The organism is Actinorugispora endophytica (genome assembly GCF_004363075.1).
In the GTDB taxonomy this organism is placed as follows: Bacteria; Actinomycetota; Actinomycetes; order Streptosporangiales; family Streptosporangiaceae; genus Actinorugispora; species Actinorugispora endophytica.
Map to the genome: position 1 here is coordinate 1 of NZ_SNYN01000012.1, position 57,671 is coordinate 57,671.

Here is a 57,671-nt window from a genome sequence, read left to right on the forward strand (position 1 = left end):
GGCCGGACGAACTCCCACTCGGCATCCGACAGTTCATGACGACGTATCACGACACCATGATCCACCAGCGGCGATCATTTGAAAACACTACCTAGGGAACCTCCGACGCGGGGGTGGTTCGGGCACCGGCGCCTCGAACGGGTCTTTCGGCCACGCGGAACGCGAGGTGACGGCGGACAGGGGTCGGGGCCGCGCCCACGACGTCCGTTTCACGCGATTTCCGTTGGTGACCTTGCTGTCCCCCCTGAAATCAAGGATCCAGGAAGGGAAACAGCAAGATCACCGGACACGGGCCCCGGGCGACCGCGAGAAGGCCCCCACGGCGCCTGCACGAGGCGCACGCCGACGCCCTCAGGCGGGGGAGCCCGGGCCGTCCTCCGACGCCGCGGCCCGGCCCGCCACCGCGTCGGCCGCGTCAGCCACGATGTTCGTGAACAGCTCCGGCTGGTCCAGACTCACCATGTGCCCCGCCCGGGGCACCACCAGCAGCCGGCCGTCCGCGCACGCGTCCAGGAACAGCCGCTCGTGGATCCGGAAGTGGTCCCGCGCCCCGTTGATCAACCACACCGTCCCCGGATACGCCGCCAGCAGACCCAGCACGTCCAGGTCGGTGACCTCCTCGATCACCGACCGCGCCGCCTCCATCGCCAACCCGCCGTCCAGGACCGCCGCGGCCCCGTCCGCCGGAAGCGTCAAACGGTGGAACCGCGTGTTGACCGCCAACCCCTTGTCCGGCAACCGCCCCAACAGCGCCGTGGGAATCCGGTACATGTGCGCCAACCCGTTGACCGGCCGCGCCGAACAGCTCGTCGCCACCAGCCCCGCCACCCGCTCCGGATACGCCGCGGCCGCCGCGATCGACACGAACCCGCCCAGACTCAACCCCGCCACCAGCGCGGACCCGCCCACCGAGTCGATCGCGTCGCGCACCGCCTCCACCGCGCCGCCCAACGTGAACACCTCACCGCGCCGCGCCCCGTGCCCGGGCAGATCCGGAGCCACCACGGTGCGCCCCTGAGAGGCCAGCACCGCCAACTGGGGCCGCCACATGCTCCGGGAGAGCCGCAGCCCGTGCACCAGAACGATCGGTACGCGCATCAAACGCCTCCACAACCCGCGAACACCCCGCCGACCACCCGCACCCCGATCCTCCCCGCCCCGCGGCGGACCCGACTAATCAGAGTAGAGAACCGTCACCGGCGCGTGGTCGGACCAGCGCTGCTCGTGCGAGTCCGCCCGCTCCACCCGCGTCTGCTTGGCCCGCGCCGCCAACCCGGGCGTCGCCACCTGGTAGTCGATCCGCCACCCCGCGTCGTTGTCGAACGCGCGCCCCCGGTACGACCACCACGTGTACGGGCCCACCGCCTCGGGCAGCAGCGACCGCGCCACGTCCACGTACCCCGCCTCGTCGAACACCCTCGACATCCACGCCCGCTCCTCGGGCAGGAACCCCGAGGCCTTGCGGTTGGCCTTCCAGTTCTTCAGGTCGACCTCCCGGTGCGCGATGTTCCAGTCACCGCACACCACCAGCTCCCGGCCCTCCGCCTCCACCTGAGCGCGCCGCCGCACCAGGAACCCGTAGAACGCCTCCATGAAGCGCTCCTTCTCGTCCTGACGCTCGGTGCCCACCTCACCCGAGGGCAGGTACAGGCTCGCCACGCTCACCGCCCCGAAGTCGGCCTCCACGTACCGACCCGACCCCTCGAACTCCTCGGCGCCGAACCCCACCCGCACCGCGTCGGGCTCCACCCTCGAATACACCGCGACCCCCGCGCGCCCCTTGGCCCGCGCCGGAGCCAGGACCACGTGCCACCCCGGCGGCGCCACCACCTCCGCGGGCAGCTGCGCGACCTCCGCGCGCGTCTCCTGCAGGCACACCACGTCGGCCTCGGTCGCCGCCAACCACTCGACGAACCCCTTCTTCGCGGCCGCGCGCAAACCGTTGACGTTGACCGTTGCTATCGAAATCACGAAGACAAGCGTAGCCAACCCCGCCACCACCCCCTTCGAACAGATTCCGCGACACCGTTCGAAAACCCCCGCGCCCGGTGATCGTCCGCGCCCCGGACCGGGGATAGTCAAAGGCATGAGCGTCGCCCTCGACAACGAACCCGGACACCAGGCCCCCTCGCCCGTGCGCGCCCTGGACGCGGTGGAGGACTACCTCGTCGCCAGACGCCCCGCGAAACCCTCACCCCACACCCTGGCCGCCTACCGCCGCGACCTGACCGCCGTCCTGCGCCACGCCGCGCGCGTGCGGGGCCTCGACACCGCCGACCTGACCCTCGCGGACCTCACCGGCACCCTCCTGCGCCGGGCCTTCGCCGAGTTCGCCACCGACCGCGCCGCCTCCAGCGTCCTGCGCGCCTGGTCCACCTGGAACGGCTTCTTCTCGTTCCTGGTCACCGAGAACCTCGTCCCGGGCAACCCCATGCCCGCCGTCCAGCGGCCCCGCCCACCCGCCCGCGAACCCAAGCCCCTCATGGGCGAGGACACCCCCGAACGCCTGCTCACCGCCCTGGCCCAGGGCTGCCGCAAAGCCCGCGACCCCTGGCCCGAACGCGACCTCGCCGTCCTGGCCCTGGCCCTGCTCACCGGCCTGCGCTCAGCCGAGATGCTGTCCTTGACCCTGGAGTCCATCAGCGGACGCCCGGGGGAGCGGCGCGTCCGAGTCGTCGGCAAGGGCGGCAAGACCCGCTCCCTGCCCGTGGAACCCCCGCTCGAAGCCCTCATCGACGCCTACCTGGCCACCCGCCGCACCCGCTTCGACACCCGCCCCAAAGGAGGCGACCCGCTCCTGGTCGACAACCGCGGCGCCGCCCTGCGCCGCGGCGGACTGCAGTACCTGGTCCGCCAGTGCTACCGGCACGCGGGCGTCTACGACCGCGTCGCCCGCGGCACCCTCGTGCACGCCCTGCGCCACACCTTCGCCACCCGCCTGGCCGAGGACGGAGCCTCGGTCACCGAGATCATGCACCTGCTCGGACACGCCTCCATCACCTCCTCCCAGACCTACATCGACGTCACCGCCCGGGCCCAGCGCGAGGCCGCCCGCTCCAACCGCACCTACGGCGTCCTGCGCCGCCTCGCCGAGCAGGACCGCGACACCCCCCGAGCCCCCTGACACGGCGGAGGGCGGGCGGGCCACGCGGCCCTCCCGCCCTCCGGACACCCGCCTCAGGGGATGCGCTCGGCCACCCACGACGACACCACGTGCAGCGGCCACTCCAACGGGCCGCGCCGCCGGACCAGCAGCCGCCACGCCGTGGCGAACACCAGCGCCCCCAGCGGAACCGAGAGGTCCAGCCACGTGGAGACGAAGGACAGCGGGGTCCCGTCCAGCAGACTCCTCTCGTCCAGCCAGATCACCAGGATGTGCCCCACGTACACGGTCAGCGCCAGCGCCCCGACCGACGCCACCGGGTACACCAGCCACCCCAGCCGGTCCGACACCAGCAGGCACAGCCCCAGCACCGCGATCGCCACGCCGCCGGACCCGAACACCTCCAGCGGCGTGCCGCTGTGCGGAGCCGCCGTGAACAGCCACACCCAGTCCGTGGGCGGCACGACCCCCGGCAGCCCCTCGTACAGGGCCAGCGCGACCCCGTCCGCGCCGTAGGCGGCCCCCGTCTCGGGGTTCACCGACGCCGCCAGGCGCCCGACGCCGCCCAAGACGTCCAGCACCACCCACGACACCCCGTACGCGGCCGCCGCGAGCCCCGAGCCCAGCGCGACCAGCCGCCAGCGCACCCGCGTCGAGCGCAGGTCCAACCGGCCGATGGCCAGCCCCGCGAACACGAACGGCATCCACGTGATCGCCGGATAGTAGCCGGTGAGCAGGAAGTTCACGATCCCGTCGTCGGCCAGCAGCACGAACGGGTCGTAGGCGTTGACCGCGCCCACGACCCGCCCCGGCGTCCCGCCCTCGGCGATCACGCCGCGCAGCCAGTACGAGGCGACCGGACCCGCCACGCCCAGCACCGCGGCCGCGAACGCGACGACCCCCCACCGTTCGGTGAGCACCATCCCGGCCAGTACGAAGAACACCGCGTAGTAGGCCAGGATCACCGACACGGACGTGCCCAGCATGGTCAGCGCCGTGCCCGCGAAGAGCATGACCACCCCGCGGGTGATCACCCGCCACAGCGCCACCCCCAGGTCCTTGTTGACCTTGCGTTCGCGGCCGCCCGACAGCAGCGCGATGGACACGCCCGCCAGCAGCGCGAACAGGACCGCGGAGCGTCCGGCGGCGATCGGGTAGAGGGCGTTGGAGCCGTCCGCGAGCGTCCACCCGATGCCCACGTGGACGATGAACATGCCCAGTACCGCCAGGCCCCGGGCCACGTCGACGCCGCCCAGGCGCCGCGCGGGCGGCGCCTGGGCCTCCTGGGGCGCGGGGCCTGGCGCGGGGCCTGGCGCGAGGCCCTGCCCGTCGGCGCGGGCGGCGCGCGCGGGGCCGCCGTCGTCCGTGGCAGGGGGCGCGGGGGCGACTCCGTGTGGGGGAGCGGCCTCGGTGATGTGGTCAGCGGATTGGCTGGAACTGTTCGACACGACTACGAGGATCCCCCCGCCCACCTCCTGAACACAGGCTTTTAATCCAGTTGTGACCACTTGTGGCCGTTTGGGGTTCTTTGCTTTTCCCATGGCAACTGAACAGGGGGTTTGCGCGTCCGGCGGGGGAGGAGGGGGCGCCGGGAGGCCCCGGGCGGGGGGAGGCGCGAAGGCGCGGTCCCCGGGGAGGCCGGGGATGCGGCCCGCGTCGGCCGGGCGGCGGGCACCGGACGAACCGCCCGGCCGACGGATCGGGGCCACACACCGGACATCCGCATATGCACGGTTTGCTGCATAATGCACTTTATGCAGCAAACATCCGGAGATTCGGCTCCGGATGCCCGCTCCGGGCCGCGCGGGAGCGGCCCGGGACGCGACACGCCGGGGCGCGGCCCCGCCGGGACCGCGCCGCCCGCCCGGGGGATCGATCCCGCCACCCGACACGTCCCGTCCGGCCGCCGGCCCGAGCGTTCACGAACCCGCCGCCGCGCGGCCCGTCCCGTCCGGCGCCCGCGCGTGGGGCGGCCCCACGCGCGGGCGCCCGGGATTGCTCGCGGCGCCCGAAGCCGACCACCGGAGGGAACCCGCCCCCTTCCAGGGGACCGGAAAACCCCCGACTTTACATAATGCCCATTATCGGCGATTCGCGGGGAGGCGCGTGGAAGGGGCTCCGGCGTCTTCGGGCCCTTCCCGTCCGGCACGGCGCGCGCCTCGGCCGCCGGACGGGCTCCCGGCCTGCGGCGGGGGCCGCGGACCGCCGCCCGCGCCGGGGCGCCGCCACGCGCGGTCCGCCCCGGGCCCGGTCGAGCCCGACGGCGCCGCTCCCCCGCCCCCACCGCGCGGCGACCGCCGGATTCACCACATCTGTCCGGTTTCCGGGTGGGGGTGAGGGGCCGCGCGGGGGCCGGGGTGGCGGAACCGCGACGTGGCCGTCGCCGGCCGTGGCACGATCGTCTCGCGTCGCCGCCGACCGGCCGCGACGGCGGCGCGGTTTTCCCGGCTCTCCCGGTGCGCGGCCGGGCTCTCCCCTCTAAGGTGGTCGCCATGGTGTGGCAGCGTGACGTTGACCTGGTGGTACCCCTGTGGCAGGGCGGTGACGACGTGCGTGTCGCCGCCGGCGCGGCGGAGCTCGCCCAGCTGGTCCCCGCCTCGGGCAGCAGACTGCACGTGGCGGTCCCCGACGGCCGGCGCGGTGTCGTGGACGGCGTGTGCAACCTGGAGCTGGTCTCCCAGGCGCTGCGGCAGATGCGGTCGCGCCTGGCCAGGCGCGACCCGTCGCGGATCCTGACGCTGGGCGGCGACTGCGCGTCGGACCTGGCGGCGGTCGAGCACCTGGGGCGCCGCCACCGGGACATGGTCGTGTACTGGGTGGACGCGCACCCGGACCTGAACACGCCGGAGTCCTCCCCCAGCGGCCGGGTGCACGGGATGGCGCTTCGGCTGCTGCTGGGCCAGGGCCACCCGGCGCTGCTGGGACAGGGCCGGATCGCCCCCCGCCGGGTGGTGCTGGCGGGCGCGCGGGAGTTCGACCCGCAGGAGGCGGCCTTCGCCGAGGCGTCGGGGATCGCGCTGGTGGACCCGGTGCGCGTGATCGCCGACCCGGGGGGCGTGGTGGCGCGGTGCGCGCCGGGCACTCCGGCGTACGTCCACCTGGACATGGACGTGTGCGATCCGATGGAGCTGGCCGCGGTGGCGTGCCCCGCGCCGCTGGGGCCGCCGGTGTCGTCGGTCGCCGCCGCGCTGGCCGCGATCGCGGCCCACCACGACGTGGTGGGGGTCGGCGTGTGCGAGTACACGCCGGTCGTCGAGCACGACGCGGACGCGGTGCGCGCCCTTTTGGGGGCGCTCGGCCTGACCTCCCCGGCCCGTTCCGCGCCGGCCTAGGGTTCGTCCGGCGGATCACGGGGCCGTGGGGTCTGGCCGTGGTCGGCCTCCAGGTCCGAGGCGGGAACGGCGCGATCGAGGCCGCGCCCGATGTCCGTCGGGTGAGGCTTCTGCTGCCGGCCTCGAGCCTTCTGCCCGTTTCGGGGCCGGAAAGGGCGGAAAGCCCATGGCCGTTCCGAGCAGAAGCGGGCCGGCCCTCGAACCGCCGCGCCGCGGACACCCGGCGGGGACGCGGGGCGGCCGGGCGCGCCGGTCAGGGGTTTCGGCGGCGGGTGAGGGCGGCGGCCATGGCGGCCAGGGCCGCGCCGAAGGCCGCGAAGACGGCGGTGACGCCGACGCCCCCGGCGACGGCGGAGGCCACCAGGGGCAGGGTGGTCTGGCCGAGCTGGTTGCCGGACATGCGCAGGGCCATGGCGGTGGCGCGGGCGCTGGGCCGGGCCGCGTCGGCGACCCAGGCCATGGTCAGGGGCTGGCCGATCCCCAGGCCCAGGCCCGCGACGGCCAGGGCGGCGGCCAGCCCCCACAGGGGCAGGGGCGCGGCCAGCGCGGCGACGGCGGCCGCGGAGACCACGAGGCTGGCGATCAGGACGCTGTGGCGCCCCCTGCGGGCCACCGCCACGCCCAGGAGGGCGCGGGAGACGACCGAGGCCGCGGCGCGCACGGCCAGCAGGAGGCTGACGGCGGCGGCGGAGATGCCGCGCTCCTCCCCCAGCGCGGGCAGGTAGACGATGGTCATGTCGATGGCGGCCAGGACGGTGAGGCTGGCGGCGATGGCCGGGGCGACCCCGGGTTCGCGCAGGACCTCCGCGGCGCGGGTGCGGCGCGGTGCGCGGGCGGGCGGGGTCCGGTCCCGGGGCGCGGGCGCGCTCATGCCGACGAGGGTCAGGAGCGAGAGCGCGGCGGCGACGCCGGTGCCGAGGAAGGCGGGGGTGGTCAGGTCGGCGGGGTCGGTGACGGCCCAGCCGGACAGCAGGAGGGGGCCCAGGAGCTGTCCGGCGCTGCCGGCGAGGGCGAACAGGCCGAACCGGTTGTCGAAGGTGGCGCGGGGCGAGCGGTTGGCGACCATGGCCTGGGCGGCGACCATGGCCAGGATGAGGCCGACGCCCGCGACGACCGAGCAGGCGATGATGGCGGCGGGGGTGTGCGCCCAGGCCAGGCCGAAGGCGGCGACGGTGAGCAGGGCGCTGCCGGCGAGGTAGGCGGGGCGCTCGTCGTGCAGGTCGACCCAGCGTCCGACGGGCAGGGCGATCAGGAGCGGGACCAGGGACAGCGCGGCGGAGAAGACGCCGAGCCAGGCGTGGTCCAGACCGTTGTCGAGGGCCCGGTAGGAGATGAGGGGGCGCATGGTCGACAGCGCGCCGTGGAAGAGGATTCCGTGGATGAGAATGCGGATGAACCAGCCCACTGGTGGTCTGCGTCCTTGGTCGTGGTCCGGGCGGGGGGGGCGCCCCGCGTTTTGTTTCGTTAGCGAAACTAACGTCTTGGTCGGGGACCACCCTAACCAGGAGCGCCCCGGCGGGGACGCACCGCCCCCGGGATTCCGGGCAGATCATCCGATCACCCGCTCTCCCCCGGCGGGGGCCGCCCCCACGACCCCCACCGGAGGCAACCCCGCAGGGCCGCGCGACACCGCACGGCCCCACCCCGCCCTCAGGGCAGGCGCAGCCAGCCCGTGCGGGCCCGCCAGTGGCCGCCCCGCCCCAGCAGGTCCAGCACCCCGCGCTCCAGGCGGGTGGTCGCCCTCACCTCATCGGGAACCACCCGGGTACGACGGAACACGAACCGGAATACGTCCTCGTCACCGGGCGCGCCCTCGTCCAGGAGCGTGAACCGGTCCTGGAACGCGATGATGTTGGACCCCGGATCCAGATACCTCTTGAGCTGGGGATCCAACAACCACGACGTGCACGTCGCCACCGGCACGTCGCCACCGGTGGCCGCGGCCAGCACGGCGCGGCCCCGCTTGAGGGACTCCTCCACCGCCACCGGGTCCAGCGGACCGGTCTCGGGGATGTGCAGGCGCGCGCTCGGCCGCCCCTCCCGCAACTCCTCGGGCAGCCCCTGCCCGGCGTCGGCGCCGTACCAGGTGACGGCGCCGCCCGGCCCCAGCCGGGACGGCTCGTACTGCAACCGCCCCGCCTCGAACAGCGACCCCCGGTAGTGCAACGCGATCCACACCGGCAGCTCCAGGCCCACGTGCCCGAACATGTCGCGGTTCTTGGCGACGTGGCGGCCCACATCGGCCAGGGTCGCCTCGGTGACGTCGCGCCCCACCCCCAGACGCGCGTGCCGCTCCACGAGGGCGGGCGTGGCGGCGACGAACGCGTACACCGGCGCGCACCGCACCCGCGCGTCCGCAGCCGAGACCAGATCGGGCCAGTCCACCCAGCCGGGGCGGCCGACGTCCGCGACGACGCGCGCGTAGCAGGCGTCCAACAGCCACCGGGCCGCCCGCGGCCACCCCTCGTCGGGCCACAGGGCGAGCAGGTCGGCGCGGTCGGCGCCGTCCAGCCCCAGCAGGTCCAGCACCGGCCCGGCCTCCGAGGCCGGGCCCAGCGGCGCGGGAGGAGGCTCGGCGAACCCGACGACCGTGGACAAGGAGGAAGCCGCCGCCGGGTCCAGACCCAGGGCGCTTGCGGTGAGGGATCGGTCCATGCGCCCCATCGTGCCAGGACCACGCCAGGCGGTGCCAGTACGCGGCGGCGCCGACCGGACCCCGCCAACCCGGCCCCACGATTTTCCCCACAGGTGAGGGCCACGTCACATTCGCCGCATAGGCTTAACACCAGGAACAACGCTTTAGCGACCGTTACCGGCCGCACCCGTCCGAAAGGGGACATACCACGATGGCCGATCCTCAGCAGCAGGTCCGCGACTGGCTCACCGCCTACGGCTCGCCCACCGCGTGCGCGGCCCACCTGCTGTGCGACCGGCACGACGCCGACGCCACGGCCGTCACCGAGGTCCACGCGGACCTGAGCGCCCGCACCCTCACCTACGGCGAACTCGCCCGGCGCTCCACCACCCTGGCCGTGGCCCTGCGCGACCACGGCGTCACCGCGGGCGACCACGTCGCGACCCTCATCGGCCCCGGCGTCGACCTGACCGTCACCGCCGTGGCCCTGTGGCGCCTGGGCGCGGTCCTGGTGCCGCTGTCCACCACACTGGCCGCCTCCGCCATCGACCAGCGCCTGCGCGCGGCCGCCGCGCGCGCCGTCGTGTGCCCCACCGAACACCACCCCAAGATCACCCGCGACGGCGCCCCCTGGACCGTGATCACCCCCGACCAGACCCCCCACGACGACACCCCCGTCGACACCGCCGCCACCGGCGGCGACGCCCCCTTCGTCCTGCTGTACACCGCCGGCGTGTCCGGACCCCCGCGCGGCGTCCCGGTGCCGCTGCGCGCCCTGACCGCCCTGCACGCCCACCACCGCTACGGCCTGGGCGTGCGCGCCGACGACGTGTACTGGTGCGCCGGAGAACCCGACGACCCCAACGGCCTCTACTACGGCCTCATCTCGCCCCTGCTGGCCGGACACTCCGCCCTGCACCTACGCGCGGGCTTCGACCCCGAACTCACCCTGGACGTCCTGGAGACCTTCGGCGTCACCTACCTGGCCACCAGCCCCACCGCCTACCGGGCACTGAGATCGACCACCAAGACACTGCCCCCCGGCATCGTGGTGCGCCGCCTGGCCAGCGCCGGCCAGGCCCTGCGCTCCGACACCGTCGAATGGGCGCTGGGCACCTTCGGCGTGGGCATCGGCGACCACTACGGCCAACCCGAGACCGGCATCATCGCGACCAACGACAGCCTCGGCGGCCCCCTCGAGGCCCTGCCCGGCATCGACCTGCACGTCCTGGAACCCGTGGCCGACACCCCCGTGGCCGCAGGGGAGTTCGGGCGCGTCGCCGTGGACACCGCCTCGAGCCCCGCCCTGTGGTTCACCGGCTACCACGCCGACCCCACCGCGTCGGCGCGCCGCTTCAGCCCCGACGGCCGCTGGTACCTGACCGGCGACACCGGCATCCACGACCCGACCGGCCGCATCCGCCTGTCCCGCCGCGACGACGAGGTCATCATCACCTCGGGATACCGGGTCGGCCCCTACGACGTGGAATCGGTGCTCCTGGAACACCCCCTGGTCGAGGAGGCCGCCGTGTACGGCGTCCCCGACCCCGCGCGGGGCGCGCGCGTGGCCGCCAACGTGGTCCTGGCCCAGGGCGCCCAGCCCACCCCCGAACTCGCCGATGCCCTCACCACCCTGGTCGCCCAACGCTTCGCCGAGCACGCCGCCCCCCACACCCTGAACTTCGTCCCCCAGCTCCCCCGCACCGCCAGCGGGAAACTGCGCCGCAACCGCCTGCGCGCCGGCGCCGCCCAGTAACCCCCGCGCCGGCGCCCCGCCGCCTCCGGCCCGGGGCGCCGGCACCGGTCACCCCGATTCGGCCAACACGTCGATGCGCGTGGCCAGACGCAGGTCACGCTCGGTCAGACGCCCCACGTCATGGCTGGTCAACGTGAACGTCACCCGGTTGTAGCGGATGTCCACGTCCGGATGGTGGTCCGCCTCCTCCGCGGCCCGGGCGACCCGCGCCACCAGATCGATCCCGGCCATGAAGGACGGAGCGACGACCGTGCGGGTGATCACGTCACCGCGCCGCTCCCACTCCGGCAGCCGCGTCAACGCCGCGTTCAACGACGGGTCCCTGTTCAGATCGGTCACAACGCTCCCCCGCTCTCCGGCCCCCGCCGGGGCCGCCCTCCGAAACACCCCCTCTACCCCCGCGCCACACCCCCACACCCCCCACGGGAAATAACACGCCCGCGCCCGCCGTTGGAGCCGGTAGCCCGCCCCACCCCCGGAAACGAGGACCCCCGTGCAGGTCGAGATCTACTCCGACGTCGCGTGCCCCTGGTGCTACATCGGCAAACGCCAACTCGACGACGCCCTCACCCGCTTCGACCGCCCCGTGCAGGTGCTCTACCGGCCCTTCCAGCTCGACCCCGACGCCCCCCACACCCCGGTCCCCCTCAACGAGCACCTGGCCGCCCGCTTCGGCGCCGACGTCACCGCCATCCAGGAACGCGTCACCGCCACCGCCGCCCGCGCGGGCCTGACCCTGGACCTGGACGCCGCCCAAGCCGTCAACACCCTCACCGCGCACCGGCTCCTGCACCTGGCCCTGACCGGGCACGGACCCGCCGCGCAGGCCCGCGCCAAGGAAGAACTCATGGCCGCGTACTTCACACACGGCGCCGACGTCACCGACCCCCGCGTACTCGGCGACGCCGCCGACGCCGCCGGAATGGACCGCGCCCGCACCCTGGCCCTCCTGGACGCCGGCCAGGGCGCCGACGAGGTCGCCCACCAGATCGACGCCGCGCGCCGCATGGGCGTGCGGTCGGTGCCCACGTTCGTGTTCGAAGGCCGCCACGCCGTCCAGGGCGCCCAGGGAACCGACGCGCTCCTGTCGGTCATGCGCCAGGTCGCCGCCGCGAACCCGCACACCGACGGCACGGACGCCGAACCCGCGCGCGCCGACACCTGACCGCCGCCCCCACCAGGCGCCCCGCCTACACCAGGTCCTCGGGGTTGCCCGGATCCACGGGGAACTCCCCGTAGTCGTCCTCGTCCAGCGACACCGACGGCACCGGCGCGCTCGGCGACCGCGACCCCTCCGGAGAGGGCTCCCCCGACCCGTCCCGCCCGCTCGGCGACGCGGGCGGCGACGACCCCCCCGACCCCCCCGACGGCGACGGAGACGGCGACACCCCCGCAGACGGAGACGCCCCCGGCCCCGACGGAGACTCCGACGGCGTCGAATACGCCTGCCGGCTCAACCCCGACAAGAAGAAGTACAACACCAGCAGCAGCGCCACCACCAACGCCAGCAACGCCACCACACCCGCCACCAGCCCCCGGTTCGACCCCCCCGAACCCGCGCCCGCCAACGCCGCCCCCGAACCCCGCGGCCACGACCACCGCGACGTGCCCGTCGACGTCGACGACGCCCAATACGGCACATACCCCGGCCCGCCCGCCCCCGGCCGGCTCGCCACCGCCACCGGCTCCAGGAACACCTCCGCCCCCCGCCCCCCCGACGCCACCGCCACCCACGCCGCCGACGACGCCGACACCCCCGACGCCAGCACCTGCGGCGCCCGCGAAACCCCCGCACCCTCCAACACCGCGGCACTGAACCGGTCCCGCGCCGCCGCGTCCCCCGCCGCGCCCGAACTCAGCATCGCCACACTCACCGCCCGCCCCGACGCGTCCCGCGCGGCGTACACCACCCCCTCAGGGCGCACCGCCACCCGCCACTCCAACCGGAACGCCCCCAACTGGCGCGGATCCGCATCCCGCAAAGGCTCTTGCGCCACCCCGCGCCCGTCCTTCCCCGGCCCGCCACCGACCCAGCGGGTAGTCTCGCCGTTGCACACCTGCAACCCACAAAGTACCGCGCCCCACACCACCGGGGCCGCCCCGCAGAAAGGCCGCCGACCATGCCCGCGACCGCCGACGACCCCACCGACGCCACCGCGCTCCTGCGCCGCGCCCTGCACGAGGTGTCCACCGTCATCGTCGGCCAGCAGGCCATGGTCGAACGCACCCTCGTCACCCTCATCGCCGGCGGCCACTGCCTCATCGAAGGCGTCCCCGGCGTCGCCAAGACCCTGGCCGTGTCCACCCTCGCCTCCGTCGTGGGCGGCACCTTCAACCGCATCCAGTTCACCCCCGACCTCGTCCCCTCCGACATCGTCGGAACCCGCATCTACCACCCCTCCACCGAGAAGTTCGACACCGAACTGGGCCCCGTCTTCGCGAACTTCGTCCTCGCCGACGAGATCAACCGCGCCCCCGCCAAGGTCCAGTCCGCGCTCCTTGAGGTCATGGCCGAGAAACAGGTGTCCCTCGGCGGAACCACCCACCCCCTGCCCGCCCCGTTCATCGTCATCGCCACCCAGAACCCCGTCGAGTCCGAGGGCGTCTACCCCCTCCCCGAAGCCCAACGCGACCGCTTCCTCATGAAGATCCTGGTCACCCACCCGCGCGCGCACGAAGAGTTCGAGATCCTGCGCCGCATGAGCACCGAAACCCCCCGCCCCGGCCGCGTCCTGGACCTGGACACCCTCACCCGGCTCCAGAAACAGGCCCAGGCCGTACGCGTGGACCAGCTCGTCGCCGACTACATCGTGCGCCTGGTCATGGCCACCCGCGACCCCGCCTCCTACGGCCTGGCCCCCCTGGCCCGCGTCATCGACGTCGGCGCCAGCCCCCGCGCCACCCTGGGCCTGGTCGCCGCCGCCCGCGCCCTCGCCCTGATCCGCGGCCGCGCCTACGTCCTGCCCGACGACATCCGCGCCCTCGCCCACGACGTCATCGCACACCGCCTCATCCTCACCTTCGACGCCCTCGCCGACGGCATCACCACCACCCACATCCTCGACCAGGTCCTCGCCGCCGTCCCCCCGCCCCGCGTCATCTGGGACGACACCACCGACTCCGCGGCCCCCGCAGGCCGATGACCACCGACCCGGGCGCCCACGCCGCGCTGCGCCACCTCACCCTCACCGTCACCCGCCGCCTCCAGGGCCTCCTGCACGGCGAACACCTGGGCCTGTACGCCGGCCCCGGCAGCGAACCCGGAGACGCCCGCCCCTACCAGCCCGGCGAAGACGACGTACGCCGCATGGACTGGGCCGTCACCGCCCGCACCACCCACCCCCACGTGCGCGACCTCGTCTCCGACCGCGAACTCCAGACCTGGACCCTGCTGGACCTGTCCGCGAGCATGGACTTCGGCACCGCCCACACCGAGAAACGCGACGTCGCCATCGGCGCGCTGGCCGCCGTCACCCTCCTCACCCAGCGCATCGGCGACCGCAACGGCGCCCACTTCCTGCACCAGGGCCGCATCCTGCGCTGGCCCGCCCACTCGGGCACCGGCGCCCACCTCGCGATGATGGCGACCCTGGCCCGCGCCCCCCGCGGCGCCCCCGCCCCCGACACCGCCCTGCGCCTCGCCGACGCCGTCACCGACCTGTCGCGCACCCGGCGCCGCCGCGGCCTGCGCGTCGTCATCTCCGACTTCCTCGACACCTCCACCGACGCCACCCCCACCTGGGAGGCGCCCCTGCGCCGCCTGGCGTCGGTCCACCAGACCCTCGCCATCGAGATCGTCGATCCCCGGGAACTGGACCTGCCCGCCATAGGATTGGTCACGATGACCGACCCCGAGACCGGACGCACCCGCCAGGTCCACCTCAACGAGACCGTGCGCGAACGCTACGCCGCCGCCGCCGCCCAACAGCGCGACGCCATCGCCGCGGCCCTGCGCCGCGCAGGCGTCCCCCGCCTGCGCCTGCGCACCGACCGCGACTGGATCCGCGACACCGCGCGCTTCGTCATCACCCAACGCCGCACCGCCCACCGCCTGGCCCGCCACACCCCCACCGGCCCCGCCGCGCACACGCAGACATAGACAAGGACCCGCCAGTGACCTTCCTGGACTCCTACCAGCTGTGGTGGTTTCTGGCCGTCGCCGCCATCGCCGCCGTCTACGTCCTCCTGCAACGCCGACGCGCCACCTACGCGCTGCGCTTCACCAACCTCGCCCTGCTGGACCGCATCGCCCCCAAAGCACCCAACTGGCGCCGCCACGTCACCGCCGCCCTGTTCCTGCTCACCATCGCCGTCCTCGTCCTGGCCTACGCCCGCCCCGCGATGAGCGTGCAGGTGCCCCGCGAACGCGCCACCATCATCGTGGCCATCGACGTGTCACCCTCCATGGCCGCCACCGACGTCACCCCCGACCGGCTCACCTCCGCCAAGGAGTCCGCGCAAGGCTTCATCGACACCCTGCCCGCCCGCTTCAACGTCGGCCTCGTCACCTTCTCCTCCGTCGCCACCGTCGTGTCCTCACCCACCCAGGACCACCAGGCCGTCACCGACTCCATCGCCGGCCTCACCATCTCCCCGGGCACCGCCATCGGCGAAGGCGTCTTCGCGTCCCTGCAGTCCATCGACTCCTTCGACGCCGACGCCCCCACCGACCCCCCGCCCTCGGCCATCGTCCTGTTGTCCGACGGGGAGAACACCAGCGGACGCCCCGTCTCCGCCGCCGCCACCCAGGCTGGCGACACCGGCGTCCCCGTCTCCACCATCGCGTTCGGCACCGGCGCCTCCATCATCGAGATCGACGGCCAGTACGTGCCCGCCAACATCGACAAGGCCACCCTCGAACGCCTCGCCGAAACCACCGGAGGCCACTTCTACGAGGCCGAGTCCACCGGCGAACTCAAGGACGTCTACGCCGACATCGGCTCCTCCCTGGGCACCGAGACCGTCCACGAGGAAGTCGTCACCCAATTCGTGGGCATCGCCCTGCTCCTGGCCGCCGCCACCGCCGCGACCTCCCTCGCCTGGTTCCAGCGCCTCCCCTGAACCCCCCGACACCGCGCGACACCCGACACCACACGACCCGGCCCAGACCCCGCCGACCAACCACACCCGCCCCCGCAGGGAGCCGATTCCCCCAACGTCACCAGCGCCCGCTAACGTGGTCCCGTTTGCCTCACCAGCGCACACGACAGAAAAACCAAGGACCAATGCCTCAAAAACCCACCGTCCCCACCGCCGTCTTCTTCGACCTCGACGACACCCTCCTCAACGACCACGCCGCGTCCTCACACGGCCTGCGCACCCTCATGGAACGCCTCGGCCACCCCGACTTCGACGCCGCCCGCACCCTCTGGGACATCCAGACCGACCTGTCCTTCAACGCCTACCTCACCGGACGCCTCACCCTGGCCGAACAACGCCGCGAACGCGTCCGCGCCCTCGCCACCCAGGCCGGCCACTCCCACATCGCCGACCAGCACTGCGACGAGCTCTACCAGCGCTACCTCGACGCCCACCGCGCCGCCTGGCAGGCCTTCGACGACGTCGCCCCCGCCCTCGCCCACCTCACCGCCCACAACATCCGCCTCGGCGTCATCACCAACGGCATCCAAGCCCTCCAACACGACAAACTCGCCACGATGAACATCACCCACCACTTCGCGACCGTCGTGTGCTCCGACACCGCCGGAACCGGGAAACCCGACCCCCGCATCTTCCACCTCGCCTGCCACCAACTCGGCGTCGCCCCCGACAAGGCCTGGCACGTCGGAGACCAGATCCGCGCCGACGCCCTCGGCGCCGCCAACGCCGGCCTCTACCCCGTCCTGTGCGACCGCCGCGACAACCCCGCCGCCGACATCACCACCATCCGCGCCCTCAACGAACTCGCCCCCCTCCTCTCCGAGGCCCAAGGCGCGGAGGCGGGCCTGCTGTGACCCACCCGACCGGCGCCCGACCCATGCGCCGGGTCACCGCGCACCTCCTGCCCACCACCCCCGACGGGCACGTCCACACACCCCTCACCAACGTGCGCATCGCCTTCGGCGACGACCCGGCCGCCCGCCTCCGCACAGCCGCCCGCCTCGCCCCCCACACTCCCCTCACCCCCGTGGACGTGCGCACCGACCTCGCCACCGTCCACCACCACGGCCACCCCGCCCACATCCACGTCGACCGCCTCTACTACACCGCCCCCGCACCCGACGAAACCACCGGCGACACCCCGCCACTCACCCTCGAGCAGGCCCTGGCCCTCCCCGGCCACCCCACCCCCCGGCAACTCGCCGACACCGAGACCGCCCCGCCCCGATCCACACGCCGCTTCGCCGCCTACGGACTCGTCACCGACCCCGCAGGCCGCCTCCTGCTGTCGAAGATCGCCTCCGGCTACCCCGGCGAAGGCACCTGGCACCTCCCCGGCGGCGGCGTCGACCACGGCGAAACCGCCCGCGCCGCCCTCATCCGCGAAATCAGCGAGGAAAGCGACCAGAACGCCCACACCGGCGCCGTCATCTCCATCGCCCACCACCACCGCACCCACCAGAACGGCCCCCACACCGACCTGTACGCGGTCTGGGTGTTCCTCCACGCGCACGTCCCCCACCCCGGCACCCCACGCGTCACCGAAACCGACGGCTCCACCATCGACGCCGCCTGGTTCACCCCCCAGGACCTGCCCCACCTACGCCTGTCCATCACCGCCAGACGCGGCCTCACCAGCCTCCTGAACACCTGACCCCCGCCGATCCCGGCCTTCCCGGGGTCTCGGAGAGAGAAGGAGGCCCCGGAAAGGCCAAGACCGACGGAACAGCCGAAGGGTCACCCGACCAACTCACCACTCCACCAACGACGCACCACGAACACCCCCGCACCCGCACCGATCACCAGGACACCACCCAGCACCGACCCCAACGGCAGACAGAACGCCAGAACCACACACCCCACCAACCCCACCACCGGCACCGCCAGAAACGGCCGGTTCTCCGCCGGCCCCAACCGCAGCGCCGACGCGTTCGCCACCGCGTAGTACAACAACACCCCGAACGCCGAGAACCCGATCGCGCCCCGCACGTCAGCGACCACCACGATCACCGCCACCACCGCCCCCACCGCCACCACCGCGCGGTGCGGCGCGCCCGACCGCGAATGCACAACCCCCAGCCACCCCGGCAGATGCCCGTCCGCGGCCATCACCGCCACCGTGCGCGACGTCCCCAGCATCAACGACAGCAACACCCCCGCACACGCCACCGCCGCCCCCGCGGCCACCACCGGCACCAGCGAACCGAACCCGCCGGCCTCGACCACGTCCGCCAACGGCGCCGACGACCGCGACAACACCCCCGGCCCCAACACCGCCAACGCCGACGCCACCACCAACCCGTACACCACCAGCACGATCCCCAGCGCCCACCCCACCGCCCTCGGAATCACCCGCTCGGGATCACGAACCTCCGCCCCCAACGTCCCGATCCGCGCATACCCCGCGAACGCGAAGAACAGCATCCCCGCCGACGACAACACCGCCGCCAACCCGTGCCAGCGCTCCACCCGCACCAGACGAGCCACCTCGGCGGCCCCCGACCCCCACGCGACCACCACCACCAGAGCCAACACCGCCAGAACCACCACCAGCAGCACCCGCACCACCCGCACCGACAGGCGCACACCCCGGTAGTCCACCGCCGCCATCACCGCGACCAGGGCCAACGCCCCCACCCTCGGCTCCCCCGGCCACACGTACACCCCGAACGTCAACGCCATCGCGGCGCACGACGCCACCTTCCCCACCACGAAGGCCCACCCCGCCACATACCCCCACCCCGCGCCCAGGCGCTCCCGCCCGTACACGTACGTGCCGCCCCACTGGGGATGACACGCCGCCAACCGCGCCGACGACGTCGCGTTGCAGTACGCCACCACCCCCGCGATCACCAACGCCAGCGGCAGCCACCCGCCCGCGGTACGCGCCGCCGGGGCCAGCACCGCGAACACGCCGGCACCCACCATGGCGCCCATACCGATCACGACCGCGTCCACGGTGCCCAGCACCCGGGCCGGCGCGGCGGGCCCGGAAGCAGCGGACTCAGAAAAAGATGAGGAGCTCACGGCGTGAGTGTGCCCGATCCGCGTCACATCCACGTGAAGAGCCGGCCATATCGCACTGAACACCCCACGCGAAACACCCCGAAAACCCCAAGCCACCTGCCCGCGCCCCCGACCGAGACCGATTTCGGCCACCCGCGCGGCGACGGGGCCCGCCGCGCACCCCGCGACAGGCCCCGCACCGCCCCCGCGCCTACTCCACCCCCGCCGACAACGTCCTGCCCCCGTCCAACGTGAGCACCTGACCCGTCACCCACGACGCGTCCCCCGACGCCAGATACGCGATCGCCGCCGCCACGTCCTCGGGCTCCCCCAACCTCCCCAACGGATACCCGGCCGCCACCGCCGCCTCGTCCCCCGCGAACAACGCCTCCGCGAACCGCGTCCTGACCACCGCCGGCGCCACCGCGTTCACCCGGACCCCGTTCCCCGCCAACTCGTACGCCAACTGCTGCGTCAGGTTGACCAGCGCCGCCTTGCTCGCCCCGTACACCCCGATCCCCGGCGAAGGATGCAACCCCGCCAACGACGCCACGTTCACCACCGCGCCCCCGTGCCCCGCCATCCACGCGTGGTACACCGCCCGCACCCACGACGCCGCCGCGATCACGTTCACCTCGAAGATCTTGGCCATCGCCGCCTCGTCCACGTTCACCACCGCGTCGAACACCGGGTTCACACCCGTGTTGTTCACCAGCACGTCGATCCGCCCGAACGCCTCCAGCGCCCGCTCCACCACCTCCGCGCGATGCCCCGCGTCATGGGCCTTGCCCGCCACCCCCAGCGCCCGCCCGGCGCCACCCAGCCGCTCCACCGCCTCCGCCAGGGCCCCGGCCCCCCGAGCCGTCACCACCACCCGGCCGCCCTCGTCCACCACCCGGCGCGCCGTGGCGAAACCGATCCCCCGGCTCGCGCCCGTCACCACCGCGACCATGCCCTCGAAACGACCCACGACACAACTCCGATCACACCGCGGACAACCGACCGAACACACAATACCGACCAGTAGGTCTGCCGCCGAGTCCGGACCACCCCCACAAAAACCAACCCACTGATACCCTCACCCACCGTGACCTCGCACTACTTCAACCCCGACCCCACCACCCCCAGCCACACCACCACCATCAACCTCGTCCTCCCCGACCTCCACCTACGCCTGAAAACCGACCGAGGCGTCTTCTCCCCCGACAAAATCGACCTCGGCACCCGCATCCTCCTCGAAACCGTCCCCCCACCCCCCCAACACGGCACCCTCCTGGACATCGGCTGCGGCTACGGCCCCATCGCCCTCACCATGGCCAAACGCGCACCCCACGCCACCGTCCACGGCGTCGACGTCAACAACCGCGCCCTCGACCTCGCCCGCCACAACGCCCGAACCAACGACATCACCAACACCCACTTCCACCACACACCCCCCGACACCCCCACCGGCCCCTTCCACGCCATCTGGTCCAACCCACCCATCCGCATCGGCAAAACCGCCCTCCACACCCTCCTCACCACCTGGCTCACCCAACTCGCCCCCGGCGCACACGCCCACCTCGTCGTCCAGAAACACCTCGGCGCCGACACCCTCCACCGCTGGCTCGACACGACGATCCACCCCACCGAACGCGTCTCCTCCCGCGCCGGCTATAGAATCCTGCGCACCACACGGCACCCCTGACCTGCCGGATAGACTCGAAAACCAACACCAGCCCCACCGACCGCAAGGACCACACACCAGGTGAGCACGCAACTGCGCCCCACCGACGTCAAACGACTCAACCGCCAATGGCGCAGGCGCACCCACAACCGCGTCAGCCTCATCGTCGAATCAGTCACCCAACCGTTCAACCTCGGCTCCATCCTGCGCACCAGCGCCACCCTCGGCGTCGACACCATCTGGCTCACCGGCAACGCCATCACCCCCGACCACCCCCAGGTCGGCAAGACCGCGCTCGGCACCGACGCCAAGATCCACTGGGAGAAACTCGCCACCACCGGCGAAGCCGTCACCGCCGCCCGTGCCGACGGCTACCGCGTCGTCGCCATCGAACTCGCCCGCGACGCCCTCCCCCTGCACGACACCCCCCTCCCCGGCGACATCTGCCTCGCCGTCGGCGCCGAGGACCACGGCTGCTCCCCAGCCCTCCTCGCCGCAGCCGACGCCATCGCCTACATCCCCCAGATCGGCAGGGTCGGCTCCCTCAACGTCGCCGTCGCCACCGCCATCGCCATCGCCGAGACCCGGCGCCGCGAATGGCGGGAACCGGCCGACACCGACCAGTAGCCCCTCACCCCCGGCAACCGAACCCCTCTTCAAGAACAGGGTTCAACCACACCAAACGGGGGAACTTCTCAGCCTCAACGAACGTATTCACCTACACACCCACCCATCACCAAAAGAGAGAGGCAATGGACCCGTCCCGAAGTAGCGACAGCGTCCCCACCAGACGCTGCGCCCCCGACCTCGACGAACCCCCCTCACCTAGCCGCGCGCACACCGAGCCAGACCACTCCGAGGCGGTGTACGCGAAATGAGCATCATCCTCAACATCCTCCTCGGAGTGGTGGTGGTCCTCCTGATCACCGCGGCGACCGGCTACTTCGTCGCCCAGGAATTCGGCTACATGGCGGTCGACCGCTCCCGCCTCAAAGCCCGCGCCGCCACCGGCGACACCGGGGCCAAACGCGCACTCGACATCACCAACCGGACCTCCTTCATGCTGTCCGGCGCCCAACTCGGCATCACCGTCACCGGACTGCTCGTCGGCTACATCGCCGAACCCATGATCGGCTCGGGAATCGGCGAACTCCTCGGCGGCGCCGGCGTCCCCACCGGCATCGGAGTGGCCACCGGAACCATCCTGGCCCTCCTCTTCTCCACCGTCGTGCAGATGGTCTTCGGCGAGCTCTTCCCCAAGAACCTCGCCATCGCCCGCCCCGAACCCGTCGCCCGCTGGCTGGCCCTGTCCACCCGCATCTACCTGCGCGCGTTCGGCTGGCTCATCTGGCTCTTCGACCAGGCGGCCATCCTCCTGCTCAAGGCCATGCGCATCGAACCCGTCGAAGACGTCCAACACGCCGCGACCCCCCGCGACCTCGAACGCATCGTCGAGGAGTCCCGCGAGAGCGGCGACCTCCCCGCCGAACTCTCCACCCTCCTGGACCGCACCCTGGACTTCTACGAGCGCACGGCCGAACACGCCATGATCCCCCGACCCCAAGTCGCGTCCGTCGAAGCCGACGAACCCGTCAGCCGCGTCGTGGAACTCATGGCCACCGGCCACTCCCGGTTCCCCGTCCTGACCGACGGAGTCGACGCCATCGCCGGCGTCATCTGCCTGCGCGACGTACTCAACCTCGGCGAACACGACCTCGACACCATCCAGGTCGCCGACGTCGCCCGCGAAGCCGTCATGGTGCCCACCTCACTCCCGCTGTCGGGAGTCCTGGCCCAACTCCGCGACGCCCACGACGAGTTCGCCTGCGTCGTCGACGAGTACGGCGGACTCGCCGGAGTCATCACCACCGAGGACATCGCCGAGGAACTCGTCGGCGAGATCGCCGACGAGCACGACCCCGAAGACGAGGGCGAGGCCCGCATCGGCGACGACGGCAACTGGCTCCTGCCCGGAGCCCTCCACGTCGACGAGGTCGAACGCCTCCTCGGACACGACCTCCCCGACGGCGACTACGAGACCATCGGCGGACTCGTCATCAGCCGGCTGCGACGCCTCCCCGAACCCGAGGACCGCGTCACCGTCGCCCTGCCACGCCACCCCGGAGCCCACGACGACGACCCCGACCGGGCCGTCACCCTCACCGTCGAGAACGTGGACCGCCACGTCCCCGAAACCGTGCGCCTCGAACTCCACGAAGCCGCCGACCACAACGGGACCCACACCGAGGTGACCGCATGAGCGACCTGAACCCGTGGCTCGCCATGGGCATCTCCGCCCTCATCATCGCCCTCAGCGCCTTCTTCGTCGCCATCGAGTTCGCCCTCGTGGCCGCACGCCGCTACCGGCTCGAAGAGGCCGCCGAGACCAGCGCTTCGGCCCGCGCCGCGCTCAAGAGCGCCCGCGACCTGTCACTGCTGCTCGCCGGCTCCCAGCTCGGCATCACGCTGTGCACCCTGGCACTGGGCGCGATCACCAAACCAGCCGTCCACCACCTGATCGACCCGCTGTTCCACGGCTGGCTGCCCGAAGCGGTGGCCTACGCCGCCTCCTTCGTGGTCGCCCTGGTGCTGGTCACCTTCCTGCACCTGGTCGTCGGCGAGATGGCCCCCAAGTCCTGGGCGATCTCCCACCCCGAGAAGTCCGCCACCATGCTGGCCATCCCCATGCGCGCGTTCATGTGGCTCACCCGCCCCGCGCTCGTGCTCCTCAACGGGATGGCCAACTGGTGCCTGCACCGCGTGGGTGTGGAGGCGGTCGACGAGGTCGCCTCCGGCCACGGACCCGACGACCTGCGCGAACTCGTCGAGCACTCCGCCAAGGCGGGGTCCCTCGACCCGGAGCGCCGTGCCCAGCTCGCCACCGCCCTGGAGGTCAACTCCAGGCCGCTGCGCGAGATCGTCACCCCGAAGAACGAACTCGCCGGAGTCGGCCCCGACGCCTCCCTGGACGCCATCAAGCAGGCCGCGCGCGACAGCGGGCACCTGCGCCTGGTCGTGGGCGACGACGAGCCCTTCGGAGTGCTGCACGTGCGCGACGCGCTCACCAGCGGCCCCAAGACCACAGCCGCCGAACTGATGCGCCCGGTCCTGACCCTGGACGCCACCACCCCCATCTACGCGGCGCTGAGCATCATGCGTGAGAGCCGCACCCACCTGGCACTGGTGGAGGACGAGGAGAACCTGGTGGGTCTGGTCACCATGCAGGACATGCTCGACCAGCTGCTCCTGGCGGGAACGAACACCGGGTAACCGACCAGCCCGAACAACGGACCCGTGGGGCCCGGCGACCTGTCGCCGGGCCCCACGACGTCGGGAGACGAGTGGTATCCGTTCCCCCCGGTGATCTTGACCTTTTCGGGGTCTCAATCGTCTCTGAGACCCCGAAAAGGTCAAGATCACCGGGGAGAGCGCCAAGAAACGGACACCTTCCCCCGGCGAACCCCGGAAAACGGGACACTAGGGTGGGGCGATGACCGCTATGCCCGACCCGCGTCCGCGGGGATTCGCCTCCGACAACTACGCCGGCATCCACCCCGAGGTGCTCGCGGCGATCGCCGACGCCGACCAGGGCCACGCGGTCGCGTACGGCGGCGACGCGCACACCGCGCGCCTGCGGGAGGTCCTCGCCCGGCATCTCGGCGGCCCCGTGGACGTCTTCCCCGTCTTCAACGGCACCGGCGCGAACGTGACGGCGCTGCAATCGATGCTGCCGCGCTGGGGAGCGGTCGTCACCGCGGCCACCGCGCACATCAACGTCGACGAGCAGGGCGCCCCCGAGCGGATCGGAGGCATGAAACTGCTGACCGTACCGACCGACGACGGCAAGCTCACGCCCGGGCTCATCGACCGCGAGGCGTGGGGATGGGGCGACGAGCACCGCGCTCAGCCGCTCGTCGTCTCGATCACGCAGTCGACCGAACTCGGCACCGTGTACACGCCGGACGAGATCCGCGCGATCACCGACCACGCGCACGGGCTGGGCATGCGCGTGCACGTCGACGGAGCGCGTCTGGCGAACGCCGCGGCAGCGCTCGACCTGCCCCTGCGCGCCTTCACGCGCGATGCGGGCGTCGACGTGCTGAGCCTCGGCGGCACCAAGAACGGTGCGATGCTCGCGGAGGCCGTCGTCGTGCTGAACCCCGAGGCGTCCGCCGGACTCACCTACCTGCGCAAGCTCAACATGCAGCTCTCCTCGAAGATGCGCTTCCTCTCGGCGCAACTGGTGGCCCTGTTCGACGGCGACCTCTACCTGCGCAACGCCCGCCACGCGAACGCGATGGCGCGGCGCCTGCGCGCGGGCGTCGAGGCGGGCCTCGCGGACGGCTCGGTCAGCGGCGTGCGCTTCACCCGCGAGACGCAGGCCAACGGCGTGTTCGCCGTCCTGCCCCCCGGAGTCGCCGACCGGCTGCGCACGGACTTCCGCTTCTACGACTGGGACGAGTCGACAGGCGAGGTTCGCTGGATGTGCAGCTTCGACACGACCGAGGAGGACGTCGACTCGTTCGTCGAGGCCATCGCGCGAGAGACGTCGTCACGGGGCCTCGCCGCCGCTTCGGGTCGGTGAACCGGCACTCCGTCATGGTGCGGCCGCAGTGCTCGACGGAGCGGTACCGGCTGTTCCCGGCCGGGAAGGCAACGGGACAGCCGTCATCGGTAGGCGGTGATCCTGGCGTGGGGGCGGCTGCCACCCGCCGCCCCCACGCCTCGGAGCAGGGGGTCCTCCCCCGAGGCAAGCCCGATTCGCGTGTTTTGGGGGATTGGTGGCTTGCCACTCCGACTTTTTTTGTTTTCTGGGTCGTTTTTTATTGAAAAGAATCGACTTCTTTACGTTGTAGATTTTTAGTATCCGAAGCAGGAGGGGGACTCGCGCGAAGACGCCCGGACGCGGGCCGGCGGCCTCCTTCCGCAGGAGTCTCGGGCGCGAAGGCGAACGGGTGGGGCGGCCGGGGTCCGGCCGGTCGCCGCGTGGTGTTCGCGGAGCGACGGCGGCGCGGACGCGCGCCGCTCCCCTGCCCCGGTCCGGGCCCGGCGCGGACGCCCGCCCACGCACCCGCGCGGGACGCCTTTCTCGCGAACCCCCCGTGGCCTCCGAAGGCCCGCTCGGGTCTCCGATGGTCCGGACGCCCGCCCTCCATCGCCCTTCTTGCCATAACGGCAAAGATATTTGTCATCTCGGCGAGCCGGGCGGATCATCTCCGGTGAGACGTAGGACGCGAGACGGAGGTACTTCACATGACGGTCCGGAAGGAACAGAACGCGGCCGCCGCCCCCTCGGAGGGGGAGCGCCGCTACGACGTCGTGGTCGTCGGCGGCGGAGCCGCCGGACTGGGCGGGGCGCTGACCCTGTCCCGGGCGCGGCGCTCGGTGCTGGTGGTCGACGGCGGCGAGCCGCGTAACGCCCCGGCGTCCGGCATCCACAACTACCTGGGACGGGAGGGGACGCCCCCCGGGCAGCTGCTCGCCGCGGGCCGGGAGGAGGTGGCCGGCTACGGCGGCGAGATCGTCAAGGGCGACGTCGTGTCGGCCGAGCGCCTGGAGGGCGGCGGTTTCCGCGTCGTGCTCGCCGACGGGACCGCGGTCGCGGCCGCCCGGCTGCTGGTGACCACCGGCCTGGTCGACGAGCTGCCCCCGGTGCCCGGGCTGGCCGAGCGGTGGGGCAAGGAGGTCCTGCACTGCCCGTACTGCCACGGCTGGGAGGTGGGCGACCAGGCGATCGGCGTCCTGGCCACCGGCCCGATAGCCACCCATCAGGCTCTGCTGTGGCGCCAGTGGAGCGAGGACGTGACGCTCTTCCTGCACACCGCGCCCGACCTCGGCGACGAGGAGTACGAGAAGCTCGCCGCTCGCGGCATCGCCGTGGTCGACGGCGAGGTGACCGGGGTGGAGGTGACCGACGACCGGCTCACCGGCGTGGTCCTGGCCGGGGGCCGGGTCATCCCCCGCCAGGCGCTCGTGGTGGCCCCGCGCTTCACCGCCCGCGCGGGCCTCCTCGCCGGCCTGGGCCTCGGGACGGTCGAGCAGGAGATGAACGGGCACGTGATGGGTGAGCACGTCCCCGCCGACCCGACCGGCAGGACCGAGGTCCCCGGGGTGTGGGTGGCCGGGAACGTCACCACCCTGACCGAGCAGGTCATCGGCTCCGCCGCCGCGGGCCTGCGCGCCGCGGGCGCGATCAACGCCGACCTGGTCGATGAGGAGACCCGCCTGGCCGTCGCCGCCCGCCGCGCGCCCGTCGCCGGATGACCGCGCACGACACCCGCCCGACACCGAGACGAAAGAGGAAGAACCGATGACCGAGACTCCAGACGACACCTCGGCCGAGGCGCACTGGGACGCCCGCTACTCCCAGAACCACCGGATCTGGAGCGGCGCCCCCAACGCCGCGCTGGTCCGCGAGGCCGCCGACCTGAGACCGGGCAGGGCCCTGGACCTGGGAGCCGGCGAAGGCGCCGACGCGATCTGGCTGGCCCGGCGGGGGTGGCGGGTCACCGCGGTCGACGTCTCCCAGGTCGCCCTGGACCGGGCGGCCGAGCACGCGGCGGAGGCGGAGGTCGCCGGGCTCGTCGACTGGCAGCGGCACGACCTCGCCACGTCCTTCCCCTCGGGCGTCTTCGACCTCGTCTCCGCCCACTTCCTGCACTCCTTCATCGACATGCCGCGCGAGCGGATCCTGCGGACCGCCGCCCTGGCCGTGGCCCCCGGCGGGGTGCTCCTGGTCGTCGGGCACGCGGGGTCTCCCTCGTGGGCGCCCGACTCCCACGCCGACATTCACTTCCCCACCCCTCAGGAGGTGCTCGAATCCCTCGAACTCCCGCAGGGGCAGTGGGAGGTGCAGCGCTGCGAGGAGTACCGGCATCCCATGACCGATCCCGACGGGCGGCCCGGCTTCCGCCCGGACAACATCCTCAGGCTCCGCCGCCGGGACGGTTGAGCCCTCCCGGGGCCGCCGCCCGGACCACCACCACGGTCCGGGCGGCGGCCCCGGCCTCTTTGTCCCCCGGGAGGCCCGCTCCCGCTGTGCTGCCCCCTCACGGCTCCCCCGGGGCGCGGCCGCTCCCGTCGAGGGCGTCCAGCGCCTCGCTGATCGCGCGGTGGAAGGTCGGATAGGCGTAGATCATCGACCGGAGCCGGCCGGTGGGCACCCCGGCGTGCACGGCGACCGCCAGCGCGCCCAGGACCTCCCCGCCGCAGGGCCCCGCCGACGTCGCGCCCACGAGGACGCCGGTGTCGGCGTCCTCGACGAGCTTGACGAAGCCGTCGTTGCCCGTCCCGTGGATCCAGCCGCGCGTGGATGAGGGGACCCGCGTGGTGCCCACCCGCGCGTTCACGCCCTTCCGGCGCGCCTGCGCCTCGGTCAGCCCGACCGCGCCGATCTCGGGGTCGGTGAAGGTGACCCGGGGCAGCGCGTGGTACCGGGCGCCCTCCACCTCCCGGCCGAGGATGTCGGCCGCGGCGATACCGGCCTGGTAGATCGCCACGTGCGTGAACGGCCCCTTGCCGGTCACGTCCCCGACCGCCCACACGCCCGGCGCGACGCGCATCCGGTCGTCCACCTCGACCGCGCGGGCGTCGGGGTCCAGACCGATCTCCCCCACCCCCAGGTCACGCAGGCGCGCGCGCCGCCCCGTCGCGACCAGCACCCGCCGGGCCCGGACCGGGCCCCGGTCCGCGTTGACGGCGAACCCGCCGTCGTAGCGGTGGACGCGGTCGATTCGGGCGTTCGTGCGCACCGTGACCCCCTCCTCCTCCAGCACTCCGGCCAGCAGCAGCCCGGCCTCGGGCTCCTCCGTTCCCAGCAGCCGGTCGGCGGCCTCCAGCACGGTGACCCGCGCGCCGAAGCGCGCGTAGACCTGGGCCAGCTCCAGTCCCACGGCGCCGCCGCCGATGACGCACAGCGACTCGGGGACCTCGGCGGCCTCGATCGCCTCGTGGTTGGTCCAGTACGGGATGTCGGCGAGTCCGGGGATCGGCGGCACGCTGGGCGTCGTTCCCGTCGCGACGACGATCGCGCGGCGGGCCTTGAACCCGTACTCCCGGTCGCCGGTGACCCCGACGGTGTCCGCTCCGGTGATCCGGCCGCGGCCGCGCACCAGGCGGCCGCCCTTCGCGACGAACCGGTCGGCGGCGGCCTTGTCGTCCCATCCGCTGGTGGCCTCGTCGCGGATCCGGCGGGTCACCGGCGCCCAGTCCGGGCGCACGTCGGCGCCGCCCGCCAGCGCGGGCACCCGCCGCGCCTCGGCGAGCGCGTCGGCGGCGCGGACCATCATCTTGCTGGGGACGCACCCCCAGTAGGGGCACTCGCCGCCGACCAGGCCGGCCTCCACCCCCACGACCGAGAGCCCGGCCTCGGCCAGCTCGCCCGCCAGCGCCTCCCCGCCCGGCCCCATCCCGATCACCACGACGTCCACCGATTCGACCATCGCTGCCGCTCTCCTTACTCTCCGGTGCTCTCCACGAGAAGACCTCGGACCGCGGGCGGGTGCCCGCGTCGCCCGTCCCCACTGCCCCGGACCGGGGCGGGGCCACATCGAGGCGTGTCCGGATCACGACCGGGACGGAACAGGGGGTCGAGGAGGATTACTGCAGGATTTAGGGAGTTGCCGGCGCGGGGGGTGGTTCGGCGTGCCGGTGCTTCGGGCGGGTTTTTCGGCCTCATGCCATGCGGACCACGAGGTGACGGCGGACGGCGACGGCGGGTGCGGGCCGGGGCGCGCCCATGATGTCCGTCGCGTGAGGGTTCCGTTGACGGTCTTGGGCTTTCTGCCCTTCCCGGCCCCGAAACGGGCAGAAAGCCCAAGGCCGTCAACAAAACCACCGGTGCTTCGGGTGCTTTTCGGCCTCATGCCGTGCGGACCGCGAGGTGACGGCGGACGGCGACGGCGGGCGGGGGGCTTGTGGTTCACTCGGCGGGCTTCGCCCTGCGCTCGCCCGGACGCAGAGGGTGCACGGCATCCATCGCCGTGTCGAGCAGTGCGCTGAGCGGGCGATCCTCGCCGGGTCTCAGCCACTGGTCCTGCGCCGAGTGCAGACAGCAGATCGCGGCCCCGGCCAGGGCCCGGGAGACGAACGCGGGTTCGGTGGTTCCCTGGGGAAGCCGGTGCGCGAGGGCCTGCGCGATGCCCTCCTGCCAGCTCGCTTCCTTGCCTCGCTGCAGGTCCGGGCGCTCCAGCATCAGCCGTGCCAGCGCCGCGGCGCGCGGGTCGGCCTCCGCCCTGGCGAGCAGGGGTGCGAACGCGTGCCTCAGGCATGCCCAGGGGGCCTCGCCGGCGGGGCGCTGGGCGAGCTCCTCGGCGATGGCGCGGCCGATGGCCTCGAGCGCACCGGCCAGGGCCTCGTCCTTGCCGGTGAAGTAGCGGAAGTAGCTCCGGCGGGAGATCCCCGCAGCCTGCGCGATCTCCTCCACCGTGGTGGAGTCGAAGCCCTTCTCCAGAAACAGTCCCATGGCGGCCTCGGCGATCTCACCGCGCACGGCGCGCCTGGTTCTCTCCCGAAGACTCACTTGTGCCTCATCCATCCCGCCATGCTACCCTCACGAGTCGGAACTGGCACTCAAGTGCCATTTAAGACATCCAAGGGCCACCTGGTGGCCGGATCGAGGAGAGGCGCTCACATGGCCGGACGAACGATCGTCATCACCGGCGGCTCGGACGGGATCGGCGCGGAGGCCGCCCGCCAGATCGCCCGCGCACGGCCCGACCACAGACTGATCCTCGTGGGCCGCTCCGCTCACAAGACCGCAGCCGTCGCACGCCAGGTGGGAGCAGAGCACTTCCTCGCCGACTTCACCCGGTTGGAGGACGTGCGCCGGCTCGCGGCGGACCTGCGCGGGGCGGTGGACCGCGTCGACGTCCTGGCCAACAACGCGGGCGGTATATTCGGACGGCGCACCGTGACCGAGGACGGCAACGAGAAGACCTTCCAGGTCAACCTGCTGGCCCCGTTCCTCTTGACCCACCTGCTTCTCGACCTGCTGCAGGCCGGGGACGGGGCCGTGGTGAACACCTCCAGCGCCTCGGCCAGGTTCGTCGGCAGGGTCGACGTCGACGACCTCAACCATGAGAGGTCCTACGCGCCGATGCGGGCCTACGGAGATGCCAAGCTGGCGAACATCCTGTTCGCCCGCGGGCTCCACGCCCGCCACGGCGGCAACGGGATCAACGCCGTCGCCTTCGATCCCGGAAACGTGCGCACCGGGTTCGGTGCCGAGAACAACGACGTGCTGACCCGGCTGCTGTACCGCACCCCCCTTTCCCGCGTCGCGCTCATCCCGCCGGGGAAGGGCGGGTCGAACCTCGCCTTTTTCCTGACCGGGCGGCCGGGGACGTCCTGGGAGCCGGGCCGCTTCTACGCACAGACCAAGCCCGCGAAGCGCCGACAGACCAATCCCCAGGTCGGGGACGACGTGCTCGTCGACGCCTTCTGGCGTCGAACGTGCGAGCTTCTGGGGATCACCGACAGCCCCGACGGCTCCCACGGACGATCCAACGCTTGACAGTGGGCCCGAAGCAGATTTCCCGGGTCGTTCCACGGTGGGCTCGGCGGGAGCGCCCGGGCAGCGCAGGAGAGACCGGTGCCCTGATTCTGGAAACACACGGACCGGGCGGCCCCGCACCCTCGACCTGCCGGCCGGTCTGGCGGGCCTGCCGCCTTCACCAACCGGCTCTGCCGCACGGCGTTGGCCGCGCTGGACCCGCTGCTGGGCGCGGAGTTGATCAACGCCCACGGTGAGGGCACCCGCAAAAGGGACCTCGACGTACTGATCCCCGTCGCACAGACGGAACTGGCGTTGGCCTCACCCGAAGGTGTGGACGGCGTCGCCGACTCCATGATCACCCTGGCCGCCGCGTTGGAGGAGCTGTTCACCCGCCTGGGCGAGACCACCGACACCGACCAGGGCCGGGCCGTAGGTGTGTGCCGGGCCACGGCCTCCGAGCCGTGGTCGGCCTACGGCGACGGCGGCGACGGCGACGGCGGCTGGTAGCCCCTCACAGGTGGGTGTGGCGTTCCTCGGCGCGGGTGATGACCACGGCGGTGGACATGCCGGGAAAGTGCACCGCGCAGCACGCGCACACCGACACGGTCAGCTCGTCGGCGGTCGCGGCCCTGGGCTGGGTCCGCCACCGCGCCGGCACACGAGCACGAAGAGCCGTCAGTGTTACTGGACGACGGTGAGCGCGTCCTCGGCGGCGGCCTTGTCGGCCTCGGTGGACAGGGCCCGCGCGCTGAACGCGCTCACCACCGACCGGTGGACAGGCCCGGGAGGGCCTACCGCTAAATCCTGTGGTAATCCCTTGGCCCCCGACAGGCCGTGGTGGCGGGGGCTTTCCGGGCGGCTTGGGTTCGGTGGGGCGGGACGACGGATTGTGGTGATGACACGACTCCGGGCTTTACATCGTAGATTCATTGAATCGGGCGAGGCTCCGGACGGCGTTCCGCGCGGGCCCCGCCCCCGTTACGGCCGTCCCCCGCGCCGTTGGGAGGCCAGCAGCCAGACGAAGTAGAGGCCGCCCAGCAGCCCGGTCGCGGTGCCGACCGGGAGCTGGTCGGCGACCAGGACCCGCTGCTGCACCGCGAAGTCCCCGGCCACCAGCAGCAGGGCGCCCATGAGCGCGGTCGGCACCAGCCCCGGACCGCTGGAGCGGGTGAGCCTGCGGGCGAGCTGGGGCGCGGCCAGCGCCACGAACAGGATCGGCCCGGTCGCCGCGGTGGCGATCGCGGACAGCAGCACGCTCACCACGACGAGCGCCAGGCGGGCGCGCTCCACACCGACCCCCAGCGACCTGGCCGTGTCGTCGCCCATCTCCAGCATGGTCAGCGCGCGCCCGTGGTGCAGGGCGATCGGCAGCAGGACGGCCAGCGCGGCGCCGACCGCCAGAGCCTGGGGCCAGCCCCGCCCGTTGACGCTGCCGACCAGCCACGCCTGGGCGGCCAGCGCGTCCTGCGGCTCGGCCCGGGTGATGAGGTAGGAGTTGACCGCCAGCGTCATGGCGCTGATCCCGATGCCGACCAGGACGAACCGGGAGCCGCGCACCCCCCGGGTGAAGGCCAGCAGGTAGATCGCGGCCGCGGTGGCCACGCCGCCGACCAGCGCCCCGGCCGCGATCGCGAGCATGCTCCCGCCCGTGACGACGATGACGGTCAGCGCCCCGGTCGCCGCCCCGTTGGTGAAGCCGATGATGTCGGGGCTGCCCAGCGGGTTGCCCGAGAGGCGTTGCAGCAGGCCCCCGCTGACCGCGAGCGCCGCGCCGACGAGCAGCGCGGTCAGCAGCCGCGGCAGCCGCAGGGTGACGACGATGAACGCGTGGCCGGGGTCGCCCCGTCCGGCCAGGGCGGCGAGTACCTCGGCGGCCGAGAGCCGGAACTCCCCCGTGGCCAGGGCCAGCGTGCCCAGCGCGGCGAGGGCGGCCAGCAGCACCGCGCACACCGCGGCCGACCGCGCGTCCACGCGCAGCGACAGCCGGTCCCCGGCGCGCAGGGGGTACCCGGTGGCGCCGCCCCGGGCTCCCGGCGGCGCGCTCACGGGGCGGCCACCCGGCGACGGCGGCACAGCGCGATGAACACCGGGGCGCCCAGGAACGCGGTGACGATCCCGACCTGCAGTTCGCCGGGCGCGGCCAGCGCGCGCCCCGCGACGTCCGAGCCCAGCAGCAGGACCGGCGCGAGCAGCATGGAGTACGGCAGCACCCACCGCTGGTCGGGGCCCGCGACGAAGCGCGCGACGTGCGGGACCGCCAGGCCCACGAACCCGATCGGACCGGCCGCGGCGGTGGCCGCCCCGCACAGCAGCACCACCGCCCCCACCCCGAGTCCCCGGACGAGGCCGACGCGGGCGCCCAGCGCCCGGCCGAGCTGGTCGCCCATCGCCAGCGCGTTCAGCGGCCGCATCAGCGCCAGCGCCAGCAGGGTGCCCGCCGCGGCGAAGGGCAGCACCGGAAGCAGCACGTCCGTGTACCGTCCGGCCAGCGACCCGATGTTCCAGAAGCGGAACCGGTCGAAGGCCCGCGGGTTCAGCAGCAGGACCGCGGTGTTGAACGAGAACAGCACCGCGGTCATCGCCGCTCCCGCCAGCACCAGCCGCTCGGGGGTGGCCGCGCCGGGGCCGGCCGAACCCAGGAGGTAGACCAGGACGGACGCCGCCGCCGCGCCCAGCAGGGCGCACCAGACGTACCCGGTGACGGTGGACAGGCCCAGGAACGCGATCGCGGCGACCACCCCGGTGGAGGCGCCCATGTTCACGCCGAGCAGGCCGGGGTCGGCCAGCGGGTTGCGGGTCAGCGCCTGCATCAGCGCGCCCGCCAGGCCCAGGGAGACGCCCACCAGCACGCCGAGCAGGGTGCGGGGGATCCGGTAGTCGTGCACGATGACGGCGGCGTCGGAGCCGTCGTGGCGCCACAGCAGGCTCCACGCCGTCGTGAAGGGGATCTCCCTGGCCCCCACCGCGACGCTGAGCACGACGACGACCCCCAGCGCGGCGGCCGCGGCCAGCAGTCCGAACAGACGCAGCGTCCGCCTCCTCGCCCTGGCCGCCCGCTGGCGCGCGGTTCCCTCCTCGGCCGTCTCCGGCGGCGCAAGGGCGGTGATCGACACCGGCGACCTCCTGGCTGGAGGGCACGAGGGCCCACGCGGGTCTAAGGTTAGGCTTACCGAAAAGCAGGCTAGTCCACCACCCGGCTCCGGGCAATCGGGGCTTCCCGGTCCGCCCCGGCGCGAAGGCGGCCCGCCGGGCCGGACGTCCCTCCCCCGCCGGGGACCGCGGTCCGGGGCCGCGCGGCTTCGGGTCCGGCCGCCGCGGCGCTCGGGACTCACGCACCGGTGTCGACCCGTTGGTCACCGGACCGCCCGGCCCCCGACCGGGCGTGCGGCGGGGGAAGCGTCCGCCAGGGGTGGGGACGGCGGCTCCCCCGCGGACCTCCCTACTCCCCCATCGCCTCGACGAGGCTTCCGGGACGCAGGTCGGTCCAGTGCTCCTCCACGTAGGCCAGGCAGGCGTCCTTGGCGTCCTCGCCGAAGGCGGTGCGCCATCCGTCGGGCACGGGGGCGAAGGACGGCCACAGCGAATGCTGCCCCTCGTCGTTGACCAGGACCAGGTAGCGGCCTTCGGCGTCGTCGAACGGGTTGGTCATCGGGGGTTCCTCCCAAGGAGCGTCGAGATGGGCAGTTCGGGGTCGGCGACCGCTTCCCCCAGGAGCGCGCGCAGCTGCTCCGCCAGCCGTGAGACGGTCGCGGCGTCGAACAGGTCGGTCGCGTAGACCAGGGCGCAGTGCACCGGTCCGGCGCCGCGCGGCTCGTGGAAGCCGAACGTCAGGTCGGCGTTCGCGGCGCCGGTCGGGATCGCGTCGAAGGCGCCGTTGCCGCCTTCGAGGTCGGCCAGGCGGGCCTGCTCGTGGTGGACCATCGCCACGCGCGGCCCCGCCCAGTCCAGGGCGCGCGCCACCTCCTCGAACGGCACGTCCTGGTGGTCCAGGGCGCTCAGGTTCCCCTCGCGCACCCGGGCCAGCAGGTCGGTGAAGCGCGGGTCGCCGGAGGTGTCGGTGCGCAGGACGACGGTGTTGCAGAAGCACCCCACCAGGTCGGCGAGCGCCTCCTCGGTCCGTCCCGCCACCATGGCGCCGATCGGGAGGTCGGTGCCCGCGCCGCGCCCGGTCAGCAGGGCGGCCAGCGCCGCCTGGAGCACCATGAACATGCTCGTCCCGGTGCGCCGGGCCAGGGCGTCGACCGACGCGTGCAGGTCCTCGTCCAGGACGAGCCCGACCGTGTCGCCGCGGCCGCCGGGCGTGGCGGGCCCGGCGGGGCGCGGCCGGTCCGCCGGCAGGACGGGATCGGGGACCCCGCGCAGGACGCTCCGCCAGTACGCCAGCTGCCGCGCGCCGAGGCTGCCGGGGTCGTCGGGGTCGCCGAGGAGTTCGCGCTGCCAGCGCGTGTAGTCGGCGTAGTCCACCGGCAGCGGCGCCCAGTCGGGGGCCTCCCCCCGCGACCGGGCCGTGTAGGCGGTGTTGAGGTCGCGGAACAGCGGGACCACCGACCACTCGTCCACGGCCAGGTAGTGCGCGGTCACCAGCAGCGCCTGCGCCCCGTCGGGGGCGGTCAGCAGCCGGGCGCGCATCGGCGGTTCGCGCTCCGGGTCGGGCCGCTCGCGGGCGAGTCCGGCGAGGCGCGCGTCCAGGTCCGCGCACGCCTCGGCCGCCAGGGCCGGCGGTTCGGTCCCGCGCTGGTGCACGGCGCCGCCGTTCCCGGTGAAGGTGAACACGGTGCGCAGCGGCTCGTGCCGGGTGGTCACGTCGTCCAGCGCCGCCGCGAGCGCGCCCGCGTCCAGTCCGCCGGGCGAGCGCAGCACCAGGGCGTGGCTCCAGGCCCGGTGGGCGCGGTACAGCGTCCACCAGCGGTGCTGGACCGGCGCCATCGGCAGCGGTTCGGGGCGGGCGGCGGGCGCCAGGGCCGGGCGGGCCGGGGCGGTCTCGCCGATTCTGGCCGCCAGGCCCGCCACGGTGGGCGTGTCGAAGACGTCCCGCAGGGCCAGTTCCGCGCCGAACTCCGAGCGGATCCGGCCCAGCAGCCGCATCGAGGACATGGAGTGGCCGCCGAGCGCGAAGAAGTCGTCGTGGACGCCGACCTCGGTGACGCCCAGCCCGTCCAGGTCCAGGACCTCGCCGAACAGCGCGGCCAGGGCGCGCTCTCGCGGTGTGGCGGGCCGCGCGCCGCCGGTCAGGCGGGTCCAGTCGGGTTCGGGCAGCGCCCGCCGGTCCAGTTTGCCGTTGGGGGTGAGCGGCAGCGGCCCGTCCAGCGGCACCACGATCGCCGGGACCATGTGCTCGGGCAGTGTTCGGGCGGCGTGGGCGCGCGCCTGTTCGGGGTCCAGCGCGCCGTTCGAGGGGACCGCGTAGGCGACGAGCCGGACGAGGTCGCCCCTGCGGTCGGCGACGACGGCGGACTGGGCGACGTCCGGGTGGGTGGCGAGCGCCGCGGCGACCTCGCCGGGTTCGACGCGGTGGCCGCGGATCTTGACCTGGTCGTCGGTGCGGCCCAGGAAGTCCAGGTTGCCGTCGCCGCGCCAGCGCACCCGGTCGCCGGTGCGGTACATGCGCGAGCCCGGCCCGCCGAACGGGTCGGCGACGAAGCGCCCGGCGGTCAGGCCCGCCCGGCCCAGGTAGCCGCGCGCCAGGCCGTCCCCCGCGACGTACAGCTCGCCGGCCACTCCGGGCGGGACGGGACGCAGCCGCTCGTCCAGCACGTAGCAGCGGGTGTTGGGGTCGGGGACGCCGATCGGGACGCGGGAGACGCCGGGCCGGTCCCGTCCGGGGACCCACAGGGTGGAGTTGACGGTGGCCTCGGTCAGCCCGTAGGCGGCGATCAGGTTCACGCCGGGCCACCGGTCGAACAGGTCCGGGGGCACGGTCTCGGTGCCCACCAGGATCGTGGACCCGTCGGGGGGCGCGCACCCGGCGGGCAGCGCCGCCATCAGCGACGGCGGCAGGACCATGTGGGTCACCCGCTGCTCGCGCAGGAAGTCGGTGAGCGCGGCGCCGGCCACGCGCGCCTCCTCCGGCACCAGCACCAGGCTCCCGCCGTGGCACAGCGCCATCGCCAGTTCGAACACGGCCACGTCGAAGCCGATCGAGGCGAACTGCAGCACCCGGCTGTCGGGGCGCAGGCCCATGCGGTCGACCGCGGTGGCCACCAGGCTGGCGACGCCCTCGTGGGAGACGACCACGCCCTTGGGGCGGCCCGTGGAGCCGGACGTGTAGATCACGTAGGCGGCCTGGCGCGGGTGGACGGCGGGGAGGGGCGCGGCGGGGCCGTCGTCCGCCTGCCCGGCGTCGGCGTCGGGGCCGTCCAGGAGCAGGACGTCGGCGCCGTCGACGGGGGGGACCTTGCCCGCCGCGCTCTCGGTGGTCACCACGACGCGGGCCCGGGAGTCGCCGATCATGTAGGCCAGCCGGTCCCCCGGGTGCGACAGGTCCAGGGGGAGGAAGGCCGCGCCGAGGCCGAGCACGCCCAGCACGGTGGCGACCATGTCGACCGAGCGCGGGACGGCGACGCCCACCACGCTCTCGGCGCCCACGCCGCGTCGGCGCAGCAGCCGGGCGATCCGGTCGGCGCGGGCGTCGAGCTGGGCGTAGGTCACCGGGCGGCCGCGTTCGACGACGGCCACCGCGTCGGGCCGCTCGGCGACGCGCCGGGCGAACAGCTCGGTCAGCGACGCCTCGGGGACCTCGCGGCGGGTGTCGTTGAAGCCTTCGAGCACCAGGTGCCGCTCGGGGCCGGTGAGCACGTCGATCTCCGCCACGGGGCGGTCGGGGTGCTCGGCGGCGGCGCGCGTGAGCGCGGCGAGCCGTTCGCCCAGGCGTTCGGCGGTCGAGGCGTCGAACCGCTCGCGGGCGTACTCGATCCGGCAGGTGAGGCGGCCGTCGTCGTCGGCGCCGGTGTACTCGGTGAAGCTGAGAACGAGGTCGAACTTGGCGGTGCGGGTGGGGACCGCCACGGCCTCCACGTCGAGGCCGGGGAGCCCGAGGAGGTCCCCCGAGCGCTGGTGGTAGCCCACCATCACCTGGAACAGCGGGTTGCGGGCGGGCGAGCGCGCCGGGTTCAGCCGCTCCACGACCGCCTCGAACGGCACGTCCGCGTGCGAGAACGCGGTGAGGTCGGCGTCCCTGACGCGGGTGAGGAGCTCGGTGAAGGTGGGCGCGCCCGACAGGTCGGCGCGCAGGACGAGCGTGTTGACGAAGAAGCCGACCAGTTCGTCCAGCGCCTCGTCGGAGCGGCCCGCGATGGGCGCGCCGACGACGATGTCGGTGCCCGCGCCCATCCGGTGCAGCAGCGCCGCGACCGCCGCGTGCAGGACCATGAACATGCTGGCGCCGGTTTCCCGGGCCAGGGCCCGCAGCCGCGCGCGGGTGGGCGCGTCCAGTTCGACCTGGAGGTCCGCGCCGGTGAAGGCGGGGCGGGCGGGGCGGGGCCGGTCGGCGGGCAGTTCGATCTCCTCGGGGGCGCCTGCCAGGGCGCGCCGCCAGTGGTCGAGCTGGCGGGCCGCCAGGCTTCCGGGGTCGCCGGGGTCGCCCAGCAGTCGGCGCTGCCACAGCGTGTAGTCGGCGTACTGCACGTCCAGGGGCGCCCGGTCGGGCGCGCGGCCCGCGGCGCGCGCGGTGTAGGCCTCGGCCAGGTCGCGCAGGAAGGGGCGGTCGGACCACTCGTCGGTGGTGATGTGGTGCAGCAGCAGCACGGCCACGTGCTCGTCGGGGCCCGACTCGACGAGGGTGGCGCGCAGCGGCAGCTCCCGGGCCAGGTCGAAGGGGCGGGCGACGGCCTCCTCCACGATCCGGGACACGTCCTCGGGTGCGGCGGTGACGGTGTGGACCTCGGGGCGGGCCTGGTCGGCGGGGACGACGCGCTGGAAGGGCACGCCCGCGCGCTCGCCGAAGAGGGTGCGCAGCGGCTCGTGCCGGGCGGTCACGTCGGCCAGGGCGGCGCTCCAGGCGTCCGTGTCCAGGGGGCCGCGCAGCCGCAGCACGAGCGGGAAGTTGTACGCCGCGGAGGCGCCCTCCATCTGCTGGACGACCCACAGCCGCTGCTGGGCGTGGGACAGCGGGAGTTCGCGGGGCCGTTCGGCCGCGGCCGGCGCGGGCCGCGCGGGCTCGGCGCGCCGGACGCGCGGCGCGAGTCCGGCGGGGGTGGGCGCCTCGAACAGGTCGCGGATGGCCAGTTCCGCCGACAGGGCGGTGCGCGCCCGGCTGACCAGGCGGGTGGCCAGCAGCGAGTGGCCGCCCAGGCCGAAGAAGTCGTCGTCGGCCCCGACCCGGTCCACCCCCAGCACCTCGGCGAACAGGCCGCACAGGACCTCCTCCTCGGGGGTGCGCGGCGCGCGTCCGCCGCGCGCCGCGGCGGGCTCGGGGGTCGGCAGCGCCCGCGTGTCGAGCTTGCCGTTGACGGTCAGCGGCAGGTCGTCCACCAGCGCGATGGCGGCGGGGACCATGTAGTCGGGGAGCCTGCTCCTGAGGTGCTCGCGCAGTCGCGGGACGAGTTCGCCGTCCCCGCTGCCGGGGGCGTCGCACACCGCGTAGCCGACGAGCCGCCGGGCGCCGCCGGGGCCCGCGGTGTCGGCGACGACGGCGGCCCGGCGGACCCGGGGGTGCTCGGCCAGCGCCGCGGCGACCTCGCCGGGTTCGACGCGGTGGCCGCGGATCTTGACCTGGTCGTCGGTGCGGCCCAGGAAGTCCAGGTTGCCGTCGGGTCGGCGGCGCACCAGGTCGCCGGTGCGGTACATGCGCGACCCCGGAGCGCCGAACGGGTCGGCGACGAACCGCCCGGCGGTCAGGCCCGCCCGGCCCAGGTAGCCGCGCGCCAGGCCGGTCCCCGCGACGTACAGCTCGCCGGGGGCGCCGGGCGGGACGGGCCGCAGCCGGTTGTTGAGGACGTAGGCGCGGGTGTTGCGGATGGCCCGGCCGACGGTGGGCGCGGCGCTGTCGCCGGTGGCCGCGCCCAGCGTGTTGATGGTGTACTCGGTGGGCCCGTACAGGTTGTAGCCGTAGGTGCCGTCGGTCTCGCGCAGCCGGGTCCACACCTGCTCGGACACCGCCTCGCCGCCCAGCAGCACGAGGGCGGGCCGGTGCCGCCCGGCGGCGTCGTCGCGCTCCAGGAGCCCCTGCTCGATGAGCAGTTCGGCGTAGGTGGGGGTCACGTTGACCACGTCGACGCGGTGCTCGTCGCAGTAGGCGACCAGCGCCTCGGCGTCGCGGCGCAGCTCCTCGCCGCACACGTGCACCTCGTGGCCCTCGACGAGCCACAGCAGCTCCTCCCAGGACATGTCGAAGGCGAAGGACACCGTGTGCGCGACGCGCAGGCGGCGTCCGCCCGCCGCGGCGATCGCGGGCCCGAAGACGGACTCGCGGTGGTTGAGCTGCATGTTGGTGAGCCCCCGGTAGGGCGTCACCACGCCCTTGGGCCGCCCGGTGGAGCCGGACGTGTAGATCACGTAGGCGGGGTGCTCCATCCGGTGGGCGAGGTCGCGCGCGAAGGCGGGCCGTTCGGCGTCGGTGACCGGGCCGGCGGGGGCGGCGCCGAGTTCGGCCCCGGTGGCGGGGTCGTCGAGCAGCAGGGCGGGGACGCCGGTCGCGGCCAGGGCGGGGGCCAGGGCCGTCGTGGACACCAGGCACAGCGGTCCGGTGTCGGCGAGCATGTGCGCCAGCCGCTCGGCGGGGTGGTCCAGGTCCAGCGGCAGGTAGGCGGCTCCGGTGCGCAGCACCGCGAACAGCGCCACGACCGTCTCCACCGAGCGCGGCAGCGCCAGGGCGACGATCCGCTCGGGACCCGCGCCCCGGGCCAGCAGCAGGCGGGCCAGTCGGTTGACGCGTCCCTCCAGTTCGGCGTAGTCGAGCCTGCGGTCGCCCGCGACGAGCGCGGTCGCGTGCGGGGTGCGCGCGGCCTGGGCGGCGAGCAGGTCGGCGACGGTGTCGGCGACCACGGGCCGCCGGGTGGCGTCCCACTCGGCGGCGATCTCGCGGCGCACCGCGCCGGGCAGCGCGTCGAGGGTGCCCACCGGCGCGGAGAGGTCGGCGGTCAGGTGTTCCAGCGCCGCGGTGAAGGCGTCGAGCAGGGCGGTCGCGGCGTCGGCGTCGAACAGGTCGGGGCGGGCGGCCACGGTCACGCGCAGCCGGGTCTGCGGGGTCACGACGAGGGTCAGCGGGAAGTGCGTGCCGTCCACGTTGGCGACGGCCGTGACTCCGTGGCGGTCCCGCAGGTCGGCGAGCCGCTGCTCGCCGTCGGCGGTGCGCAGCACGAACAGCGTGTCGAACAGCCTGCGGTGCCCGGCCTCCCGCTGGATCCGGCCCAGCCCCACGTACTCGTAGGGCATCAGCGCCGCGCGTTCGGCCTGGAGGCGCCGCAGCCACCGCAGCACCGTCTCGCGCGGGTCGAGGGCGACCCTGGTGGGGACGGTGTTCAGGAACATCCCGATGACGCTGTGCACGCCGGGCACCTCGGTGGGGCGTCCGGCGACGGTGGTGCCGAAGACGACGTCGTCGCGGCCCGTGGCCTCGGCCAGCACCAGGCCCCACGCGGCGGTGAGCAGCGTGTTGAGGGTCAGGCCGTGCCTCCGGGCCGTCTCGCGCAGCCGGTCGCCGAGTTCGCGGGGCAGGACGGCCTCGGTGTCCCGGGGGATGACGGGTTCGCCCCCGGTGTCGGCCGGGGCGACGAGGGTGGGCTCGGCCAGGCCCTCCAGCGCGGCGCGCCACGCCCCTGCGGCCGCCTCGGTGTCCTGCTCGGCGAGCCAGGCCAGGTGGTCGCGGTAGGAGCCGGGTTCGGGCAGGCCGGCGTCGTCGCCCCCGCGCTCGTACAGGTCGAGCAGCTGCTCCAGGAACAGCCACGCCGACCAGCCGTCCCACAGGATGAGGTGGTGGGTGACGACGAGCCGGTCGCGGCCGTCGGCGAGGCGGACCAGGGTGAGCCGGCACAGCGGCGGCCGGGCCAGGTCGAACCGGCGCCTGCGGTCGGCGGCCATGAGGGCGGCCAGGCGCTCGTCCCGCTCGCGGGCCGACACGCCGGACAGGTCGACCTCGGCCAGGGGCACCGGCGGGTCCTGGGCGATGAACTGGACCGGGTCGGCCAGTCCGTCGCCGGTGAACCCGGCGCGCAGGCCGGGGTTGCGGGCTAGCAGCGCCGCGCAGGCCGCGCGCAGCCGGGGCGCGTCCAGGCGCCGGTCGAAGTCCAGCGACTCCTGGGACAGGTAGACGTCGAGCGCGTCGGGGTCGTAGCCGGAGTGGAAGAACAGCCCCTCCTGCAGCGGGGAGAGCGGCCAGACGTCGTCCACCGGGCGGGGGCTCAGCGCCGCGATCCGGTCGGTCTCCTCGGGGGTGAGCTCGACGCGGGCGAGGCGGCCCGCCGCGGGGGCGTCCGTCGTGGCGGCGACGGCGGCGGCGAGCGCGGCGGGGGTGGGGTGCTCGAACACGTCGCGGGGGCTGACCGCGAGGCCGTTCTCGCGGGCCCGGGCCGAGACGCCGATCGAGGAGATGCTGTCGCCGCCCAGCATGAAGAAGTCGTCGTCGGCGCCGACTCCGGGCAGGTCCAGGACGGCGGCGAAGACCGCGCACAGGAGCCGTTCGCGCTCGGTGCGCGGTTCGCGTCCTGTGGCGGGGGCCGGTGCCGCGGGGGCGGGCAGCGCGGCCTGGTCGAGCTTGCCGCTGGGGGTCAGGGGCAGGGCGTCGAGGGTGACGAAGGCGGTGGGCACCATGGGCGCGGCCAGCGCCCGGGCCAGGCCCTCGCGCAGCGCCTCGGCCCCGGGCGCGGGACCGGCGGGGACGACGTATCCCACGAGCGCGCCGTCGCGTACCGCGACCGCGGCCTGTCCGACGCCGGGCTGGGCGCCCAGCGCCGCCTCGACCTCGCCGAGCTCGATCCGGTTGCCGCGGATCTTGACCTGGCGGTCGGTGCGGCCCAGGTATTCGAGGGCCCCGTCGGCGCGCCGCCGCACCAGGTCGCCGGTGCGGTACACGCGCGACCCCGGAGCGCCGAACGGGTCGGCGACGAACCGCCCGGCGGTCAGGCCCGCGCGCCCGTGGTAGCCGCGCGCCAGCTGCGTCCCGGCCAGGTACAGCTCGCCGGGCGCCCCGGGGGGCACCGGGCGCAGGTAGGCGTCGAGCACGTGCAGCCGGGTGTTCCACACCGGCCGGCCGATCGGCACCACCGCGTCGGCGCCGTCCTCGGAGGCGTCGAACGGGAACCAGGTGACGTCCACGGCCGCCTCGGTGGGGCCGTAGAGGTTGTGCAGCGGCACCCCGGTCAGCTCGTGCCAGCGCCGGGCCGCGGCGACGGTCAGCGCCTCGCCGCTGCTGAAGGCGCGGCGCAGGCCGCGCGCCCAGCCGTCCCCGGCGCTCCGGGGGGCCGCGCGGGTGAACGCCTCCAGCATCGAGGGGACGAAGTGCAGCGTGGTGACGCGCTGCTCGGCGATGACGCGGGCCAGGTAGGCGGGGTCGCGGTGGCCGTCGGGGCGGGCCAGGACCACGGCGGCGCCCTCGCACAGCGCCCAGAAGAACTCCCACACCGACACGTCGAAGCTCGACGGCGTCTTCTGCAGCACCCGGTCGTCGGCGGCCAGCCGGTAGTGGTGCTGCATCCAGGCGAGCCGGTTGGCGATGGCGCGGTGGGTGACGGCGACGCCCTTGGGGCGCCCGGTGGAGCCGGAGGTGTAGATCAGGTAGGCGGGGTGGTCCGGGCCGGCGGGGGGCGCCCCGCCGGCCTCCGCCGGGTCGGCCTCGTCCCCGGCCTCGTCCCCGGGGGTGAGCAGGACGTACTCGGTCCCCTCCACGCGCGGCAGGCGCTCGGCGGCCCCCGGAGTGGCCACGACGGTGCGCGCGCCGGAGTCGGCGAGCATGAACGCCACCCGCTCGGCCGGGTAGTCGGGGTCCAGCGGGAGGTAGGCGGCGCCCGCCTTGAGCACCCCCAGCAGGGCGACCATCAGTTCGAGCGAGCGGGGCGCGGCGACCGCCACGAAGCGCTCGGGTCCGGCGCCGAGCGCGCGCAGTCGGCGCGCCAGCGCCCCGGCCCGGCGGTCCAGTTCGGCGTAGGTCAGCGCGGTGGGCCCCTGCTCGCCGTCGAACACCGCGGCGACGGCGTCGGGGGTGCGCGCCGCCCGCGCCTCGATCCGCTCGGCGATGGTGGTGCCGGGCACGGCGCGGCCGGTCGCGTTGAGGCGGTCCACCTGGTCGCGCTCGGCCCCGGTGAGCACGTCCAGGCCCGCGACGGGCTGGTCGGGGTCCTCGGCCACGGCGCGCAGCAGCCGGGTGAGGCGGTCGGCGACGGTGCGCGCGGCCGCCTCGTCCACCCGGGCCGCGTCGTGCTTGACGCGCAGCTCCAGGCGCTCCCCGGGGACCGCGACGATCGCGAGCGGGTAGTGCACGGCGTCGACGACGCGCACACCGGTGATGTCGGGCCCGGTCCCGCCGTCGGCGGCCCCGGGGTGGTTCTCGACCACCACGAGGGTGTCGAAGAGGTCTCCGGCGCGGGTCCGGTCCCCCGCCAGGCGCTGCGCCTCGGCCAGTCCGATGTGCTGGTGGTCCAGCAGGGCGGCCTGCTCGCGCTGCACGCGCGCCAGGACGTCGGCCAGCGTGTCGCGGGGCAGGGCGCGCAGCCGCACGGGCAGCGTGTTGATGAGCAGGCCCACGACGTCCTCGACGTCCTCGACGTCGGCGGCGCGCCCCGAGGAGGTGCCGCCGAACAGCACGTCGGTGCGGCCGGTCAGGGCGCCCAGCAGCAGCCCCCACGCGCCGTAGAGGACGCTGCCCAGGGTCAGGCCGCGTTCGCGGGCGCGCGCGGCCAGGTCCGCGGTGAGCTCCGCGGGCAGCCGCAGGACGATCGTTCCGGGGCGGGGCGGCGCGGTGGCGGCGGGGGCCAGCAGGGTGGGCTCGCCGCCCTCCAGAGCGGCGCGCCACGCCTCCCGCGCGGCCTCCCTGTCGCGTCCGGCCAGCCACTCCAGGTAGGGGCGGGGGTCTCCGGCGGGCGCCAGGGGGCGCCCCGCGCAGAGCGCGCGCAGCTCGCGCAGCAGGACCGCCACCGACCAGCCGTCGGCGACGATGTGGTGCAGGGTCAGCAGCAGGCGGCGGCGTCCTCCGGGCAGCAGCGCCAGCAGGGCGCGCAGCAGCGGGGGGCGGGCCGGGTCGAAGCGCTCGGCCCGGTCCTCGGCCAGCAGCTCCTCGAACCGCTCGTCGGCCAGGGCGGCGGTCCCGGCGGACAGGTCGGCCTCGCGCCAGGGCAGCGGGGCGTCGGCGGCGACGCGCTGGACGACGCGCCCGTCGTCGAGGCGGCGGAACCCGGCGCGCAGCAGCGGGTGCCTCTCCAGCAGCGTGTCCAGGGCGCGGCGCAGCGCGGCGGGGTCGACGCCCTCTCCCAGGTCGAGGATCTCCTGGACGGTGTAGACGTCGGCGGACGCGGTGTCGAACAGCGCGTGGAAGAAGAACCCCTCCTGCAGCGGGGAGACCGGCAGCGCCGTGTCGTCGAGTTCGCCCCGGTGGGCGGTCGGCGGCGCGCCGCGCTCGTCGGCGGCCGCGGCCAGCGCGGCGACCGTGCGCAGCGTGAACACGTCGCGCGGGGTCAGGGACAGGCCGCGGCGGCGGGCGCGGGTGGTGAGCTGGACGGCCACGATGCTGTCGCCGCCGAGTTCGAAGAAGCCGTCGTGGACGCCGACGGCCCCCAGGTCCAGCACCCGGGCGACCAGGTCGGCCAGGACCCGCTCGGTGGGGGTGGTGGGCGGGGAGTCGGCGGCGGTCCCGGTCCAGTCGGGTTCGGGCAGCGCGGACCGGTCGAGCTTGCCGTTGGGGGTGAGCGGGAGCGGCCCGTCCAGCGCCACGACCATCGAGGGGACCATGGAGGCGGGCAGCGCCGCGGCGGCGTGGGCGCGCAGCGCGCCCGGGTCGGCGGTGCCCGCGGTGTAGGCGACGAGCCGGTCCGCCCCGCGGTGGTCACGGCGCACCACGACGGCGGCCTGGGCGACCCCGGGGTGCGCCATGAGGCGGCTCTCCACCTCGCCGGGTTCGACGCGGTGGCCGCGGATCTTGACCTGGTCGTCGGTGCGGCCCAGGAAGTCCAGGTTGCCGTCGCCGCGCCAGCGCACCCGGTCGCCGGTGCGGTACATGCGCGAGCCCGGCCCGCCGAACGGGTCGGCGACGAAGCGCCCGGCGGTCAGGCCCGCCCGGCCCAGGTAGCCGCGCGCCAGGCCGTCCCCCGCGACGTACAGCTCGCCCTCGGTCCCGACCCCGACGGGGTGCAGCGCCGCGTCCAGCACGTAGCAGCGGGTGTTGGGGTCGGGGACGCCGATCGGGACCCGTTCGACGGGCGCGGCGTCGGGGCCGGTGGGGGCCGCCCACAGGGTGGAGTTGACGGTCGCCTCGGTCAGCCCGTACGCGGCCACCACCCGGAGCCGCCGCGACCAGCGCGCGATCAGCTCGGTGGGCACGGTCTCGGTTCCCACCACCAGCACCGCGCCCTCGGGCAGCGCGCACCCGGGCGGCAGCGCCGCCACCAGCGACGGCGGCAGGATCATGTGGGTGGCGCGGTGCTCGGCGATGTAGTCGGTGAGTTCGGGTCCGGCGACCCGCCGCTCCGCGGGCACCACGACGCTGCGCCCGCCCACGCACAGCGCCATGGTGAGGTCCCACACCGCGACGTCGAAGCCGACCGAGGCGAACTGGACCACGCGGCTCGCCGCGTCGACGCCGAGCCGGTCGACCGCGGTGGCCACCAGGCTGGCGACGCCCTCGTGGGAGACGACCACGCCCTTGGGGCGGCCCGTGGAGCCGGACGTGTAGATCACGTAGGCGGCCTGGCGCGGGTGGACGGCGGGGAGGGGCGCGGACGGCTCCGGCTCCCCGCCGCCGTCGGCCGCGGCGTCCGCGCCGTCGACCAGGAGGCGCTCCGCTCCGGGCAGCTCCCCCTGCGTGGCGGTGTCGGTGACGACAAGGCGGGCGCGCGAGTCCGACAGCATGTACGCGACGCGCTCGTGCGGGTGGTCCAGGTCCAGCGGGAGGTAGGCCGCGCCCGCCTTCATCACCGCGAGCAGGGCGGTGACCAGGGCGGCCGAGCGCGGCAGCGCCACGGCGACGACGTCTTCGGGGCGCACGCCGCGCGAGCGCAGCCGTCGGGCGAGGCGGTCGGAGGCGGCGTCGAGCCGGGCGTAGGTGAGCCGCTCGGCCCCGCACACCACGGCCACGGCGTCGGGGGAGCGCCGGGCCTGCCGCTGGAAGGCGCCCGGCCAGGTGGCGACGTCGACGGCGCGGTCACTGGTGCCGAAGTCGTCCAGGACCAGGGCGCGCTCGCGCGGGGTGAGCAGGTCGATCGCGCCGACGGGGCTCCCGGGGCGCGCCGCGGCCGCGTCGAGCACGGCCAGGAGGCGGCGCTCGTGCTCGGCCAGCTCCTCGGGGCCGCACACGGTGGTGTCGGCGGCCAGCTCCAGGACCGGGCCGAGGCCGCCGGGCCGCTCGCTCAAGGCGACGGACAGGTCGTTGACCGGGCCCAGGGACAGGCTGCGCGGGTCCACGGCGGGGCCGCCGAAGTCGAGGCCGGCGGCGAAGCCCATGATGTTGACGGTGGGGCCGACGAGTTGGGCGATGCCGTCGGCCAGCCCGAGTTCGCGGGCCAGGTCCTCGCCCCGGTGGCGGCCGTGGTCCAGGAGCGCGCGGACCTCCCGGTCGGCGGCGCGCGCCAGTTCGGCCGGCGTGGCCCGGGGGGAGAGGGCCAGGCGCAGCGGCAGCACGTTGGAGGCCATCCCCGGCGCGGTGCGCGCGGCGGCGTCGGCGCGGGCCGCCACCGGCAGTCCCAGGACGACGTCGCGGGCCCCGGTGGCGCGGTGCACGTAGGCCGCCACGGCCGCGATCACCAGGCGCGAGAGGCGGACGCCCGCGGTCTCGGCGGAGGCGCGCAGTGCCGCGGCGCGCTCGGGCGCCAGCTCCACGGTGCGGCGGGCGACGGGGCCGCGGGTGGCGGCGCGCTCGACGAGTCGGGCCGGCTCCGGCCGGTCGGCCAGGCGCGCGTTCCAGTAGGCGCGGTCCCGCTCGTGCTCGACGGAGCCCCGGTAGGCCGTGTCCGCGTCGGTGAGCCGCGTCGGCGGTCCCAGCGGTTCCCCCTCGTCGCCCCGGTACAGCGCTCCGGCGCGCGCGGTCACGAGGGCGCAGCCGAAGGCGTCCATGACGAGGTGGTGGTAGCGCTGGTACCACAGCACGCGGTCGGCTCCCACGCGGATCAGCGCCTGGGTGGTCAGCGGGCCGCGCGCCAGGTCCGCGGGGGTGTCCAGGTCGGCGCGCATCCACGCCAGCGCGGCGGCGTCCGGGTCGGGGTCGGCGCGCAGGTCGAGCACCGCCGGTTCGGGGTCCGCGGGCGCGGGCACCTGCCGGGGCGTCCCGTCGGCGTCGGTGAACCGCACGTGCACGCTCTCGGCCTCGCCGACCGCCCGGCGCACCGCGGCGCGCAGCCGGTCCAGGTCGACGTCCCCGTCGACGGCCAGGGTCCAGGCGATGTTGTAGACCGGGTCCTCGGGGGCGACCTGCTGGGCGAGCCAGACACCGGTCTGCGCGCCGGTCAGGGGTTGGCCGTGGAAGATCATCTGACGCCTTTCGGGCTGGGCTGTCGGACTTTCCGCGGGTTCGACGGGAACCGATCGTCGACATCCGCCGGTGCGGGGACGTGTGACGGCGGCGCCGGGGGCGCCGGCCTGGGCCGGGGTCCGCGGCGGTCATGGCGCCGGGGCCCTTCGCTCCCGCTCCCGGGGCCGCGCCTCGCGTCGGGGCGGCCCCGGGAGCGGGGGCGTTCACGGGAAGAGGGCGTCGCGGGCGCGCGGAGCGCCCGCGGCGCGGCCCCGCTACTCCTCGCCGGTCAGCAGCGGGACCGTCTGGTCGATGGCGTAGGGGATCGACAGCACCGTGTTGAACGAGAACGCCGCGCCGATGTCGGGGTCCTCGTAGGGGACGAACAGGTCGCGCCCGTCCTCGGCGACGGCCAGCCGCTGGTAGAGCGGCTCGTCCCGGATGCGCTCGTTGCTCTCCTCGCTGGACGTCACCCACACCAGGCGGTCCACGTCGAGCAGGTCGAGCCGCTCGGCGCCGAACTGGGCGACGTTGGCGCCGTCCTCGACGAGCCCGTCGACCTCGGGGGAGAGCCGGAAGCCCAGCTCGGAGAAGAAGATCGCCTTGGGGTCGGTGTCGGCGAACGCCGAGTACACGCCCGGCTCGAAGCTGTCCGCGACGATCAGGGTCTCCTCGGCGAACTCGGGGTGCTCGGCGCGGACCCGGGCGTAGCGCTCGTCCATGTCCTCGATGAGCGCCTCCATCTCGTCCGCCCTGCCCAGCGCCGCGCCGATCGGGCGGGCCATCTCCTGCCAGGGCGCCGCGTAGTCGGGGTAGTCGGCGGGCTGGGCCACCACCGGGGCGATCCGGGACAGCGTCTCGTACTGCTCCTGGCGCATCCCCGAGTACTGGGCGATGATCACGTCGGGGGCCAGCGCCGCGATGCGCTCCATGTCGTACTCGTCGCGCTCCCCGACGATCTGGGGCGGTTCGTCGCCCCACAGGTCCTCGGTCCACGGCCACTTGCCGTAGGGCTCCTCCTTGAACCAGTCGACGGAGCCGACCGGCCTGACCCCCAGCGCCAGCACCGCGTCCTGGTCGGAGAGCCCCAGGGTGACGACCCGCTCGGGTTGCTCGGGGATCTCGGTCTCGCCGTACTTGTGCTCGATGGTGACAGGGAAGGCGCCTTCGGCGGCGGGGGCGTCCCCGGCCTCCTCGGCCTCGGGGCCGCCGCAGCCGGCCAGCGCCGCGGCCAGCGCGAGGGCCAGCAGCGACACCGCCGCGGACTTCGCGAACCGCGCGGATCTCAGGGACATGGGTCTCGCCTTTCGGGGATGTGGTGGTGCGGCTCGGTGGGGCGCCCGGACCCCCGCCGCGCGGGTCCGGGCGCGCGCCGCCCCGTGGGCGGCGTGATCAGGTGCGACCGCGCGCGCCGGTGGCGCGCGGCGCGCGGGTGGGGGGCGGCGGGGCCGCCGTCAGGCGGGGGTGGCCACGAACCGGGGCCGCCGGTCCAGGTCCGCGTCCCGGTTGGCGATGACCGACCGCGTGATCTCCCCGGCCCTGACCGCGGCGTTGGACAGCAGCGCGGAGGTGATGCCGTGGGTGTGCTCGGTGCCGCCCTGCAGGTAGATGCCGCCGCTGATCTCGGGGGCGGTGGCCACCCGGTAGTCGCGTCCGACGCGCAGGCGCCCCTGCTCGTCGCGCGGGCACGCGGCGCCGAGCCCGCCGAGCAGGCCGGTGGGGTCGGCGGGGCTGTAGCCGGTGGCGTAGACGGCGTAGTCGGCGTCCAGGACGGTGGTCTCGCCCGTGCCCAGGGACTCGACGGCGGCCCGCACCCCCGAGCCGGTCTCGGTGATCTCGCTCACGTTGGCGAGGTTGAGCATCCGCAGCCGCCGGTCGCCCAGGACCTTCTCCTGGTAGCTGCGCCGGTAGAGGTCGTCGATGAGGTCGATGTCGACCACCGAGTAGTTGGTGTTGGCGTGGTAGCCCATCATCCTGCGCTTGACCCCGTCGGGCGCCAGGTAGAAGTCGTCCACGGCCGCCGGGTCGAAGATCCGGTTGGCGAAGGGGCTGTCGTCGGCGGGGCTGTACCCGTAGCGGGAGAACACCGCGCACACCTCGGCGCGCGGGAAGCGGCGGTGCAGGTAGGCGGTGGCCTCGGCGGCGCTCTGCCCGGCGCCCACCACGACGAACCGGGCGGGGTCGGCGTCGCCCAGCGCCTCGACGCGGGGCAGCAGGTCGCTGTTGTGCCAGACCCGCTCCGAGGCGGTGACGCCCTCGGGCAGGAACGGCCGCAGACCGGTGGCGAACACGACGTTGCGGGCGCGGTACACGGTCTCGGCGCCGCGGCGGCCGGTGTCGGACACGCGCACGTCGAAGGACTCGACCTCCTCGCTCCCGGGCCGGGTCACCGGGCTCACCCCGACCACCTCGCGGCCGTAGACGACCAGGTCCTGGACCTGGGCCGCGGCCCACTCCAGGTAGTCGTGGAACTCCACGCGCAGCGGGAACAGGGTCTTGTGGTTGATGAAGTCGACGAGCCGGTCCCTGGCGTGCAGGTAGCTCAGGAAGCTGAACCCGCTGGCCGGGTTGCGCAGGGTGGCCAGGTCCTTGAGGAAGGACACCTGCATGGTGGCGTCGTCGATCAGCATCCCGCGGTGCCAGCCGAACCGGGGCTGGCGCTCCACGAACAGGGCGGTGACGTCCTGCGCGCCGCCCGTCTGCCCGTTGTGCTCGGTGAGGGCGATCGCCAACGCGAGGTTGGCCGGACCGAAACCGACTCCGATGAGGTCGTGGACCGGGATTCCGTCGTCGGGAAGTGCCACTGACATACCTGTCCTTCAACTCGGCGAGCAGGGTGCTCGGGTTGGCCGGTGGTGCCCGGGCGTGCGAAAGCGCGCCTTTGTGGGGCACGCAAAGGTAAGGCAATACTTAGTTAGGCATTGCTTACTTAGGTGAGTCTTGCTTAACTTGTGCGCGATCGTCAATCCCGCGCCGAGGAGTAAACCCCCATGAGAGTCGTCCTTTTCGGATACCAGACCTGGGGGCACCGCACCCTCCAGGGCCTCCTGGAGTCCGACCACGAGGTCGCCCTGGTCGTCACGCACCCGGCCAGCGACCACGCCTACGAGCGGATCTGGAGCGACTCGGTGGCCGACCTCGCGCACGAGCACGGGGTCCCGGTCCTGGTGCGCGACCGGCCCGACGACGAGGTGGCGCGCGCCCTCGAAGAGGCCGACCCCGACATCGTCGTGGCCAACAACTGGCGGACCTGGATCCCGCCGCACATCTTCGCCCTGCCCCGCCACGGCACCCTCAACGTGCACGACTCGCTGCTGCCCGCCTACGCGGGCTTCTCCCCGCTCATCTGGGCGCTCGTCAACGGCGAGCGGGAGGTGGGGGTCACCGCGCACATGATGGACGGCGAACTCGACGCCGGCGACATCGTGCTCCAGCGCGCCGTCCCGGTGGGCCCCGAGGACACCGCCACCGACCTGTTCCACCGGACCGTGGACCTGATCGCCCCGATCACCACCGACGCGCTGGACCTGATCGCCTCCGGCCGCACCGACTGGACCCCCCAGGACCGCTCCAGGGCCAGCTTCTTCCACAAGCGCTCCGTCGAGGACAGCCGCATCGACTGGAACTGGCCGGCCGAGGACATCGAGCGCCTGGTCCGCGCGCAGTCCGACCCCTACCCCAACGCGTTCACCCACCACCGCGGCGAACGCGTGCGGATCCTGTCCGCGGCGGTGTCCCGGAAGCGGTACGGCGGCACGCCCGGCCGCGTCTTCATCCCCGAGGACGACGGGGTCGTCGTCGTCGCGGGCGCCGACGCGCGCACCGGCCGCAACCGCGGCCTGGTGATCAGGCGCGTGCGCGCCGACGACGGCACCGAGTACGCCGCCACCGACTACTTCCGCACCATGGGCGGCTACCTCACCCCCCACCCGTAGCCCCCGGGCGGCCCTCCCGGTCGCGGGCCGGCGGCCGCCCGGCCGCCCCCGGCGCCGCCCGCCCCGGCTCGCCGAGGGGGCGGGGTCAGGGGCCCAGGGGGGTGTCGGACAGGCGCTTGACGAGGGGGTCGGGGCCGATCAGCGCCAGATCGTGGGCGACGGACTGGCGGCCGTAGACGAACAGGGCGACCTCGGCGGGGGCGCCGATGATCCGCACCCGGGGGCCGCCCTTGCCCGCGCTGAACCTTCCGTACCCGGGGGCCTCGGCCTGGACCGCGGCGGGGAAGCGGCGCAGGTTCAGCTTGGCGAAGAGCCTGATCCGCCGCCACAGGTCCGCGGCCTGGCGGCGCTGCAGCGTGCGCGGCCGCCAGTCGAGCCGGGCCCGGCGCACGTCCTCGTGGTGGACGAAGAACTCGACGGTGTTGACGGGCCGGTCCAGCAGCGCGGGGCCGGAGATCGACCAGCGCGGCGGCCGGCGGACCAGCGCGACCAGCGCGTCGTACTCCAGCTCGTCCAGGGCCGCCCGCGCCTTCCCGCTGACGCCGAGGGCTGCCAGGGGGTGGCGTTCCCGCACGACCAGGTGCGTGGCGAGGTCCCGGGTGGTCCAGCCGGTGCACAGGGTCGGCTCGTCGGGTCCGAGTTCGGTGAGCAGGTCGCACAGCGCGGCCCGCTCGGAGCGGGCGTATCCGGCGGATGCCTGAACGGCCATCGTGGTCTCCTCGTCGTGCGGTCGGCGCTCCGTGCCCGGACCGTCCGCGCCCGGTGCATACCCCGTCGCCGACCCAGCGTACGACCCGACGGCGCCGGGCCGCGAGAGGCTTCCACTTTCCCGGCGGGTCCGCCCGAGCGTGGCCGGGGAGCGGCGCGCGCCGTTGGGGTCGCGGGTTTCTTGCTACGGTTCCGTCGTCCGCGCGGGGGCTCCCCCCACGGCGCACGGCCACACCCCCCGACCCCGAAAGCCTTCCATGCGACTCGTTCCGTCATCCCCCCTCTCCTGGTTCGCCGCGACCGCCGGCGCGGTCCTCGCCGCCGGCGTGCTGTTCGTCGGCTGCGGCGCGCTGCCCCTCGATGGCGCCTCCGAGGGGCCGGCCGACGCGGAGGCGTCGCCGACACCGGCCCCGTCCCCCACCCCGGAGGCGGCCCGGTTCGCGCTGCCCGCGTCCTGCGCGGAGGTCGGCGCCGACGAACTCGTCGGCGGCCTGGCCCCGGAGGGCGCCGCGGTCGCGGAGGAGGCCGGGGAGATCGAGGGCGTCACCGACGCCGCGCGGCTGTCCTGCGCCTGGCACGACTCCGCCGCGGCCGGCGCCGGCGCGTCCTTCGCGCTCGTCTTCACGGTGAACGCCGACCCCAGCGACAAGGCCCCGGTCGTGCGGATGCCCGGCGGGCAGGAGGAGATGAACTGGGAGGTGGACGTCGACGTGGACGTCGACACCTACCGCACCGACCAGGCTGACGAGCTCGGCGGCGAGCTGAAGTCCGTCACCACCGTCGAGGGCTCCAGCAGGCAGCTCCACCTGTCGCTGCCCGGCGACTTCCACGTCTCGGCCGTCGCCATGTTCTCCGACGCCTCCCGCGAGGACATGGAGCACGTCCTCGTCTCGGCCGCGCTGCGGACCAGGCGGTAGCGGGGAGCGGGGCGGGTCCCGCCGACGGGCCCGCCCCTCCCCTCCCCCGGATCCCGGGGGCGTCACTCCCCCACCGGGACCTCCGGGATCTCGCCGAAGGGCCCGGCGCGCAGGGTCAGCTCCTCGACGTCGTCGGACGGTGCCGGGAACACCGCCACCAGGTCGTAGGTGTTGCCCGGCTGCAGCTCGTGCACCTCCTCGGCGAAGCCGCTGTACGTGCCGTCGCCGAAGTTCATCTGCGCGACGTAGCGCACCAGCCCGGTCTCGGGCTCCAGGAGCTGGAACCCGCCCAGCGTCCCCTTGCTGAACTGCTCGGGCCCGCCCGCCTGCAACGCGCCCGCACCGCCCATGTCCGGGGTCAGCGGCTCGTCGGTGGTGTTGGTCAGCGCCACCGTCCCGATCACGTAGGCGCCGTCCCTGCGCAGCGGGTAGACGTCCAGCCGCACGCCGTCCCGCTCCGCGGTGGCGACGACGTCGCCGTTGTCGTCGGTGAACGGCGCGGGCCAGTCGACGTTGCGCCGGGCGACGCCGAGGCCGTCGTCGTCATCGTCCTCCTCCTCGGGCTCCTCCGGGCCCGCGATCGTGTAGGAGAACTCCACCCGCCGGTTGCGGGCCCGCGCCGCCTCGTCGTCGGCGCCGCCCTCGCGCGCCACCGGCTCGGTGCTGCCGCGGCCCTCCACCTCGAACGTGTAGCCGCCGCCGATCTCCTCGGCCAGCAGGTCCCGCACCGTCTCGGCGCGCCGGACCGAGAGCGTGGCGTTGTAGTCGTCGCCGCCCTTTCCGTCGGTGTGGCCGATGACGGTGATCTCCGGGTCGTCCGGGTCGACGTTGCGGGCCAGCGACGCGGCCGCCTGGCGCACGACCGCCTCGGCCTCGTCGGTGAGGTCGAACTCGTCGAACTCGAACATCACGTCCGAGTGCAGCGAGATCGTCTCGGTGTCGCCGTCCCGCGTGATGGAGGCGATCTCGGAGTCCACGAAGCTCTCCACCCAGCCCTCGTCCGCGGCGGCCCCGTCGTCGGGGCGGCGGTTGGCGAAGACGAGGTTCTCGCCCGGGGGCGGCGGGTCCGACAGGGAGAGGTGGTCCGGGCCGTTGGGGTCGGTCGGGTCGGGCCGCTCCTCGTCGACGTCCTGGATCGGGATGCCGGTCATGGCACCCAGCCCGCTGCCGATGAAGGTGACCTGCCTCACCTCCTCGGGGATCGGCGGGAAGTACCTGCGGTACTCGTTGACGGTCCCGTCGTGCACCGGGTAGAGCCCGTTGCCGTCGGGGCTGACCGATCCGTACTTCAGGCCCTCGTCGTCGAAGTACTGGCGGTACACGCGGCCGGTGATCGGGTCGACGAGGGTGTGCGCCATGCTGAGGTTGCGGTTGCTGCCGGTGAACCCGTCGGGGTAGCCCACCTCGTAGTACATGACCGTGTGGTCGGGGGTGCGCTCCAGGCCGGTGATCGCGAAGCGCATCACCTCGTCCCTGCCGGTGTCCTGGAAGATGCGCCCCTCCCTGACGTAGGGGAACTCCTCCCTCACCGGCGGCGGGCCCGCCCCGTCTCCGAACAGGTCGTCCACGACGCCGCAGCCGCTCAGGAGCAGGCCGCCCGATACCAGCAGCGCGATCGCGGGGATGCGCTTCGTCCGCGCCATGCGGGGAAACTCCGATCATTGGGGGGATTACGGGGACATCCTCCAACACACGCGGCGGTGGTGGCGAAACGCGTCGCCCGGAGAGGGCCCGTAGGGTACGCGGCGGCGCCATGCGGTAGGAATCAAGGCATGACCGAAACCACGGACACCACGCCCGGCTGGTTCTCCCGCGAGGAGCTGGACTCGGTGCGCGACCGGCTGCCGATCCTCTACGTCAACGCCGTCCCGGTGCGGACCGACGACACCGGCGCGGTCCGGAGCGTGGGCCTGCTGCTGCGCGTCGACCAGGAGGGGACGATCAGCCGCGCCCTGGTCTCAGGGCGGGTGCTGTACCACGAGCGGATCCGCGACGCGCTGCTGCGCCACCTGGAGAAGGACCTGGGCCCCGTGGCGCTGCCGCGCGTGCCGGTCTCCCCGCAGCCGTTCACCATCGCCGAGTACTTCCCGACCCCGGGGGTCACCTCGTTCCACGACCCCCGCCAGCACGCGGTGTCGCTGGCCTACGTCGTTCCGGTGGCGGGCGACTGCCAGCCCCGCCAGGACGCGCTCGACCTGGTCTGGTTCACCCCGGAGGAGGCGGCCGGCCCCGACGTCCAGCAGGAGATGACCGGCGGCCAGGGCGTACTGCTGCGCCAGGCCCTGGCCCACGTCGGCCAACTGCCGTAGACCGCCGGGCGGTGCCCGTCCGGGAGCGGCGACCGCTCCCGGACGGGCACCGCACCTACCGGGGCCCGTCCGCGAACCGGGCCGCGTGCCGGGCGGCGCGCTGGGCGGCGCGCAGCTTGTCGGCGAGCGCGCGCAGGGTCCTCAGCTCGTCGGGGGTGAGCGCCGTGCCGACGTGGTCGGCGATGGCCGCCGCGTGATCGCGGCCCAGCACGCGCAGCAGCTCCCGCCCCTCGCCGGTGATCGTCACCACGGTGCCGCGCCGGTCCTCGGGCGCCCCTCCGCGCGACACCAGGCCGTCGGCCTCCATCCGCTCCACCAGCCGGCTCACACTGGGCTGGGTGAGCAGGATGTGCTCGTTGAGGTCGCGCAGGCGGATCCGCCCTCCGGGGTGCCGGGACAGGGTGCACAGCACGTCGTAGACCCGCATCGGCACCCCCGCCGCGCGGAAGTCCTCCTGGAACCGCCGCATCAGCGCCACCTGGGTCCGGGCCAGCGACTCCCACGCCTGCTCGGCGAGCCTGTTCCTGACCACGCGCGTCCCCCTCGCCCACGTCCCCGTCGGGCCATGATCGCACCGGGACCGCCCCCGGGGAACACCATGGGCGTTCTCCCCGTCCCCGTCTTGCGCGGGTCCGCGCGAGCCTGGGATCCTTGCCCGCCGCGACGGAGGGAGCGCCGGCCGGCCGGACCGGGGAGCGGCGGGCGGGGCTCCGCCTCACCCCGCGCGGCGGGGGCGGCCCCGGTGACCACTTGTGGACAACGCCTGTTCACGAGCGGGTCGGCGTTGACGGCCCGCCGCGCGCGGTGTCGCATGGGACGGTCCACGAGGAGCGGCCGGGACCGCCGCCAGCCATGAGGAGAGAGCGCATGCACGACGACCGGCGGAATCCGTCCCCGGCGACCCGTTCGACGACCGCCGAGCGGGTGGTGTTCCAGTCCGAGGGCGTCGAACTGGTCGGCGACCTGCGGATTCCCGGCGCGGCGGACGCCCCGGTCCCCGCGATCGCGCTGAGCGGCCCCCTCACCGGCGTCAAGGAGCAGGTGACCGGCCACTACGCGCACCGGCTCACCCAGGCCGGGTTCGCGACACTCGCCTTCGACCATCGGGGCTTCGGTGAGAGCGGC

43 protein-coding genes (1 of these 43 running past the window's edge) are annotated in these 57,671 nt (G+C 74.2%); 22 read left to right on the forward strand and 21 right to left on the reverse strand.

Annotated elements, in window-relative coordinates:
* Positions 1-351: 351 nt before the first annotated feature.
* Together EV190_RS14985 and EV190_RS14990 are read right to left on the reverse strand one after the other, a co-directional pair.
* Positions 352-1,098, reverse strand: a complete 747-nt coding sequence (locus EV190_RS14985) for an alpha/beta fold hydrolase (RefSeq protein ID WP_133742184.1) — start codon at positions 1,096-1,098, stop codon at positions 352-354.
* A 75-nt stretch (positions 1,099-1,173) separates the two neighbouring features.
* The gene (locus EV190_RS14990) at positions 1,174-1,968 is read right to left on the reverse strand and encodes an exodeoxyribonuclease III (protein WP_243742597.1); all 795 of its coding nucleotides are present in this window, start codon (positions 1,966-1,968) and stop codon (positions 1,174-1,176) included.
* A gap of 118 nt (positions 1,969-2,086) precedes the next feature.
* On the opposite strand from EV190_RS14990, the gene EV190_RS14995 reads away from it, so the two are divergent.
* A complete protein-coding gene (locus tag EV190_RS14995) occupies positions 2,087-3,124 on the forward strand; it encodes a tyrosine-type recombinase/integrase (RefSeq protein WP_133742186.1) in 1,038 nt (345 codons plus the stop codon).
* 53 nt (positions 3,125-3,177) lie between these two features.
* On the opposite strand, the gene EV190_RS15000 is transcribed toward EV190_RS14995, so the two are convergent.
* Entirely contained in the window at positions 3,178-4,551 is a 1,374-nt protein-coding gene (locus tag EV190_RS15000) for a heparan-alpha-glucosaminide N-acetyltransferase domain-containing protein (RefSeq protein ID WP_243742588.1), read from the reverse strand.
* A 1,044-nt stretch (positions 4,552-5,595) separates the two neighbouring features.
* Between EV190_RS15000 and EV190_RS15005 the strand changes: the two genes are divergently transcribed.
* On the forward strand, positions 5,596-6,435 hold the full coding sequence (locus tag EV190_RS15005) for an arginase family protein (RefSeq protein WP_133742188.1): 840 nt from the start codon (positions 5,596-5,598) through the stop codon (positions 6,433-6,435).
* A gap of 253 nt (positions 6,436-6,688) precedes the next feature.
* Here the strand turns inward: EV190_RS15005 and EV190_RS15010 are convergent, their stop codons facing one another.
* Positions 6,689-7,840: an MFS transporter gene (locus EV190_RS15010; RefSeq protein WP_133742189.1), complete on the reverse strand. Its 1,152-nt coding sequence runs from the start codon at positions 7,838-7,840 to the stop codon at positions 6,689-6,691.
* 245 nt (positions 7,841-8,085) lie between these two features.
* A complete protein-coding gene (locus EV190_RS15015; protein WP_166655464.1) occupies positions 8,086-9,090 on the reverse strand; it encodes an acyltransferase domain-containing protein in 1,005 nt (334 codons plus the stop codon).
* A 191-nt stretch (positions 9,091-9,281) separates the two neighbouring features.
* On the opposite strand from EV190_RS15015, the gene EV190_RS15020 reads away from it, so the two are divergent.
* Positions 9,282-10,826 carry an AMP-binding protein gene (locus EV190_RS15020; RefSeq protein WP_133742190.1) on the forward strand — a complete coding sequence of 515 codons (1,545 nt, stop codon included), beginning with the start codon at positions 9,282-9,284 and terminating at the stop codon, positions 10,824-10,826.
* Between the two features lie 48 nt (positions 10,827-10,874).
* Here the strand turns inward: EV190_RS15020 and EV190_RS15025 are convergent, their stop codons facing one another.
* Positions 10,875-11,165: a 4a-hydroxytetrahydrobiopterin dehydratase gene (locus EV190_RS15025; RefSeq protein WP_133742191.1), complete on the reverse strand. Its 291-nt coding sequence runs from the start codon at positions 11,163-11,165 to the stop codon at positions 10,875-10,877.
* A 154-nt stretch (positions 11,166-11,319) separates the two neighbouring features.
* On the opposite strand from EV190_RS15025, the gene EV190_RS15030 reads away from it, so the two are divergent.
* On the forward strand, positions 11,320-11,991 hold the full coding sequence (locus EV190_RS15030) for a DsbA family oxidoreductase (protein ID WP_133742192.1): 672 nt from the start codon (positions 11,320-11,322) through the stop codon (positions 11,989-11,991).
* Between the two features lie 25 nt (positions 11,992-12,016).
* Here EV190_RS15030 and EV190_RS23435 read toward each other — a convergent pair whose 3' ends face one another.
* A complete protein-coding gene (locus EV190_RS23435; protein WP_166655465.1) occupies positions 12,017-12,757 on the reverse strand; it encodes a hypothetical protein in 741 nt (246 codons plus the stop codon).
* A 189-nt stretch (positions 12,758-12,946) separates the two neighbouring features.
* On the opposite strand from EV190_RS23435, the gene EV190_RS15040 reads away from it, so the two are divergent.
* The 5 genes from EV190_RS15040 to EV190_RS15060 all read left to right on the forward strand — a co-directional run bounded on the left by EV190_RS15040 (position 12,947) and on the right by EV190_RS15060 (position 17,580).
* Positions 12,947-13,969: an AAA family ATPase gene (locus tag EV190_RS15040; protein WP_133742193.1), complete on the forward strand. Its 1,023-nt coding sequence runs from the start codon at positions 12,947-12,949 to the stop codon at positions 13,967-13,969.
* Entirely contained in the window at positions 13,966-14,925 is a 960-nt protein-coding gene (locus tag EV190_RS15045) for a DUF58 domain-containing protein (RefSeq protein WP_133742194.1), read from the forward strand. The genes EV190_RS15040 and EV190_RS15045 overlap by 4 nt, the downstream gene beginning before the upstream one ends.
* Positions 14,926-14,939: 14 nt before the next feature.
* Positions 14,940-15,887 carry a VWA domain-containing protein gene (locus EV190_RS15050; RefSeq protein ID WP_133742195.1) on the forward strand — a complete coding sequence of 316 codons (948 nt, stop codon included), beginning with the start codon at positions 14,940-14,942 and terminating at the stop codon, positions 15,885-15,887.
* 164 nt (positions 15,888-16,051) lie between these two features.
* Complete coding sequence (locus EV190_RS15055; RefSeq protein WP_133742196.1) at positions 16,052-16,780, forward strand: HAD family hydrolase; 729 nt, start codon at positions 16,052-16,054, stop codon at positions 16,778-16,780.
* Entirely contained in the window at positions 16,777-17,580 is an 804-nt protein-coding gene (locus EV190_RS15060; protein WP_243742589.1) for an NUDIX domain-containing protein, read from the forward strand. The genes EV190_RS15055 and EV190_RS15060 overlap by 4 nt, the downstream gene beginning before the upstream one ends.
* 83 nt (positions 17,581-17,663) lie before the next feature.
* Here the strand turns inward: EV190_RS15060 and EV190_RS15065 are convergent, their stop codons facing one another.
* A complete protein-coding gene (locus tag EV190_RS15065; RefSeq protein WP_243742590.1) occupies positions 17,664-18,953 on the reverse strand; it encodes an APC family permease in 1,290 nt (429 codons plus the stop codon).
* A gap of 190 nt (positions 18,954-19,143) precedes the next feature.
* Positions 19,144-19,902: an SDR family oxidoreductase gene (locus EV190_RS15070; protein ID WP_133742197.1), complete on the reverse strand. Its 759-nt coding sequence runs from the start codon at positions 19,900-19,902 to the stop codon at positions 19,144-19,146.
* Between the two features lie 117 nt (positions 19,903-20,019).
* Between EV190_RS15070 and EV190_RS15075 the strand changes: the two genes are divergently transcribed.
* From EV190_RS15075 to EV190_RS15105, 7 genes are all read left to right on the forward strand, one after another.
* Complete coding sequence (locus tag EV190_RS15075) at positions 20,020-20,619, forward strand: class I SAM-dependent methyltransferase (RefSeq protein ID WP_133742198.1); 600 nt, start codon at positions 20,020-20,022, stop codon at positions 20,617-20,619.
* A 60-nt stretch (positions 20,620-20,679) separates the two neighbouring features.
* On the forward strand, positions 20,680-21,225 hold the full coding sequence (locus EV190_RS15080; protein ID WP_133742199.1) for a TrmH family RNA methyltransferase: 546 nt from the start codon (positions 20,680-20,682) through the stop codon (positions 21,223-21,225).
* 247 nt (positions 21,226-21,472) lie between these two features.
* The gene (locus tag EV190_RS15085; RefSeq protein WP_133742200.1) at positions 21,473-22,858 is read left to right on the forward strand and encodes a hemolysin family protein; all 1,386 of its coding nucleotides are present in this window, start codon (positions 21,473-21,475) and stop codon (positions 22,856-22,858) included.
* A complete protein-coding gene (locus EV190_RS15090) occupies positions 22,855-23,868 on the forward strand; it encodes a hemolysin family protein (protein WP_133742201.1) in 1,014 nt (337 codons plus the stop codon). Before EV190_RS15085 ends, EV190_RS15090 begins: the two co-directional genes overlap by 4 nt.
* Positions 23,869-24,088: 220 nt before the next feature.
* Entirely contained in the window at positions 24,089-25,183 is a 1,095-nt protein-coding gene (locus EV190_RS15095; protein ID WP_133742202.1) for a threonine aldolase family protein, read from the forward strand.
* Between the two features lie 668 nt (positions 25,184-25,851).
* Positions 25,852-26,862, forward strand: coding sequence for an NAD(P)/FAD-dependent oxidoreductase (locus EV190_RS15100; RefSeq protein ID WP_133742203.1), 1,011 nt, complete (start codon positions 25,852-25,854; stop codon positions 26,860-26,862).
* Between the two features lie 46 nt (positions 26,863-26,908).
* Positions 26,909-27,550: a class I SAM-dependent methyltransferase gene (locus tag EV190_RS15105; RefSeq protein WP_133742204.1), complete on the forward strand. Its 642-nt coding sequence runs from the start codon at positions 26,909-26,911 to the stop codon at positions 27,548-27,550.
* A gap of 97 nt (positions 27,551-27,647) precedes the next feature.
* Here EV190_RS15105 and EV190_RS15110 read toward each other — a convergent pair whose 3' ends face one another.
* A complete protein-coding gene (locus EV190_RS15110; protein ID WP_133742205.1) occupies positions 27,648-29,039 on the reverse strand; it encodes a dihydrolipoyl dehydrogenase family protein in 1,392 nt (463 codons plus the stop codon).
* Positions 29,040-29,518: 479 nt separating this feature from the next.
* Positions 29,519-30,133 (reverse strand): TetR family transcriptional regulator, encoded by a 615-nt coding sequence (locus EV190_RS15115; RefSeq protein WP_133742206.1) that lies wholly within the window; start codon positions 30,131-30,133, stop codon positions 29,519-29,521.
* A 96-nt stretch (positions 30,134-30,229) separates the two neighbouring features.
* On the opposite strand from EV190_RS15115, the gene EV190_RS15120 reads away from it, so the two are divergent.
* Positions 30,230-31,111, forward strand: a complete 882-nt coding sequence (locus tag EV190_RS15120; protein ID WP_133742207.1) for an SDR family NAD(P)-dependent oxidoreductase — start codon at positions 30,230-30,232, stop codon at positions 31,109-31,111.
* Between the two features lie 183 nt (positions 31,112-31,294).
* Entirely contained in the window at positions 31,295-31,600 is a 306-nt protein-coding gene (locus EV190_RS15125) for a hypothetical protein (RefSeq protein WP_133742208.1), read from the forward strand.
* Between the two features lie 4 nt (positions 31,601-31,604).
* Here EV190_RS15125 and EV190_RS23440 read toward each other — a convergent pair whose 3' ends face one another.
* From EV190_RS23440 to EV190_RS15155, 7 genes are all read right to left on the reverse strand, one after another.
* Positions 31,605-31,751, reverse strand: coding sequence for a hypothetical protein (locus EV190_RS23440; RefSeq protein WP_166655466.1), 147 nt, complete (start codon positions 31,749-31,751; stop codon positions 31,605-31,607).
* A gap of 320 nt (positions 31,752-32,071) precedes the next feature.
* A complete protein-coding gene (locus EV190_RS15130; RefSeq protein WP_133742209.1) occupies positions 32,072-33,139 on the reverse strand; it encodes a FecCD family ABC transporter permease in 1,068 nt (355 codons plus the stop codon).
* Positions 33,136-34,206: a FecCD family ABC transporter permease gene (locus EV190_RS15135; RefSeq protein WP_133742210.1), complete on the reverse strand. Its 1,071-nt coding sequence runs from the start codon at positions 34,204-34,206 to the stop codon at positions 33,136-33,138. Before EV190_RS15135 ends, EV190_RS15130 begins: the two co-directional genes overlap by 4 nt.
* Before the next feature lie 326 nt (positions 34,207-34,532).
* Entirely contained in the window at positions 34,533-34,742 is a 210-nt protein-coding gene (locus EV190_RS15140) for an MbtH family protein (RefSeq protein ID WP_133742211.1), read from the reverse strand.
* The gene (locus tag EV190_RS15145) at positions 34,739-48,697 is read right to left on the reverse strand and encodes a non-ribosomal peptide synthetase (RefSeq protein WP_133742212.1); all 13,959 of its coding nucleotides are present in this window, start codon (positions 48,695-48,697) and stop codon (positions 34,739-34,741) included. The genes EV190_RS15140 and EV190_RS15145 overlap by 4 nt, the downstream gene beginning before the upstream one ends.
* Before the next feature lie 255 nt (positions 48,698-48,952).
* The gene (locus tag EV190_RS15150) at positions 48,953-49,972 is read right to left on the reverse strand and encodes an iron-siderophore ABC transporter substrate-binding protein (RefSeq protein ID WP_133742213.1); all 1,020 of its coding nucleotides are present in this window, start codon (positions 49,970-49,972) and stop codon (positions 48,953-48,955) included.
* 159 nt (positions 49,973-50,131) lie between these two features.
* Entirely contained in the window at positions 50,132-51,487 is a 1,356-nt protein-coding gene (locus tag EV190_RS15155) for a lysine N(6)-hydroxylase/L-ornithine N(5)-oxygenase family protein (protein ID WP_133742214.1), read from the reverse strand.
* 180 nt (positions 51,488-51,667) lie between these two features.
* Here EV190_RS15155 and EV190_RS15160 point away from each other — a divergent pair, with 180 nt between their 5' ends.
* Complete coding sequence (locus tag EV190_RS15160; RefSeq protein WP_133742215.1) at positions 51,668-52,612, forward strand: methionyl-tRNA formyltransferase; 945 nt, start codon at positions 51,668-51,670, stop codon at positions 52,610-52,612.
* A gap of 85 nt (positions 52,613-52,697) precedes the next feature.
* Here EV190_RS15160 and EV190_RS15165 read toward each other — a convergent pair whose 3' ends face one another.
* Positions 52,698-53,321, reverse strand: a complete 624-nt coding sequence (locus EV190_RS15165; protein WP_133742216.1) for a TIGR03085 family metal-binding protein — start codon at positions 53,319-53,321, stop codon at positions 52,698-52,700.
* A 256-nt stretch (positions 53,322-53,577) separates the two neighbouring features.
* Here EV190_RS15165 and EV190_RS15170 point away from each other — a divergent pair, with 256 nt between their 5' ends.
* Positions 53,578-54,237, forward strand: a complete 660-nt coding sequence (locus tag EV190_RS15170) for a hypothetical protein (RefSeq protein WP_133742217.1) — start codon at positions 53,578-53,580, stop codon at positions 54,235-54,237.
* Positions 54,238-54,299: 62 nt separating this feature from the next.
* Here EV190_RS15170 and EV190_RS15175 read toward each other — a convergent pair whose 3' ends face one another.
* The gene (locus EV190_RS15175; protein ID WP_133742218.1) at positions 54,300-55,880 is read right to left on the reverse strand and encodes an OmpA family protein; all 1,581 of its coding nucleotides are present in this window, start codon (positions 55,878-55,880) and stop codon (positions 54,300-54,302) included.
* Positions 55,881-56,009: 129 nt separating this feature from the next.
* Between EV190_RS15175 and EV190_RS15180 the strand changes: the two genes are divergently transcribed.
* The gene (locus EV190_RS15180; RefSeq protein WP_133742219.1) at positions 56,010-56,546 is read left to right on the forward strand and encodes an NUDIX hydrolase family protein; all 537 of its coding nucleotides are present in this window, start codon (positions 56,010-56,012) and stop codon (positions 56,544-56,546) included.
* Positions 56,547-56,601: 55 nt separating this feature from the next.
* On the opposite strand, the gene EV190_RS15185 is transcribed toward EV190_RS15180, so the two are convergent.
* On the reverse strand, positions 56,602-57,078 hold the full coding sequence (locus EV190_RS15185; protein ID WP_133742220.1) for a MarR family winged helix-turn-helix transcriptional regulator: 477 nt from the start codon (positions 57,076-57,078) through the stop codon (positions 56,602-56,604).
* A gap of 335 nt (positions 57,079-57,413) precedes the next feature.
* Here EV190_RS15185 and EV190_RS15190 point away from each other — a divergent pair, with 335 nt between their 5' ends.
* A protein-coding gene (locus EV190_RS15190) for an alpha/beta hydrolase (RefSeq protein WP_208113182.1) crosses the window boundary here: on the forward strand, positions 57,414-57,671 show its 5' portion. 690 nt of this gene lie beyond the right edge of the window; only the first 258 of its 948 coding nucleotides appear in the window; the start codon lies at positions 57,414-57,416; its stop codon lies beyond the right edge, outside the window.

What these genes read in the sequence shown, in the direction of transcription:
- EV190_RS14985 (WP_133742184.1), bottom strand. Translation starts at nt 1,098, where the DNA reads ATGCGCGTACCGATCGTTCTGGTGCACGGGCTGCGGCTCTCCCGGAGC.
- EV190_RS14995 (WP_133742186.1), top strand. Translation starts at nt 2,087, where the DNA reads ATGAGCGTCGCCCTCGACAACGAACCCGGACACCAGGCCCCCTCGCCC.
- EV190_RS15005 (WP_133742188.1), top strand. Translation starts at nt 5,596, where the DNA reads ATGGTGTGGCAGCGTGACGTTGACCTGGTGGTACCCCTGTGGCAGGGC.
- EV190_RS15015 (WP_166655464.1), bottom strand. Translation starts at nt 9,090, where the DNA reads ATGGACCGATCCCTCACCGCAAGCGCCCTGGGTCTGGACCCGGCGGCG.
- EV190_RS15020 (WP_133742190.1), top strand. Translation starts at nt 9,282, where the DNA reads ATGGCCGATCCTCAGCAGCAGGTCCGCGACTGGCTCACCGCCTACGGC.
- EV190_RS15040 (WP_133742193.1), top strand. Translation starts at nt 12,947, where the DNA reads ATGCCCGCGACCGCCGACGACCCCACCGACGCCACCGCGCTCCTGCGC.
- EV190_RS15045 (WP_133742194.1), top strand. Translation starts at nt 13,966, where the DNA reads ATGACCACCGACCCGGGCGCCCACGCCGCGCTGCGCCACCTCACCCTC.
- EV190_RS15055 (WP_133742196.1), top strand. Translation starts at nt 16,052, where the DNA reads ATGCCTCAAAAACCCACCGTCCCCACCGCCGTCTTCTTCGACCTCGAC.
- EV190_RS15085 (WP_133742200.1), top strand. Translation starts at nt 21,473, where the DNA reads ATGAGCATCATCCTCAACATCCTCCTCGGAGTGGTGGTGGTCCTCCTG.
- EV190_RS15090 (WP_133742201.1), top strand. Translation starts at nt 22,855, where the DNA reads ATGAGCGACCTGAACCCGTGGCTCGCCATGGGCATCTCCGCCCTCATC.
- EV190_RS15095 (WP_133742202.1), top strand. Translation starts at nt 24,089, where the DNA reads ATGACCGCTATGCCCGACCCGCGTCCGCGGGGATTCGCCTCCGACAAC.
- EV190_RS15100 (WP_133742203.1), top strand. Translation starts at nt 25,852, where the DNA reads ATGACGGTCCGGAAGGAACAGAACGCGGCCGCCGCCCCCTCGGAGGGG.
- EV190_RS15105 (WP_133742204.1), top strand. Translation starts at nt 26,909, where the DNA reads ATGACCGAGACTCCAGACGACACCTCGGCCGAGGCGCACTGGGACGCC.
- EV190_RS15110 (WP_133742205.1), bottom strand. Translation starts at nt 29,039, where the DNA reads ATGGTCGAATCGGTGGACGTCGTGGTGATCGGGATGGGGCCGGGCGGG.
- EV190_RS15115 (WP_133742206.1), bottom strand. Translation starts at nt 30,133, where the DNA reads ATGGATGAGGCACAAGTGAGTCTTCGGGAGAGAACCAGGCGCGCCGTG.
- EV190_RS15120 (WP_133742207.1), top strand. Translation starts at nt 30,230, where the DNA reads ATGGCCGGACGAACGATCGTCATCACCGGCGGCTCGGACGGGATCGGC.
- EV190_RS15140 (WP_133742211.1), bottom strand. Translation starts at nt 34,742, where the DNA reads ATGACCAACCCGTTCGACGACGCCGAAGGCCGCTACCTGGTCCTGGTC.
- EV190_RS15145 (WP_133742212.1), bottom strand. Translation starts at nt 48,697, where the DNA reads ATGATCTTCCACGGCCAACCCCTGACCGGCGCGCAGACCGGTGTCTGG.
- EV190_RS15150 (WP_133742213.1), bottom strand. Translation starts at nt 49,972, where the DNA reads ATGTCCCTGAGATCCGCGCGGTTCGCGAAGTCCGCGGCGGTGTCGCTG.
- EV190_RS15155 (WP_133742214.1), bottom strand. Translation starts at nt 51,487, where the DNA reads ATGTCAGTGGCACTTCCCGACGACGGAATCCCGGTCCACGACCTCATC.
- EV190_RS15160 (WP_133742215.1), top strand. Translation starts at nt 51,668, where the DNA reads ATGAGAGTCGTCCTTTTCGGATACCAGACCTGGGGGCACCGCACCCTC.
- EV190_RS15165 (WP_133742216.1), bottom strand. Translation starts at nt 53,321, where the DNA reads ATGGCCGTTCAGGCATCCGCCGGATACGCCCGCTCCGAGCGGGCCGCG.
- EV190_RS15170 (WP_133742217.1), top strand. Translation starts at nt 53,578, where the DNA reads ATGCGACTCGTTCCGTCATCCCCCCTCTCCTGGTTCGCCGCGACCGCC.
- EV190_RS15175 (WP_133742218.1), bottom strand. Translation starts at nt 55,880, where the DNA reads ATGGCGCGGACGAAGCGCATCCCCGCGATCGCGCTGCTGGTATCGGGC.
- EV190_RS15180 (WP_133742219.1), top strand. Translation starts at nt 56,010, where the DNA reads ATGACCGAAACCACGGACACCACGCCCGGCTGGTTCTCCCGCGAGGAG.